Below are 43957 nucleotides of genomic sequence, written 5' to 3' on the forward strand. Positions count from 1 at the left end.
CCGAACCGCCGTGTACGGACCCGTACGCACGGTGGTGTGGGAGGGGTCGGGCCGCGAGGCCTGCCCCTATCCCGATCGCGCGGCACGTAAAAAAGCGGCTCGTCGAGCCGCTTTTCAAGTCGCCAGTGGACTACTCTGACTGCTCGCTTTGCTTAGCGGAAATAGGCTTTCGCGTTCGGGTGCACGTCTTCGCGGGCCAGCACGTCCGCAGGCATCAGCCATGCATAGTCGCTGTGCTGATCGAAACGGCCGATCGGCACCGAGCCGCCCAGCATGATTGAATAAGCAAGCGCGACGTAATGCGTGGAAATGTCCGGGACGCCTGCGAAGTTGTCGTCGTAGTAGTGCTCGAACACGCCGAACAGACGCGACGACGAGCGTTGGACGCTGGCTATGCCCAGCTCGTCGCGGACCACGCGTGTGAAAGCGGCGTCGAGCGTTTCGCCTTTACGGACCCGGCCGCCCGGCACGAACCACGTGCCTTGCGCGGGACGGTTGCGACGCTGTCCGAGCAGCACGCGGCGATTGCCGTCGGTCACGATCAGGTCGATAGACACAAGCGGCGTCAGGCGAATGGCATTGAGGAAATCCGTGTGGTCGAGGATCACGGGGGAGTCGGACTGCGGCGCTTTCTTGAGCAGATCGGCTTGTTGCGCAGCGGCGGCGACTGATGAGAACGAAGAGAGATCGGTCACGCTCGTGGTACCTCAGTCATGTTCATCGTTATTAAATAAGCGCGCGGCGACGTGGCCCAGAAAAAGCACCACTAGGGCGATCAGCACGCAGACTGCCAACCCACCGCCGAGCATTGCGACGACGATGATCGCCGTCCAGCGCAGGCCGTCCATGATGGTTCCGAGTGTGCTTTCGATCGCTGTGTTGGCGGCCAGACGCGCAATGTTTGCCTGGCTTCGCTCACTGCGTCGGCATTTTATGCAGATGAGTCAGTTTAGCGCGCGGTCATCGCTGCCGTATCGGCTTTGAACTGGCTTAATACGCCGAAAGATCGCGTTTGGAAGCCAATCGCACGAATCGCCGTTGAGAGGCCTTGGCGATGCGTCATAGGCAGGAGGAAACGGTCGCGTCAGAAGTCTGCGGGCGGCCGGATGGAGGCTGCCGCGTCGGGCTTCATGTCCGCGTTGTTGCCATGCGGTTCATCTGGGCGAGCGCTCAGGACGGTCAGGCAGCCGAGGAGGGCGGCGAAAAGGAGGCTGCCTGCGGATGCGGTGGCATGGCCTTGTTCATGTTGGTTCATGGCGATTGCAGCGGCGTTGGCCACTGCCCTAAAAACGATGCGCGCAATGTTGCGAACGGGTTGCGAACGGCACGAACGGACGCGCCAGGTCCTGGCGGCGTGTGCGGATCAGATGACTCAAGCGGGTCCCGGGACAGGCGATGCCTCGTTTTCCCACCGTCATCATGGAGATCGAATGTAAGGCACGCGAGCGTCCGGTTCTGTCGGAGCTTTCGCAAAAATCCGATGGAGTCCTGAAACGCTGTGAAGAGGGAAAACGTGTAGCTCAAGCGTCGTTTTCATGCCGTCACGGTAGACGGCATTACACGCGAGCGTTGAATGGGAAGCGCCCGGCCACATCGTGTCCGGGGCATACCGATCGCGGTGCATGAAGACCGGATGGTTACTGCGCCACGTACCCCTCGGGCGTGTTGACGTTCGCCTTCATCACGCCGGCATTCTGCGACACCACATACACCGGCGCCTCGGTCAGCGTCAGCGCCACGCGGCCGTTTGCATAGGGCAGCGTGGTCGGATTGCCCATCATGTCGAGCACGGTGAGCGTTCCGGAGGTTCCCGCTGCATCCACCTGCAACGTGTATTTCACGGCATGCGTCTCGCTGAATCCCGATGCCCCCGGCCATACCGCATTCTCGTGCGTCCACAGCGCGGTCACGACCTTGCCACCGTTCAGCCGCTGGAACGCATACGCATAGACGCCGGGCGGCGTGTTCTTGACGGGCCCAAGCGTGTTGGTGCCATCGATAATGCGGGTCATCGCCGCCACGCCCATGGCTGCGGGCTTCGGGCTGATCTGCGTCTGGCCGTAGCCGCCTTCGGCGTTGACGAGATCGAAGAAGATGCCGTAACCCACTTCGGTCGGATCGGCCGTATAGAAGATGTAGCTCATGTCCGCACCCTCGCCAAGCAGGATCAGATGCAGCCGTGAGACCAGCGCGCCCTGCGCATACAGCACGTTGGCCGATGGCGTCGAGGGTCCGTACTTCGTGCCGATGTCATAGCTGATGCCCGACTCGGTGATGAACAGTTTCGCGCCGGGTTTAAGCATCTGCGTCATGGCGTGGCGCAGCCCGCGCATCATCCCCGGCAGGCTTTGCGCGGCTTTCTCGGGATCGCTGTTACCCGCCATGCGTTCTGGCGGATGTGATGGCGACGTCCCCACGTCGTAGTAGCCATGCGCACTCACGCCGTCGAGATACTTCGCAATCCCCAGCGGCGCAAGCCGGTTCAGCCACTCGGTGTTTTTCCCCAGCGACGACAGCGTCAACCCCATCACGACCGCATGAGGATCGGTGGCGTGGATCGCTTCGTAAGTCGCTTTGTACATGGCGACGAGATTGGCGTCCGTGTCGCGCCAGGGCAGGCCGCCTTCGTAGTCGGGTTCCCAGCTCACCTGATAGTAATTATTCGATTGCTGCGGAAAGACGCTCGAGCGCACGCGGTTCGATTCCTCGCCAACGCGCTTCATATAGGCGCTGTAGTCGGCAAGCGAGGAAGGCGCATAACTATGCGTGTCCTGGCCTGTGCGATTGGCCCAGCCCGGAATGCCGTCGAGCTGGATCAGCCGCAGCAGGTCGCCGGCTTTAAAGAAGGGTGCGAGGTTGTCGGCGCCGGGATTGAAGGTGTTTGGCGCCTTCGGCTCGGTCATGTACCAGTTGCGGTTGTCGTTGACCCACGTCAGGCCCAGGTCCGGGTAGAGCGGCCTGTATCCATCGCCGGAACAGCACGACTGGCCGGGCAGCAGATACGCCGCCCCCTGACCGCCGAAGCGATGCAGATCGGGGTACTTGTAAGTGACCGCCGGCAAGACCGCGGCGAGCTCGGGCAACACGCCAAAGGTTGCAATGCCTGCGGGCCGCGTGCCGCGCGATGGCAATACAACGGGGGCTGCGTTGGAGGCGTCCAGTTGTGCCGCGATGGAAAAATAGCCGGCGGCCTGCGAGGTGCACTTGATAGTCGTTGTATGCGCTCCGGGCGTCACCGCGAAATGACCGCTTGCCTTGACCGTATTCCAGGCGTCCTGTATCCGCCATGTCAGCGTGCCGGCCGATTTGGCGCGCGTGGTCAGAGCGAGTTCGAACGGTTTGTGAAGCGGGAACATGCGCGTGCCGTCGCTGCCGGGCGTATCGGCTTCGACAACATCGCCGGAAGCAGGGACATCGACCGCCGCCTTCATCCCCGCAGCCGGGCTGCATTGCATCGGCAGCGGGGATGACGGCGATGGCGCATCGGCGACGAAGCGCGCGACGGCGCTATTCGCCGCAGCTTCGACCCAGCATCGCTTCAATGAACCCGGCGCGGGGTCGTCGAACACGCCGTTATCGCAACCCGTGCCGCCGGTGAAGGTCTTGACTACATGTTTATCAGGCGTGCCGTAGAGCACCTTCTTCGTGCCGTCGAAGGAGCAACGCTCGTACTCCGCCGCACAGGGTATCCACGAACTGCCGTCAATCTTTACGGTATCGGCGGCCGCGGCAGGCACATCCTGCGCCGACGCGCTTTCGCCCCGGCAAGCGCATATGCACAGTGTGACGACGAAGGCCAGCGCAACCCTGCTGTATTGAGCCAGCACGCGGCCCGTGCGCGGCGCCGTGCGTGCGGCGAGTCTTTCGGTCGATGAATTTTTCATTACACCCCGAGGTCGAGATCCGGGTGGTTCGAGTCCGCGGCGACGGTGTTGTCCACCAGGAAAACGGCACTTCCCACCTTCGTGCTACCTGAATGAAACGTTTTCGGATGCGCTGTGCTCCAGTGCCCGATCGCACGGTAAAAACCTGCAAGTTTTTATCCCGCGGTGCAACATCAGGCACTGCTTTAAGGTGCCGCGAGCAGGCGTACGGTCCTGCAAGCCCTATTTCATGGGGCCCCCGAATGTGCTGAGGATAGGCGAGGTGAATCGAACACGCCAGCCGTTGCGATGGACGTTGTCGGATGCTGACTGCATCGGGCCATCCGGGCTCATATGGGTGGCGGGATAGCGCGACAATCTGGCCGATCCGGCGTTATTTGGCGCGTCTTGCGCCAACGGGCGCATGCGTAACTAATCTGTATCAAAACGCGCGACGGCTTCATGGGGATCTTGCCCGCGGCCAACTGTGGGCGATCTCACACAAGGGCGGGCGCGGTGCTCTGCTGACAACTGGTACGCGAGTGGTTGCAGCGAGTCGTCATCATCCGCCATTTCTGCGGATTTTTTCGCCAGCCCTCGCGGTCCGCCGGGTCCGTTCGATTTTTCGCCGATACCCCGTCAGGCCTCGCCTGAACAGGATTTCACCGGTCGCGATATCCCCTATCAAGGAATTTTATTAGCAGTTAAAAGCGTATTTATCAGATGAATTAATTTTGTTTCTCTCATGAAACATCATTTTCAAACGTATGAGAAAAGAATCGAAGTATGTGCGCCACCGCACATTGCCTGATTATGTTGTTAATCGCGCTGATGCTTTAAACGCGTGATTTAGCCCTTGTATTTCAATTAGAACTGGTTTTTCAAGGGACTAAACCGAACGTTAAATAGCGTGGTCTTCGTGAAGCGTGTTTTTAATCGAGTTTTGTCATGTTTCACGCACGCAACGTTTACGGCTCCTGACGCTCCTGCCGCATCTCCGCCAGAGCTCGGAATGGCCCGGCGAGCCTTGCCGCGCGGGCCTTTATAAACCGCGCGGAAGGTTGATTTGTATGACGTTCCGGGGTTCCGACACCCCTGTCCGATATGTGCGGTTGAATTGGACTGGCATTCGTCTTGCAAAGAAGCATTCGAAATTAAAATTCCGGACATTCAATTTCTTTACAGAATTACCGAACGGACGTGTCGAAATTTACCGAATGATAGGAAGCGCACGCAATGAAAGGATTTGAATGGCGACGTCTGAAGTTTTCCGCCAACATCTCGCTACTTTCAGTCACGACAACCTAATCAAACTTGAGGGTGTCTATGATGCACCGCAATGAGAACCCACTATCCAGTCATGTTGGATTCAACAAGTTCGCAGGGGAACGCCATGCCGTACGCCAGTCTTGAACCCGCCGTAATGGGATGGCTACAGCCGGCCCCCCGCAGTACTCAGGCGGAAGTCCGCCGCATCGCGATCCTGCTGTTCGACGGCTTTTCGCTGCTGGGCGCCGGCATTGTCGCGGAGGTCTTCCATGTCGCGAACGAACTGGCGGTCCTGAAGGCACGCAACGACTGGACTTACGACGTGCGTTTCCTCTCCGTCGAAGGAGGTAACGTCGCGTGCTCGTCGTCAGTACGTGTCTGGACCGATGGCCTCGATGCACGCCACTACGGCGGCTTCGACGCATTGTTCGTAGCCGGCGGCAAGGGCGCCGACGGTGCTGCGGGTGACGAACGCATCGTGGAATGGCTGCGCCGGGTGCACTCCAAGACCACGGTGGTCAAGTCGATTGCGGAAGGGCGCAAGGTGCTGGATGCCGCCGGCATTGGCCACGCGGCCGAGTCGCAGATCCGCATCGGCCATTCGATGATGCATGCCGTGCGGGAAGAGCAGGCGAGCGAAGCGGGCGACCGCTACGAGTCCATGAAGGGCGCGTTGCTGATGATCAAGCGCGACCTCGGTGTCGACGTGGCGCGCGGGGTCGCGGAACGTCTGATGCCCGGCTCGGCGTCGAAGCTGGTCCCGTTGCTCGGCGACAGCGGCACGGCGTCCGCGGGCGACAAGATCCGCACTGCGGCGCGCTGGCTCCAGGACAACTGCGAGCGGCCGATCTCGGTCGTGGACGCAGCGCAAGTGGCGGCCATGAGCGAACGCAACTTCCTGCGCCGCTTCAAGATCGAGATGGGCATCACGCCTTCGGACTATCTGCTGCAAGCGCGCCTTGCCGTGACGTGCACATTGCTCACCGATTCGGAACTGCCGGTCGACAAGATCGCGCGCCGCAGCGGCATGGGCAACGGCGACCGCCTTGCCAAGATATTCCGCAAGCGCCTGCTTATTTCACCGACCGAATACCGGATGCAAAGCCGCCGCGACGCCGGCGTCTGATTAAGACGAGTCCAGTTTTTTTTGACCGTAGTCACGGAGCGTTGAAACGTAAGCGGTTCGGCTGAAGCGGGGTCGACGATCGGTGCAAATGGCGCGTGCAGCTCCGCCCGGTGAACGGGTTCAAGAATATAGGAATACTAAAATGGACAGCAAGATCAGGCAGGACATCGAGGAATCCGCAGAGACGATCGCCGCTTCGGGACTGACCGGGGATTGCCGGCGTCTGGTGCAGGTGATTCTCGCGGGCGGGTCGGGCACGCGTCTGTGGCCGGTGTCGCGGGAACAATTTCCGAAGCAGTTGATTGGCGTGATCGGCACCGAGTCGTTGTTGCAGGCGACCGTGATGCGCATGAAGGACTTCCCCGCAGCGTGGGACGTGACGGCCGAGCCCGTGATCGTGTGCGGTGAAGAGCATCGCTTCGCAACCAGCGAGCAGGTGCGTGACAGCGGCGTGACAGCACGCATCGTGGTCGAGCCCGCACGCCGCGATACCGCTCCCGCGCTGACGCTCGCTGCGCTGACCGCCTGTGCCGATGGCCAGGACGCCATCCTCGTCGCCATGCCGGCCGACCATGCCATTGCGGATCTCGATGCGTTGCATGCGTCCATCGAAACAGCTGCGCGTTTTGCACAGGCCGGCGACATCGCCACGCTTGGCATTCCTCCTACGCGTCCCGACACCGGCTTCGGCTATATCCGCCTCGGCGACCCGCTCCAGGACGGCGCGCATCGCATTGACCGCTTCGTCGAAAAGCCTGCTGCGGAACTGGCAGCGCAATACGTGGCAGCCGGTAATTATTGGTGGAACAGCGGCATCTTCATCGTGCGTGCATCGGTATGGCTTGCCGTACTCGAACAACTCCAGCCGGAGATGCACGCGGCATGTGTCTTGTCGTACGAACAATTGAATAAAGCAGACGGATACTTGCGTCCATGCGCTGCGGAGTTCTCGAAGTCACCGTCTGATTCGATCGACTACGCGGTGATGGAGCATCTCGGCAAGCCCGATTCGCCGTTCAAGGGTGTAGTCGTACCGCTCGAAGCCGGCTGGTCCGATCTCGGTTCATGGGACGCAGTGTGGGATGCGATGGAGAAGGATGAATCCGGCAACGCGGCAAGCGGACGGGTCCTGTTCGAAGGATCGACCGCAAGCTACGCGCGCTCGGAAGGCGGCAGGCTCGTGGCGTGTGTGGGCACGACGAACCTGATCGTGGTCGAGACCGATGACGCAGTGCTGGTGGCCGACCGCTCACGCGTGCAGGACATCAAGGGACTCGTGTCGCGCATCAAGCTTGCGAAGTCACCGGAAGCCGATGCGCATAGAAAGGTTCGCCGCCCGTGGGGTTTCTACGACTCTATCGATCACGGCGAGCGGTTCCAGGTGAAGCGCATCGTGGTGAATCCGGGCGCGCGCCTGTCGCTGCAAATGCATCACCACCGTGCGGAGCACTGGGTCGTCGTAAGCGGCACGGCGCTCGTCACGCGCGGTGAAGAAGAGTTTCTGCTGAGTGAAAACGAATCGACTTATATCCCGCTCGGTGTGCGTCACCGCCTTGAGAATCCCGGTCGCGTGCCGCTCGAAATCATTGAAGTGCAGTCTGGGACCTACCTCGGCGAAGACGACATCGTCAGATTCGACGACAAGTATGGCCGGTGCAATTAAACAACCGTCAAGCAAAAAAGTGAGCGGTTCGGGGAGAATAAAAATGCGCGGAATAACAGACCTGCTGGCGCGAGTATTTGACGTCACCATGATCGTGCTGAGTGCGCTCGTGGCGTCGCAGATTCGTTTCGACGACATCTCGCAGCGCAGCTTCTATCTGGCGTTCGTGGCGTTCGCAGCGGCGTTGTCGCTGGCTGTGTTTCCCGCGTTCGGCGTGTATGCCTCATGGCGTGGCCGCTCGAAGAGCACGCTCGCGGGCCAGGTCGCGCTGAGCTGGCTCGTCGTGCAGGTCTGCGCGATGGTGTTGATGTTCTCCCTGCATCGTATCGACTTCGTGTCGCGTCTCTGGTTTGTCTACTGGACCGGCATGGCAGGCGCCGCGATGATCGCAGGCCGCCTGGTCACGCATAGCGTGCTGGGGCGCGTGCGTCACGCGGGCCTGAATTTGCAGCAGGTCGCAGTCGCGGGATGCGGTGAACATTGCGACGAGATTGTCCGCAAGATCGACACGGCGCCCGCGGCAGGTTTCCGTGCAACGGCTGCCTACAACGTACAGGCCGGCACCAAGATGAACACGCGTGTGCCGGTGTTCGAAGAGCACGAAGCATTCGCCAACTACGTGCGCACGCAGCACGTGGGCGAAGTCTGGCTCGCGCTGCCGCTGACCGAGGAACGCACGATCCTCAAGCTTGTAGACGAGTTTCGCAACGACCTGATCAACATCCGTTTCATGCCCGACGTGCGCACGCTCGCGCTCTTCGAAGGCAGCGTGACGAACCTGCTCGGCGTGCCGACGATCAACCTGGCGGCGTCGCCGTTGCCGCCGAACGCGATGATGCAGAAGGAGATCTTCGATCGCTTCTTCGCGCTGGGCGCCTTGCTCGCGGTCTCGCCGGTCCTGCTGGCCTGCGCAATCGCGGTGAAGCTGAGTTCGCGTGGCCCGGTGTTCTTCAAACAACGCCGCAAAGGCGCGGATGGCCGCGTCTTCACCATCTACAAGTTCCGCACCATGCGCCTGCATGCGCAGAAAGCGGGCGTGCTCGAACAGGCAAAACGCGGCGACCCGCGGATCACGCGCGTAGGGGGTTTCCTGCGCCGCACGAGCCTGGATGAACTGCCGCAGTTCTTCAACGTACTGCGCGGCGACATGTCGGTGGTCGGACCGCGTCCACATGCGCTCGAACACGACGATCTGTATCAGAAGGTCGTATCGGGTTACATCCACCGCTACCGGATCAAACCCGGTATCACCGGATGGGCGCAGGTGAACGGTTTTCGCGGCGAAACCGATCGCATCGAAAAAATGGAGGGACGCGTAGCACACGATTTGTACTACCTCGGAAACTGGTCGTTCGGACTGGATATGAAAATTATCTTCGCGACGATCTTCAAGGGTTTGCGCCACACCAACGCTTATTGAAGCAGGGGACGACAACATGAACAGCCAACAACTATCCGGTGCCGCGGTGCCGAACAAAAACAGCCATGCCGTGCCTGGAACGCGTGTGGCCCTTTCTCTGGCGATTGCCGCCGTGCTTTCCGCGTGTACGCTCGTACCGGGCCAGCACATGGTCACGCCGGCTGCGTTGCCGGTCACGACCTCCGATAACGGCGACGTGACGAGCGACATGCAGATTCCGATCAAGCAGATCGACCTGACGCTGATCCGCCAGATCCACGCGGACCAGAAGACCAGCGCCACGGCGCAGGCGCAGCTCAACCTGTTCGCCAAGCCCTCGGGTTACAAGCTCGGCTCGGGCGACGTGCTGCAGATCGTTGTCTGGGATCACCCGGAACTTGCCGCAGCACTGGGCCAGCCGGCGCAGAACACCAAGCCCAGCGACGCCGCACCGGGTTTCGTGGTCGACAGTGAAGGCAACATCCAGTTTCCCTACGTGACCCACGCCATCCATGCCGCGGGCAAGACCGCTGAGCAGGTCCAGCGCGAGATCTATACGGACCTGAGCAAGGTGTTCGTGAAGCCGCAAGTGACGGTTCGCGTGGCTTCGTTCCGTGCGGCGCAAGTCTATGTGGACGGTGACGTGCGTGCGCCGGGTGCGCAGACGATCAACGACATTCCGATGACGCTGACTGAAGCCATCAGCCGTTCGGGCGGCTTTGCGCCGACCGCCGATCAAAGCCGCGTGACGATCACGCGCAACGGCGTGGCGTATCCCGTGAACGTCGCGCAGATGATGAAGCAGGGCAAGAACCCCGCCGAGATCATGCTGCAGCCGGGCGACATGCTGCATGTCGACTCCCGCGACGACAACACGGTCTACGTGATGGGCGAAGTGACCAAGCCCACGGCCGTGTCGCCGTTGCGCGACGGCACGCTCACGCTGGGTGAAGCGCTCGTGCAGGCGGGCCAGATCAACCAGGACACCTCCAATGCGTCGCAGCTGTTCGTGGTTCGCCAGGCAACCGGCGACTCGCCGATCATCTATCGCCTCGATGCGCGCTCGCCGGTGTCGATGTTGCTTGCGAACCAGTTTCCGCTGGAATCGAAGGACGTTGTCTATGTCGACAACAGTGGTCTTGTCCGCGCCAACCGCGTGTTGAACCTGTTGTTGCCGGCGATCAATGCGGGCCTGACCGCCGCGATCGTAACCAAGTAGTCCTGGAGCTGCGTCCGGTGCCGAAGGTCATGAAGACATCAGGCGCCGGTCCGTTTCGATTGTTCGTTTGAGTGAGCGACAAAAAATGGCCATCAATTTTGAAAACCGCTATGCGGATGTGGTGTCGACGGGGGACGAGCTACGCTTGTCCGACTACCTGGCCGCCATCTTGGGGAGCTGGCGAATCATCGCCATAGTGACCCTGGCGGTGGTCGCGCTCGGCACGGCGTACGCATTCATTGCGTCACCGGTTTATCGCGCGGACGCCATGATCCAGGTAACCGAGAGCAATCCGGCGAACAACGCCAATAACAACAATGCCAACGCGGTGCAGACCGTGTCGCAGATGTTCGACGCGAAGTCGACAACCGCGGCGGAAATCGAGTTGCTGCGTTCAAGGCTGGTGGTCGAGGACACGGTCAACAAGCTGCATCTGGATATCGCGGCTCGCCCGCGCTACTTCCCGATCGTGGGCGGCATGATCAGCGACATCCTGGGCACGCGCAACGGCCAGGCGCCGGTGAGCTGGCTCTCGGGCTTCGCCTGGGGCAATGAAAGCATCTCGGTGCCGAAGTTCGACACGCCCAAGGAAGCCTACGACAAGACGTACATCCTGACGGCCGGCGAAAACGGCAGCTATGTCCTGAGCGACCCGGACGGCATCGCGATCCTGAACGGCAAGGTCGGTCAGGAAGCGAGCGGTACGAGCACGCTTGGGCCCGTTACGCTGCTGGTCGAGAACATGAGCGGCGAGCCGGGTGCCAAGTTCGAACTGACGCGTGCATCCACGCTCGGCACCGTGGATGCGCTGCAAAAGCGCTTGTCGGTGGCTGAAACCACGCTGCAGTCCGGCATCATCGCGTTGAGCCTTGAAGGCCACGACAGCAAGCTGACGTCGCAGATCGTGAATAACATCGCGCGCCGCTTCATCCAGCAGGATCTCGACACGCGTTCGGCGGAAGCCGGCAAGACGCTCGCGTTCCTTGAGCAGCAGTTGCCGGAGGTACGCGCGCAACTCGACCAGGCCGAGCAGAAGTACAACAACTTCCGTAACAAGCAAGGCACGGTCGACCTGAGCGAAGAAAGCCGCCTGTTGCTGCAGCAAGTCGTCGACAACAAGTCGAAGCTGATGGACCTGCAACAGCAACGCGCCGAACTCTCGCAGCGTTTCACCGCGAACCATCCGTCGGTGGCAGCGCTCGACGCACAGATCGCGGCCCTCCAGTCCGCGCAAGGTTCGCTGACCAAGAACGTGTCCGTGCTGCCCGATACCGAGCAGACCGCGCTGCGCCTGTTGCGCGACGTGCGGGTGGATACCGAGCTCTATACGAACCTGCTTAACAGCGCGCAGCAGTTGCGCGTGGCGAAGGCCGGGCAAGTAGGCAACGTGCGCGTGGTCGACTTCGCTGAACCGGCTGATGACCCTGTGCGTCCGAAGCGCCTGCTCGTGATCCTGATCAGCCTGGCCGGCGGCCTGGTTCTCGGCATCCTCGTGGCATTTATCCGCAAGGCGCTGTATGGCGGCGTGGAACGTCCGGAAGAAATCGAAAACCGCCTGGGCGTGCGTGTGTTCGCCATCGTGCCGCGCAGCAGCCAGCAATTGCGGCTGCAGCAGAAGGTCGGTTCGCGTAGCCAGGGTCTTCACGTCCTCGCCGCGACCTCGCCGGAAGACGCGGCAGTGGAAGGGATTCGCGGCCTGCGCACGTCACTGCAACTGCAGATGGCCGATGCACGCAACAACGTGGTGATGCTGACGGGTTCGCGTCCGGACGCCGGCAAGTCGTTCCTCTCGGTCAACCTCGCGACCCTGGTCGCATCGACGAGAAAGCGCGTGCTGCTGATCGACGGCGACATGCGTCGCGGCGACGTCCACTCGCACTTCGGCGTGCGTCATATGCCGGGCTTGTCGGACGTGCTGATGGGCTCGGATATCGAGTCCGCGGTGCTGCATGACGTGCTGCCGGGCGTCGACCTACTGACCAAGGGCTCGCTGCCGTCGCATCCGTCGGAACTGCTGATGAGCGATCGCATGCATGATGTGCTGGAAGTGCTCAAGCACCAGTACGACCTCGTGATCATCGATACCCCGCCGGTACTCGCGGTCACCGACGCAACCGTGATCGGCAAGCATGCCGGCACGAGCCTGCTGGTCGTGCGCCATGGCCGCAACCAGGTGGAAGAGATCGGCGAAACGATGAAGCGCCTGCATCACGGCGGTGTGAACATGAAGGGCGTGCTGCTGACCGACGTACCGCAGTCGAAGCTGATGTCGGGCAGCTCATACACGAATTACTACGGCTACGAGAGCATCGCTGAGTAACGCCCGGGGAAAACAACGTTGCGGCGCGCGGCGCGCTTGATGGCGCGCCGCATCCAATCCGAGACACGAGAGGCACACGATGAAACGCAAGGTCGCTTTGATCACCGGCATCACCGGGCAAGACGGCTCCTACCTCGCCGAGCTGCTGCTTGCAAAAGGCTACGAGGTACACGGCATCAAGCGCCGTAGTTCACTGTTCAATACGGACCGTATCGACCACCTGTATAGCGATCCGCATGAGTCGGATCGCAAGTTCGTCCTGCATCACGGCGACTTGACGGATACGTCGAGCATCACGCGCATCGTGCAGCGCACCGAGCCGGATGAAATCTATAACCTCGGCGCGCAGAGCCACGTGCAGGTGTCGTTCGAGGAGCCGGAATACACGGCGAACGCCGACGGTCTTGGCGCGCTGCGCATTCTCGAGGCGATCCGCATTCTCGGCATGGAGAAGAAGGCGCGTTTCTACCAGGCATCGACGTCCGAACTCTACGGTCTGGTGCAGGAGTCGCCGCAGAAGGAAACCACGCCGTTCTATCCGCGCAGCCCGTATGCGGCGGCCAAGCTGTACGCGTACTGGATGACGGTGAACTATCGCGAAGCGTATGGCATGTACGCGTGCAACGGCATCCTGTTCAACCACGAGTCACCCGTGCGCGGCGAGACCTTCGTCACGCGCAAGATCACGCGGGCGCTTGCGCGTATCGCGGTCGGCATGCAGGACGAGATGTACCTCGGCAACCTGTCCGCCATGCGCGACTGGGGCCATGCGCGCGACTACGTCGAGATGCAGTGGCTGATGTTGCAGCAGGACCAGCCGGAAGACTTCGTGATTGCCACGGGCGAGCAGCATAGCGTGCGTGAATTCGTGATCCAGGCCGCGGCGGAGCTCGGCGTCCACATGCGCTTCGAAGGTGAAGGCGTGGACGAAGTGGGCATTGTGGACCAGGTCGAGGGGCGCGAAACGAAGATGGCGAAGGGCGATGTGATCGTCCGCGTGGACCCGCGCTATTTCCGTCCGACAGAAGTGGAAACGCTGCTCGGCGATCCGTCGAAGGCACACGCAAAACTGGGCTGGCGCCCGACGACGACCTTCTCCTCACTCGTGAAGGAAATGGTTCGTTCCGATTTTCAGATAGCACGGCGCGACGCCCTCGTCACGCTCGCCGGATTCAAAGCGCTTGAACACCACGAGTGAACATCATGGATAAAAACGCACGCATTTTTGTGGCGGGTCACCGCGGCATGGTCGGCTCGGCGCTGGTCCGGCACCTGACCAGCGAGGGTTATCGCAACATCATCACGCGGACCAAGTCGCAACTCGACCTGACCGACCAGGTCGGGGTCAACATGTTCTTCGAGAAGGAAAGCATTGACGTGGTGTTGCTCGCGGCGGCGAAGGTCGGCGGCATTCTCGCGAATTCGACGCTGCCGGCGTCGTTCATTTACGAGAACCTCACGATCGAAACCAACGTGATTCATGCGGCCTGCCGCTGGAACGTGTCGAAGCTGGTGTTCTTCGGCTCGTCCTGCATCTATCCGAAGGCCTGTCCGCAGCCGATCAAGGAAGAGTACCTGCTGAGCTCGCCGCTCGAGCCGACCAACGAGGCGTACGCCATCGCGAAGATCGCCGGGCTGAAGCTCTGCGAAGCTTATAACCGTCAATACGGCTGCAAGTTCATCTCGCTGATGCCGACGAATCTCTACGGTCCGAACGACAACTATGACCTGAAGAGCAGCCACGTGCTGCCGGCGCTGATCCGCAAGGCGCACGAAGCGAAGCTGAACGGCGAGAGCACGCTGACCGTGTGGGGATCGGGCACGCCGCGCCGCGAGTTCATGCACGTGGACGATCTGGCCGGAGCCGCCGTGTTCCTGATGGAAAGCGGACGTACCGAAGGCGTGTTCAACGTGGGCGTGGGGGAGGACCTGTCCATTCGGGATCTGGCGGAGACGGTCTGCCGCGTGGTCGGCTTCCAGGGCCAGCTCGTGTTCGACGCGAGCAAGCCGGACGGCACCATGAGAAAGCTGCTGGATGTGTCGAAGCTGGCCGAGATGGGCTGGGTGGCATCTACCGGGCTTGAGCAGGGCATCCGGGCGACCTACCAGGATTTCCTGCAGCGCTACGAGGCGCTGAGCCAGCAACCGGCACACGCATGAGCCTGAAGTTGATGAAACGCTTCGCACATGCGCGCTACCAACCAGGGATAAGTACAAAATGAACGCTACGGTCACTATTTTTCATAACGTCGTCTGGTCGCGGCACAAAGGTGCGGTGCTGTCCGCGCTGCACAACATCTCCGGGTCCGGTTCGATCAAGTATTCGATGGTTCAGATTGCCGACACCGAGCATGACCGCATCGGCTTTTCTGACGTGGACTATTCGTTCCACAGCTATCCCATGCGCAAGCTTTACAACGGCTGCTATGAAGACGTGCCAACCTGGCGCATGACGGCCCGGCTCACGTGGGAAGTGCTGAAGGCGAAGACGGACCTGGTGGTGCTGCCGGGCTATCACCGCCCTGAGTACTGGGCGATGATGGCCGCCTGCATCCTGACGGGCAAGCGTCGTGCCGTGTTCGTCGATTCGACCGGACGCGACCGGCCGCGCAGGATGATGACGTCCATTCCGAAGCGCGTGTTTTTCTCGCTATGCGACGGTTATTTCGGCTTCGGCGAACGCAGCCGCGAGTATTTGATGTCGCTTGGCGCGAAGCAGGAAAAGATCTTCATCCCGTGCCAGGCTGCCGCATTGCCGCGCTCGTTTTCGCCGGAGCGCGCGCTGCCGGACCGGCTGCATTACCGCGCCGGCAACAAGCCCATTTTCCTGTATGTCGGCCGTCTGTCGCCGGAGAAGGGCATTGGCACCCTGATCGATGCATTCCGCGGTTTGAAGGAACGGATTCCCGATGCAGCGCTGCGCATTGTCGGCACCGGTCCCATGGGTGACGAACTCAAGGCGAAGGTGGCTTCAATGGGCCTGTCCGGTTCCATTACGTTCCTGGGCAGCCTGCAGGACGAACCGTTGTCCGTCGAATACTTCAGCGCTACCTGCATGGTATTGCCGAGCATGAGCGAACCTTGGGGACTGGTGGTCAACGAGGCGCTTAGTCACGGCTGTCCCTCGGTGGTGAGCGAGAGTTGCGGCTGCGTACCGGAACTGGTGATTGACGGGGTGTCGGGTTATGCGTTTCCGGCGGGCGACGTACCGGCCATGCAACGTACGATGCTCAAGTCGATCGAGGCTTTCGCCGACACGGCAGGCGCAGCGAAGCGATGCATGGACGTGATCCAGCGTTTCGATCCGCCGTCTGCCGCAGCGAACATTGCGCGGGGCTGCGCGATGATGCTCAGCGACTGACCGTGGATCCTTGCGACGGCCGATTATTAATTACAGAACCCAGAGAGGCACGCATGATCACCGAAGCGCGATTGCGCGGGCGTGCTCCCGCGGCTGATGTTTCGCAAAAGTCCTTTCCGACGGCGCGTGCTCGTCCGGCGGAAGTGGAGGCACGATGAGAATCCTTATCTACGGGCTCAACTACGCGCCCGAGTTAACCGGGACAGGCAAATACACCGCCGAGATGGCGGAGGCTTTGCAGCAGCAGGGGCACGACGTTCATGTCGTGTGCGCGCCTCCGTATTATCCGGAATGGAAGATCGCGAAGGGTTATTCGGGTTCGCGCGGTTCGCGCGAAACACGCAACCAGGTGCGCGTCTGGCGTTCGCCACTGTGGGTTCCGGCCCATCCGAGCGGTCTCAAACGCATGGTCCATCTCGCTTCATTCGCGGTGGCCTCGCTGCCTGCGCTGATCATGCAGGCGTGGTGGCGCCCCGACGTCGTGATGTCGATTGCGCCGACCATGCTGAATGCGCCGGCCGCGCTCGTGCTGGCGCGTTTGATGGGCGCTGATTCGTGGCTGCATATTCAGGATTTCGAAGTAGATGCGGCGTTCGATCTCGGCTTGCTCAAGAGTGCACGCGCGGGACGCTTTGCGCGCGCGGTCGAGAGCGCACTTCTGCGCCGGTTCAACGTTGTCTCCACGATCTCGGACAAGATGGTCGAGCGCGCGATTGCGAAGGGCGTTGCCCCTTCCAGCGTGTTCCGCCTGCCGAACTGGGTGGATATCAGCACCATCTATCCGCTCAATCGGGTGAACAAGTTTCGCGATGAACTGAACATAGCCGAGAACGCGAAGGTCGTGCTTTACTCCGGCAACATGGGGGCGAAGCAGGGCATTGAAGTGCTGGCGGGCGCGGCGGCTGCGCTGGCTGGACGCCAGGACATCGTGTTCGTGTTCTGCGGTAATGGCGCGACCAAGGCAGAACTGGAGAAGTGCTGCGAGAATTTGTCCAATTGCCGGTTCATGCCGCTGCAGCCGGTGGAGCGCCTGAACGAATTGCTCAATCTCGCCGATATCCACGTGCTCCCGCAACGCGGCGATGCGTCTGATCTCGTGATGCCGTCCAAGCTCACGGGCATGTTCGCGAGCGGCCGTGTAGTGGTGGCAATGGCGCGTCCCGGGACGGAGCTTTATAACGTCGTGACGCCGCGCGGTGTGGTCGTGCCGCCAGAAAATGTGCAGGCTTTATCCGATGCTATCGAGATGCTCGTGGCCGATCCGGAGCGGCGTGCGATTCTCGGCGCCGAAGGCCGTGCATTCGCGGAGCTGAATTTATCGCCGGTCTGGGTGCTCGGGCGGCTGGATGAAAAGCTGCGTGTATTAAGGGGTGAAGGTGCAGCGGCACGCTTGACCGAACGCAAGGAAGCGAAGGCCGCGAGCACGGCAAGCGTGCCGTCAAAGGCGACTTCCGCAGTGACGCTGGTGGAGATCGAGAAGATCGATTGATCATTGACTTGCTGCAACCGGAGGCGGCTTCCGGCATGGCGCAGTCAGCCCGGTGAAGCTGGCCGGGTTGCCTGCTTCACCACCTGCTTCACTGCGCGCGTGACAGGTGTTATTCGAAGCAGGGCTAAACACAACAACACTCAATACGGAGATCGATAGATCTCCGTTGTTTTTTTGCCGGCCGGCTTGAGGCCGGTCGTGCCGTACACGGACCGGGCCGCGTCTTCGGGCGTGCCGGTCGCATCCTTCACTTGTACGCGTGCACCGTGCTTCATGGCTACCGAGCCGGGCGTGACGAACGACGCGTTGGTCTGGGTCGGGTCCGCGTTGTTGGTCATCATCTTTTCAGCGGACGTGGCGGCTCCGGCGGCCTTCGCGCCGTTAGCGCCCTTAGCCCCGTTGGCGCCGGGTGCCTGGCCATAGGGATCGGCATAGCCGGCTCCATAGGTGTCAGGGCCGCCCAGCAGCTTCTCCTCGGAGGTGAAGTCGCGTGTACCTGCGTCGGCGGCTCCCGCTGCATGGGCGGAAGGCCATGCAGCGCACGCGGCGCTCGCAAGCAGCAGGGCGAGTACGCGATGAAACGAAGGTTTGCGATTGATTGATTTCATGATGCGCTCCGAAGAATCGGCAAGTATGAAGATTGATTGTTATCCCAAAGACGGCGCGGTGTCGAGCGGTTGCCACCCCTTGTTTCAAGGTAGCAAATATTCGCGCGCAAGCTCATGCAGATACCGCCAAAAGTCTTTCCCTTGCGGCCATTAGTGGGTTGCCGCACGAGAGCGGTAAGACGTATCGCAGATAATCCTTTCATGCGGCGCTGTGATCCAGTTTGGTTTTGCAATAAGTGCAATGCGCCGCAAAGGGCTCGGGGGCCGGCAATCATGCTCAATACAATCGACGAACCTTGCGTTGAGGACCGGGTGGCTAAAGACAAGACCACCCCCAATCAACGCGAACATCACGCTGGCCAGGCCGCAACCGAAGGCACGGCGCGCTTCAATGGCGCAAGCAGCACGGCTAGCGGCAAGGTCATCGACCTCAGTCTGGCGGGCAAGGGCAACTACGTGGCCCGGCGTGGCGTGCTGACGGAGATCGTGTGGTTCTTTCTTGAAGCCGCGGTCATCAATAACAAGTTCATACCGGCATCGGCTGCACGTGTCTGGCTGTTGCGCCGCTTTGGCGCACGTATTGGCTCAGGTTGCCGGATGCCTCATCCGATTCGCGTGAAGGCGCCGTGGAATCTGGAGGTGGGCGACAACTGCTGGTTCGGTGTGAACGCGTGGATCTACAACCAGGCGCTGATCCGGATCGGCTCGAATGTATGCATCTCGCAGGAAGCATTCCTCACCACCGGTTCACACGATCTCGAGAGCAACATGGATCTGCGTGTTGCGCCTATCGTGATTGAAGACGGCGTGTGGATTACATCGAGATGTGTCGTACAAATGGGCGTGACCATCGGCCGCTCGACAGTGGTAACACCGCTGTCGGTGGTACATCGGTCACTGGATGCAGAAGGCGTATATGGCGGGAATCCGGTGCGATTTATCAGAAAGCGGTTCACCGAATAGCACCGGAACAGGGCGCCGCCGGGGAAAAAATTTGCACTGTATGCCGGGCGCGTCGACCAGCGCGCTTTTGGCTGTCTGTGCCTTTATCTTGGCGGGTGACGAAGCACGGGTCCGACGATTATTACACGCAGGTAAGGCTTGGCACGGCTTCCTGGCTGCAAGTAATTTCGACCGAGACTCGCGTAGTGCTTCGTGGATGAAGTGGGGACCGACACCTGTCGGATGCCGGCGGCATGATGGCCGCGCGGAACAGCACCGGCAGCGAAGCGTTTCAACAACGGGTGACGACAGCGGAGAACCGAACACAACAAGTGTGCGAACCGCTGCACACGAGAGGGAGCACGGGGAATGTTCATTGACAGCCGGAATGTTGAGCAGCGCGCGGTAATTGAAACCACGGTCTGCATCATCGGGGCCGGGGTGGCCGGGATCACACTGGCGCTCGAAATGGATAAGCACGGCATAGACACTGTTCTGCTGGAGAGCGGTGGCTACAAGCCGGACGATGCCACGCGCGATCTGTATCGCGGCGAGAACGTCGGGATTCCTTACACATACGCAGATGGCAGCCGCAGCCGTTTCCTGGGCGGCAGCAGCAATTGCTGGGGCGGCTGGTGCCGTCCGCTCGATTCATGGGACTTCGAAAAGCGCGACTGGGTGAACGATAGCGGCTGGCCTTTCGGGCTCGACGAATTGCGTCCGTACTATGCCCGCACGCATGGCTTGCTCAAGCTCGGCGAAAACAATTTCGATCCGGCCTACTGGGAAGCCGCCATTGGCCGTGACGACGTCAGGCGTCATCCGCTGCCGAGCGGCACCGTCCGCGACACGATTTCGCAGTTCAGCCCGCCGGTGCGTTTCGGCAAGGTCTACAAGGCCGTGCTCGAGCACTCGTCGCATGTGCGCGTGTTCCTCAACGCCAACGCCATGAACATTGATACCGACACCGAAGCGCGGCATGTCTCGCGTATCGAGGTCGGCACGCTGAGCGGCCGGCGTTTCACCGTGGCTGCGAAGATCTTCGTGGTGGCGACCGGCGGCATTGAAAACGCACGGTTGCTGCTTGCATCGAACAAGGTGCAGACCGAGGGCCTGGGCAATGGCAACGACCTGGTGGGCCGCTATTTCATGGACCACCCGCGCACCATGCAGGGCAGCATCAAGTTCAAGAAGCCGTGGGCGCGCAACAAGCTCTACGACATCAAGTATCACTATCAGAATGCATCGGTCTCCGCGCACGGGCAGTTCATCTCGTCGCAATTCGCGCTGACGCAGAAGGTGCTCGAACGCGAGCGCCTGCTCAATGCACGCGTGTGGTTCTATTCGGTGTTTCGCGGTGAAAACACGGAAGGCGCCGAAGCGCTCGTGCGCTGCAAGCAGGCAGTGCTGCAGAAGGACCAGCCGGACTGGAACTTCTCGCAGGACCTGCTGACCATGGCCAGGCATCCCGTGGACACGGCTTGCTTCGGTCTTGCGCGCCTGTTGCAGCCGCGCCCGCTGATCACCGACGTCAAGTTCCAGACCATCGTGGAAGCGGAGCCTAATCGCGACAGCCGCGTGACGCTGTCGTTGCAGAAAGATGCGCTCGGCATGAACCGCGTCAAGGTGGACTGGCAACTGACCGAGCTGGCCAAGCGCACCTTCGATCGCACGGTCACCCTGCTGGCGGAAGAAATGCAGCGAACCGGCGTGGCCGACGTGCAACTCGACGAGCCGCTGGAAGGCAAGCCGTGGCCGGCGCAACTGGAAGGCACGTGGCATCACATGGGCACGACCCGCATGCACGACTCGCCCAAGCAAGGCGTGGTCGATCGCAACTGCCAGGTGCACGGCATTAGCAATCTGTATGTAGCGGGCAGCTCTGTATTTCCGACGGTCGGCGCGAATTTTCCGACCATCACAATCGCGGCAATGACGTTGCGGCTTTCCGAGCATGTGCTGAAGGCGCTGCGGGGCGAGATTTCGCCGCTTGCGTCAGTGACGTCGATTGGCGCGGGTGCGGCAGAGCGCCGGGCGTCCGAAGACACCACCATGCCGTTCGCCGCATCGACGTTGCGCTCGCCTTCGGATCTGGCCTTCATGGCGAAGAAGTAGGGCGGTTCGGGTATCGGGCAGGTCTGGCTGGCTGCCCGATATTCATAGCCGATAAAAAGACCCGCCGGTGGATGACTCCACGGGCGGGTTTCTTTTTTGCCGGGCTTTAAAAAGAAATGCGCTTTACACGGTCAATGGGCGCTTCCCTACCGTACCGCCGCTGTCTCTGGCGCCGGCCTGCAACACCCGCAGCAGATCCTTCGACATGGCTTCGACCGTGAAGCGCCGATGGAAAGTCTGCATCGCCTGGGTACGCATGGCGGCCGCGAGCGACGGCTCCAGTTCAAGCCAGTGCCTGAGGCTCGATACCGTCCCGGCGACCGTATCCGACGCCACGAAACCCGCGCCGTCCGCTTCCACTTCGCGCCAGATATTCACCTTGTCCGAGATCAGCGCCGGCAGGCCGCAGCCCAGTGCTTCAGCCACTGCAATGCCGAAGTTCTCCTGATGTGACGGCAGGATGAATGCATCGCTTGCCTGGAACGCTCCCCACTTCATATCGCCGAGCAGCATGCCGGTCCACGTGATGCGATCGGCAATGCCCAGTTCGACGGCGAGCTTTTGCAGCGCGGGTGTCCATTCGCCGCTGTCCGGACCGGCCATCACCAGATGCGCGGAAGGATCGATATCGCGGATCTCGGCGAATGCCTTGACCAGCAGATCGCAGCCTTTCTTTTCGTGAATGCGGCCGAGGAACAGCAGCAGGCGCTTGGCCGCGAGTTCGGGATACGCCGCGAGAAAGGCGTCGCGTACCGGTGCGGAAAACGCCGGTGGCGGGGTGGTGCCGAAGGCCACCACTTCCTCGTTCGCGCGATACAGCCGGAACGATTGCCGGGCAAGCACGCGCTCTTCTTCAGCGGTGAACAACACGCGTCTCGCATCACGCAGCACGCGATATTCCGCCCACGGCCAGTACAGGGATTTCTTCAGGTGTTTGAGCGGATAGGTCCGCTTGAACCACGGGTCGAGCATGCCATGCGGGAACACGTAGTAAGGCACGTCCAGCTCGCGCAGGGCCTTCCACGCGCCATAGCTGTGGTATTGCCAGAGGCCATTGATGATCACGGCATCGAACCGCGTGGCGTGGCTCTTGAGCCAGGGCACGAGATGCGGCGTCAGGCCATAGTTGCCGCGCGACGGACCGAGCGCATGCACGGTCAGCGGGAACGCGGCGAGCCAGGGCGCGGCGGGGTCGTCGAGCGTGACGACTTCCACTTCGTGGCCGAGCGCCGTCATGTCGACGCCGCTTTGCCGGACGCCTTCGGTCGGACCGCCCGCACGCGGGTCGATGGTCGATAACAGATGCAGGATCTTCATTGAGGGGCGTCGCTTGGGTGATTGATCGGTGGAGCGATGCGGGTCAATATGGATCGATATGGATCGTCAGCCGGCCACCCGGGCCGGCTCGATCTTCATGCCGATGTATACCGCGACATCGTGCCCGTGGGGTCGCGGCCTTCGTTCAGCGCGGGTGCATGCGCCGATACGGGCGTCGGCATCGCGACGGGAGTGACAGGCGTGACGGGGGTTACGTTCGGAGCCGGTGCGGGTGTCCCGGGCCGGCGTTTCTTCGGGAGTCCTTGTTTCGCGCGACGCTGGGCATCTCGTTCCTGCATGGCATACGAGAGGCGCGTATAAGTTGCGACCAGCAAACCGAGCGCGACGCCGAACACGAGACCGGAGTAACGCGGACCGAGCGGATTGCCGCCGATCGACATCGCCGGCAAGCCTGCGAGCAGCAGCAGCGAACGCCCCATCACGGGCAGGTATAGCAGGTCCGGCACGCGCCGCCGCCACACCCGATACGCGATCCCGCCCAAGCCCAGTGCAAGCAGTATCGCAAGCGGCATCCAGAGCCCGAACAGCAAACCGCCCGCGAAGAACTGGTACACCCAGAAGTTGTGGCCTGCGGCGAATTCCCGGATTGCGTAGAAGTCCTTCTTGGAAATTTGTCCCGCGAGGTCGGGCAGATAGTCGGGCGAATAGTGATACACCGCGCCATACCCCTTGCCGGCGATCAGCGCTGACGGCGTGGACGTGACCTGGTCGTACTGGTCCTTCATCTCCGCGAGACGCGTGATGGTGGTCGGGTCCATGCCTGAAGTCGTTTCCTTCGACGCGTAGATCCGTTGTGCCCAGTGATCGGCGACATCGGGGAAAAACATGGCCGCGCCGGCCGCCATCGCGGCGAGCAGCAAGCCGGTCAGGACGGCGCGCATGCCGGCCTTGGCCAGGTGCCGCGCCGACGGCGCCGACAGCCACGTAGCGAAGGCAAACAGCAGGACGGTGCCCACCAGCAGGCTCCGGGTAACGCTCAGCAGTTCAATCAGGATCGTGCCGAGGAAGAGCGCGAGGTTGATCATGGTGAAGCGCTTGGCGATCACGAACTGATGCAGGAGGACGCCCTGCAAGCCGAGGAAGGTCGCCGATATGATCCGGTAGCGCACGTCGTCGAGCGGGCCGCCGCTGGTCGCCATGCCGTAGGCGAAGCTGAAGACGAGCGAGAGGGCCATCGACCAGAACAGCGCCTTCTCGAACTGCTCGAGCCGATCGCCTTGCCACGGCCGGCATGCGGCCAGGTAGCCAAGCAGGAACAGCCCGAAGGGCAGCAGGGTGCGCAGGTAGTTGCCGAAGTCATTGTCCTGCATGAGCTGGGCCACGATGCTGCCGGCCACGGTCGCGACGGTTCCGGCCGTAATGATCGAACGGAAGCGCGAGCGCCGCGTGAAGCCTGGCGCGATCAGCCACAGGATCAGCCCGGCGCCGAGCACCGGCAGGGTCATGATGATCTGCATTGCGTGGCTGCCGTCGTCCAGTCCCGCCTTGTAGTCGAAAGCGAGAGGGCATATCAGCAGCCAGATCCATAAAGTCGTGAATTTATTGCGCATGGCTTGTCTCTCTTCTCAACTCTCAGTTTTGAGGTTTCGCTGCGGACACTTCGACGTTCGGCGGCGCGTGGGACCTGGCCCGGATGCAGGCAATATTTGCCTGACTGTTTTCCTGAGCATGCCCTGCTGAAAGCATTCCTTCCGTTGCATGCATCGCATAACGTGTTCGGTGCCCGTTTGCAGCACCCATTCCCAGGGTCGGCGGGCCGGGGCGAATTCAAACGGCTGCTTACTTCCGATGTGAAGGAGCGGCGGGTCGAAACTGGATAAACCCGACGCGCATGAATCGTTCCGCGCGTTCGCCGCGCGGCGAGCCAGACGCACCGTCTATAGTCGTTCACCCCCGCTTTTTCCGAGGCGGCTGGCTGGTTGCTCGGAATATAGCAGTGGCCGAATCGGCTGCATCCCGGGAGGCGGTAAAGCACTAGTCTTCGTCTTGAATCGACGGGCTGACACACGTGCGCCGCCGCACGCAACGCATGGCGGAGCCCGTGTTTGCAACGGTTTCCTGTTGCTTGCGGATTGCCGTGGCGCACTGCGAGGCAATTGGCACGAGGCGTCGCATGCGTGCGACAGCCCGCAGTGCATGGCCGTGAATGGCGTGATGTTGGCGGATGAAACCGGAGTGCTCAGACGAAGATTCAGGGACTGACAGTCCGAGCGCGGTTTGCGTGCGGTCGGGCTGCGGTCTCGTTCCATACCGGCGGCGGATTTCGCCAGGAGAGTCGGGAACAAATACCGGAAGACAGGTCGGAAACGCGGAGCACACGCGCCGCCGCAAAAGGGGAACACCATGGGCTTGTTCGGCAAACCACGTACACAACAAACATCGAACCGATCGATCGAACTCGACTTCATCCGGGGCATTGCGATCATCGCCGTAATGGGCTTTCACTTTCACTCGGTCAAGACCGGCTATGCGTTTGTCAGCTGGATCGAATATCCGTTGAAAAGTTTTGGCCGCGAGGGCGTGAACCTGTTCTTCACGCTGAGCGGTTTTCTCGTGGGCGGGCTGCTGCTGAAACAATATTCGGAAGCGGGACGGATTGATGCCCGGCGCTTCATCATTCGACGCATCTTCAAGATCTGGCCCGCGTATTACGTGCTGATCCTGTTCCATGTGTTCGCCGGCCGTCATCCTGCGGACACCTTCCTGTTCCAGAACCTGACGCACATGCAGAACTACCTGGGCACGTCGATCAATCAGACCTGGAGCCTCGCGGTTGAAGAGCATTTCTATCTTTTCCTGCCCGCGCTGCTGTTGCTGTTCGTGCGCTTCAAGGTGGGCGCGAATGCGATCATCGGCACCTTGCTCGGCATTTGCGGCATCGTGCTGCTCGCGCGTTGCGCGGTGGTGTCGAATGGCGATCTGGATGCCGCGTTCTTCCAGACGCAGTACCGTATTGACAGCCTGCTGTTCGGCGTGATCCTTGCCGCTTTCTACTGGATGAAGCCCGAGGTTTACAAGAAATTCGCCAGCCGGAAATGGCTGCTGCTCAGCATGGTGGCGGTGTTGATTGCGTGGCTTGTCCTGGCTACACCGCACTTTGCGCTTGACGAAAGTATCGGCTACACGATCCAGGCGATCGGTTTCACTGCCGCGATCGTGCTCTCGGTCGAATACTCGGGGGCTATCCGCGATTCGCTTGCATATCGCGCGGTGGCGTGGATCGGTGTGTATTCGTACGGCATCTATTTGTGGCATTCGCTGGCGCTTGCGCCCGCCGACATCATGATCCGCAAGATGGCCGCCATGCACGTTCCGTCGCTTGCTACCTGGGCGCTGGTACTGAGCGCGCAGTTTTGCATCGCGATCGTGATTGGCTACGTGACTACGCGTGCAATCGAATTCCCGTTCCTCAAGATTCGTGACGCATTGTTCCCGGCCAAGCGCAAAGGCGAAATGGAAGTGCCTGTAGTGAGCACGCACGTGTCCTGAGCGCGTCTATGAAAACCGCGCTTTGTATCAAGCGCGGCTCTCCCCTGATTGACCGAAGTGTCCGGGCGCTTGCCCGGACCGTGCCAACTCCTTGTCTGGAACGATCATGGAAGCACTTCATTACTGCTGCTCCAGATGCATGACAGGGGATGCCCTGCATCCGATGCCCAATAGAAGGTCGTGCATGGACGACCCGGAGGTTCGCCAATGACGCAGACACCGCGCATCGCCGCGCTTGATGTGGGCCGTACGCTCGCCGTGATCGGTGTGATTGCGGTTCACCTTGCACCGTGGATGGTGGAGAGTCCTGTGTGGCTCGATACGCTTGCCAATCTCGGCCAATACGGTGTGCAGTGTTTTTTCGTCATCAGCGCGATCACGATTTTCGCTTCGATCGAGCATGATGCGCAGCGTTTAAGCGGGACACGCGAGGTGTTGCGCAACTTCTATGTAAAGCGTTTTGCGCGGATCGCGCCGCTTTATTACCTGGCGATTATCGGCTACGCGGTCGTCGACCATCTGGCCCTTCGCGCGCACGGTCACATGCTGTTGCCGCACAGTTTCTCCGACGTCGTCCTCAACCTCGTTTTCCTTCATGGGTGGGTTCCGTCGGCATCTGACAGTGTTGTTCCGGGCGGCTGGTCGATCAGCGTCGAGATGCTTTTCTACCTGATCGCGCCGGCGCTGGTGTTCTTGTGCCGGACCACGCGGGGGCTGACGGCTGTCTCCGTGCTGACCGCGTTGTTCTCGGTGTCGTTCTGGTATTTCGGCGCGTGCGGCGGCGGACCGGCATGCCGCGTAGTGAACAACGAGTTTTTCTATTTCTGGCCGCCCATGCAGTTGCCGTGTTTTATCGTTGGCTTCTGGACCTGGCATCTGGCGCAGGATTATTTGATTGGCGACAGGGTGTTGCCGTTACGTGCATGCAAATGGCTGGCGGTTGGCGGAGCAGTCATGGTCGCCGCGTTGTTCCTGGCCGGTACCGGACGCGGGATGGCTCATGGTGTTGCGCCGACATTCGCGGCCTTGGCGACTGCCGCGCTGATGCTGTTGTTGACGCGGGTCTCTTCTCGGACGTTGCGGGCGCCTGCGCTGGTGATCCTGGGGCGCAATAGCTTTGGCATTTACATCTGGCATTTCGTCGCGATTCTCGGCGTGCGTGCGGTGGTCAAGATCGATGCGGTCGATGATTTTGCCGAATACCACGCCGTGCTGGTTTTTGCTGTGTCGATGGTGGTCGCAACAGTCGCCGCTTATGCGGGCGCGCGGTTTACCGCGAGGCGAGTTGAAGAACCGTGTTCACGGTGGGCGCGGGAATGGTTAGTCAGGGTTCCTCTCAGCGTCCCGGCCGCGCGGGGTGCCGCCGCTGACGGCACTGAAGGGGCTTGATGACGGTTTTCAATTGAGCCTGCGCGGTGCCGGCCCGGACAACTGCTCGCCGGCTTCTTTTGCGAGTGCAATGCCGCCAAAGAATAGCCGAACTGCGCCATGCCGATACTGCCTTGCAGTTCGGCGCTGCTACCATTCCCAGCAAACGACAGGGGTCGACATGAGCACTACGACAAGTAAGTCTGGCGGAGTTCTACCAGCGCTGACCAGCATCCGCTTTTTTGCGGCCCTGACGGTGGTGTTATCGCATTTCACCGAATTGGGCTTGCTTAACCTCCCCAAGTGGTTCTTTAATTTCGTGGATGGCGGCCGGCCCGCCGTGTCGCTATTTTTCGTGCTCTCCGGGTTCATCCTGACTTATACGTACCGCAAAACAATCGGTACCGAGGGCCCGGCGCGTTTCTATGTCGCCCGCTTCGCCCGGATCTATCCGGTCGTGCTTCTGTCCCTGGTTCTGTCGGGGCTCGTTACCGCTTATCTGCTTAGCGGCGGCGACGCATCGCTCATGCTCGAGTGGTACGCGCTGAAGAATTCGATTTATATCTCGCTCGCCGTCAGCCTTATCTGCCAGCTATTGCTTCTGAACGCATGGTTTCCGTTCGCCGCGATCAATCAACCGTGGAACGGGCCCTCATGGAGCATCTCCTGCGAAGCGTTCTTCTATGCGCTATTTCCGCTGCTCCTGCGCAGGCTCGAAGCAATACGAGTGAAGACATTGTTCGTTGTGTGTGCGGGACTCTGGATACTCCAGGGGCTGTGGATCGTGTTTCTTCAGCATGCGCTTCCAGCTAGCCGCCACGGCTTCCTCGTCGCGGAGTTCCCGATTACGCACCTGTTCGAATTCATCATCGGCATGTGCACCGCGATCAAGTTTGATGAGCTGCGTGCGCGTGGCACCTCGCTCCACTCTCGCGGCGTGGCGCTGATTTCCGTGGCGCTTGTTGCGATCCTGGTGCTCGCATACTGGCGTCCGGTTTCGCCCGCCTACTATCTGGAATCGCCGTTCTTCGCCGCGCTCATACTCGGCCTTGTCCTGCTGGAACGGCCGGTCGTCGGACTCTTGAATCAACGCTGGCTCGTGCGCCTGGGTGAGGCAAGCTATTCGCTCTACCTCATTCATGTGCCGTTGGCACATCTGGCGTTCATAGCGGGGTTCAGGCAATCGAACGGGTGGATCGCCATGGTCTTCTCAATCTGCCTGAGCGCCGTGATCTTCCAGTACTTTGAGGAACCCATGCGAAGGCGGATCCGCGCGAGGTTATCAACCCTCGCGCCGTCAGCGCGGCCGGCCACGGCGCTGCATGATCGGGCCGCATGACGTTCCCGGAGGGAGGGGGCGCAGCTCTTGCTGAGCGCCGGTCAGGCTGCGCTCATTGGATCGCTCATTCGATGCCGGGTAGCTTTCAACAATCTTTAAACAATCGCCTGCCGCAGCGTCTGCTTGAAGTGGCTCAGCGTATTGCGTTCCAGCAAATGCGGCCCGGCCGGCGCTGCGGCCGGGTGCTCCTCGAACACCTTGTCGAAAGCGCGATTAATCGACGCAACCGATAACTCCTCGATCACCGGCCCCAGTTCGCCGGTCCGGCAGAACCATCCAATCAGCCCGTCGGCCGTGGCGACCACGGGCTTGCCGAACCGGTAGGCCTGGACCAGTACGCCGCTCATGCCGTAGTGCCCTTTATAACCAAGCCAGACCACATCGCAGGCGGAAAACAGGTCGAGTTCTTCCTCGGCGGTAATAAACCGGTCCATGAAAACCGCTGGCGGCGAAAGTGCGCCCGTCGATGCAAAAAACGCCCGGGTCTCGTCGTCCTGTGCACCGGCCACCACGAGCGTCGGCTGATCGGTACCGTCGCGCTTCGCCAGCGCCGCGACCAGATCCTGAATCCCCTTGCGCTCGGTGATTGCGCCATAGACAAGCACATGCTTGCCCGTGCCAAGCCCGAGCCTCTGACGGGCCGCCAGCGGCTCGGCGGCCTTCGCGTCGGGGAATGGATCGGCGAGATACTGGACGGCCGCGCTACGGCCCGCCTGATGACCCGCGCGCGTGCACCACTCGGTCAGCGTGGGATCGATGGTCAGCAAGGTCTTCAACCCCGGCGTGCAGATAGCGCGCTGAAACAACTGCGCCTTGATCGCGTTGACCACCGGTTCGCGCGGCGCTTTCACGCCCACCTTGGCGTGATGAAAATTGGCCCGCATCGTAATGCCCACCCACGGTGTTGCGCCAAACGGCGAACCCGTGAACGGCAGCGAGTAAAAGAAATAATCGACGTAAGGGACCACGACCAGCGCGATCTTGCGGTTGCGGCTGGCGACGTCGAATGCATGCTTGAAATCGCGGAAGAACCGCACGTAACTGACCTTCGCAAAGCCGCTGCGGCCATGGACAAGCGGCTCGACAAACTGGATCTGCAATTCGGGTCGGTTCTCCTGGGTAATGCGCACGGCAAGCGAATGCGCCGCGTTGGCGGGATCGGTCACTATTACGCACCGGTACCCCGCTTCCAGATAAGCCGCGGCTGCCCACTCGGCGTAACGCCAGCGATGCCCGGTGAAATTCGGTTCGACAACCAGGACGGTGTCGAGTGTGTCATTGGCCATGGTCTTTGTTTTTGGAAGCGTACAAAAAGAGTGTGGCGTCCGGTACGCGAAGTGCCAAACGTCCACTCGAAACTGCCGGATCGGACTGCACGCCTTCATGTGCGCCGCACCAAACATCAGTCGATAACGTCAACACTAGCATTGCTGCCTGCGACGTAACCGCCAAAGTCAGGGTATTCCTCTGGCGAAAAAAGACAGTGACCCAGCGCACATGAGGGCCGATATCGACTACGAGATGGCGCACGGCACAGGGCGCGTCACGTTACCTTTGCGGAAACCTTGGGGTTTATACATAGCTAATGCAAAGTCACGTCGCGCGGGCAACCCGTTTGCCACGCTCCAACTACAAAAATTCGATCCGACGCGAGGAATGTCTGTGAGAGCAGTTCGCTTACCATTTTCAACCGCGAGCGTGCGTTTTGACCAGGACGCCGCCATCTGGGTGCTGCTGCAGCAAATCGTGGTGCGGGGATTCGTCGCGGTCAAGTTCCTGGCGATCGGCCGGATTCTCGGACCTGCTGCGATCGGCAGCGTCAGTGTCGCGTTGCTGGCGGTGGCCATAGCCGAAGCGCTGAGCGACACGGGCCTTGCACAAGCCGTCGTGCAGGGCCGCGAAACACCGACCCGTTCGGAACTGGGCGCCGTGTGGACCACGCTGGCCTCGCGCGGGGCGTTGATCGCGCTGCTGATTGTCTGCGCCGCGCCGCTGATGGACCAGCAGTTCCATCTTGGCGGCTCGCTGCTGCTGTTGCAGCTCGCCGCGCTGTTGCCGCTGATTCGCGGCGTGGCGTCGCCGGCGTATTACATCGTGACCCGCGAGCGCGGATTCATGCGCATCGCGGGCGTGGAGATGTCGTCCGCCTTCCTCGATTGCGCGATCGGCCTGGCCTTCGCGCTCGGCGGCGCGGGCGCTTATTCAGTGCTGCTCGGGATGGTGGCGGGAGAGACGCTCAAGACGGTCCTGACCTGGACCACCATGTCGCCGCGGCCGCCGCTGCGCTTGTCGTGGAAGGGCATTGGGCATTACGTGAATTTCAGCCGCTGGATCTGGGCGGGCAGCGTGGTGAACCTGCTGCTCAATCAGTTCGACAAGGTGATTGTCGCCAAGCTGCTCGGGCCGGCGCAATTGGGCGCCTACCAGATGTCCTCGAAGCTCGCCCAGATGCTGCTTGCCGATGCCGCCATCGCCATGTCGCAATACCTGTTTCCGACGTTCTCCGCACATCACCGCAAGGATGCGGATTTTGCCGCGCGGTTGTTCCGCCGTTATCTTGCACTGATCGCGGCCGGTCTCGTGGTGCTGGTGATATTCCTGCGTTTCGCCGCCGAACCGCTCTTCCAGATCGTGCTGGGAACCGCGTGGCTGCCCGCTGTGCCGCTGTTCCGGATCTTCGTGGTCAACATGGCTATCGGTGCCGTGATCGCCGTGCTGGTATCGTATTTGCGTGCGGTGGGCCTGCCGAAGGTCGCCACGCACGCGTCCATCATCCAGGCCGTGGTGCTGCTGGCTACGGTGCCGGTCGCCACCCATTTGTGGGGCGTCACCGGCATTGCCTGGGCAATGACGGTCGGTCTTGGTGCAGCCGCAGGGTGGATGTTGTTCCGAATCGCCAGGGAGGCGTGATGCGCATCCTTCATCTTGTTCTTGCTCCACGCCTTTCGGGGGCGGAAGTGCTGGCCAAGGACCTCGCGATTCATCAGCAGAGGAGCGGCGAAGTGGTCGGCATGACGTCACTGCGGCCGCAACACGACGACTTCGTGAGGCTGCGCGAGGAGCTCGACGCGAACGGCGTGGAGTGCATGTTTCCCCGCGCATTCCACGGCACGCTCGGCAAGCTGTGGCATTTGTACCAGGCGGTCCGCCACTATCGTCCGGACGTGGTGTTTGCCCACGCGACCATTCCCGCTTTCTACGCACGTGCCCTGCCCATATCCGCGCCCGTGGTGTATGTGATGCACTCCGCCACCAACGACTTCGAGCGCGGTTTGTTCCGGCGTATTGAACGCGTGTTGTCGCGGCGGGCGCGGGCGGTGATCGGGGTGTCGCCGGCGAATATAGACGACTATGTGGCCGCTGTCGGCCGGCATCCGTCAATGCAGCTCATTCCAAACGGCGTGGACATGGCGCGCTTCTCGCACGGCCTGGACGCGGATCTCGCCAATGACCATGCGCAGATCGTGCAGATCGGGCGTTATACGTCGGTGAAGAACCAGTTGCAGACGGTGCATGCATTCAAGGAAGTCGCGCGGCAGGTTCCGCTCGCCCGATTGCTGCTGGTCGGCGTGGTCGAGGATCCGGCCTATTTCACGGCGGTGAAGGATCTCGTGGTGAAGCTTGGGCTCGAGCAGCAGGTCACGGTGGAAGGGCCGCGTTCGGACGTCTCGGACATTCTCTTCAAGGCCAGCGTGTTCGCGATGCCCTCGCGCTCCGAAGGCCATAGCATCGCGTTCCTGGAGGCGCTTGCGTCGGGGGTGCCGATTGTCGCCAGCGACATCCGGCCGTTCAGCTTCGCGGCGGATTTTCCGGCTGTGCATCTGCTGGATCCGGAGGACACCTCAATATATGCACGCGCGCTGGTGACCGCATTGGGAGAAAAGCGGGCGCAGCGGCCGCTAGGCGGCCTTACCCTTGCCGATACCGCCGAGCGTTATCTGGCCGTCGCGCGGCAGGTCACGGGGTACATGGCGGGTGCGTCGGCCTGAGCGCAGGATTGCCCGCATTCCAGCGTCGTAAAAAAATGCCGGCTGTGCAAGCCGGCATTCCTGTTTCTAATTCCTGCTTCTATCGACGTCGAATCTTCAACTTCAGTGGATCAATGAAACAGCTTGGTCGCCTGGAGCAAGGTGTTGATCACGCCCCATGCAAGCGGTACCAGCACATAGATCCAGAACACGCCGAGCAGCAGCTTGTTGGACGGCGCGGCATCCGCGTTGGCGTTCAGGTCGGTACGGGCGTTCATTGTGTTCTCCGGTTTATCGTTGTCCTGGGATTCAGTCTGCCGCGAGTGCGGACGCGCTCATGTGATGTTTCTCGTGCACGCGCTTCACCAGCAGGTTGCAGATAAACCCGATCACCAGCAGTCCGGCCATGATGTGCAGGGTCGTGGTGTAGGCCTCCGCCTTGACCACGCCATGCTCCACTTCATACGCGCGGATGTAATTCACCAGCACCGGACCTGCGATACCGGCCGCAGCCCACGCGGTCAGCAGGCGTCCATGAATGCCGCCTACGAATTTCGTGCCGAACATGTCGGCAAGATAGGCCGGGACGGTCGCAAAGCCGCCGCCGTACATGGACAGGATCACGCAATACGAGAGCACGAAGAGCGCAACGTTGCCGGCCTGCGCGAACTGCGGCACCAGCAGATACAGCACCGCACCGAGCACGAAGAAGACGAAGTAGGTGTTCTTGCGTCCGATCCAGTCCGACGCCGATGCCCATACGAAACGCCCGCCCATGTTGAAGAGCGAAAGCAGGCCGACGAAACCGGCCGCGGCCCCCGCCGTGACCGATGTCTTGAAGCTCTCCTGGATCATCACCGACGCCTGGCCCAGCACGCCGATCCCGGCCGTCACGTTGAGGAACAGCACCAGCCAGATCAGGTAGAACTGCGGCGTCTTCAGCGCCTGGTCAATATCCACGTGATTGCGCGTGATCATCTTGTTGCCGTTCGTCACCGGCGGCGTCCAGCCCGCCGGCGTCCAGTTGGGGCGCGGGACGCGGATGGCGAGCGCACCGATCGACATCGAGATGAAATAGATGACACCCAGCACCACGAAGGTCTCGGTCACGCCGTTGCTGGTCGCGCTCTTGAAGTGGTTCATCAGCGCGACCGAGGCGGGCGCCGCGATCATCGCGCCGCCGCCGAAGCCCATGATCGCCATGCCGGTCGCCATGCCGCGGCGGTCAGGAAACCAGCGGATCAGCGTGGACACCGGCGAGACATAACCGAGCCCCAGTCCGATCCCGCCAATCACGCCGTAGCCGAGGTAGACCAGCACGATCTGATGCAGGTGCACACCGAGCGCCGCCACCAGGAAACCCCCGCCGAAGCAGGAGGCCGCCGTGAACATGGTGCGTCGCGGCCCGACTTTCTCCAGCCACTTGCCGGCGAACGCGGCCGAGAGCCCGAGGAACACGATAGCCAGCGAAAAGATCCAGCCGAGCGTGGTCAGCGACCAGTCGTCCGGGGCCGATTCCGTAATCCCGATGACACGCGTGAGCGGCGCGTTGAAAACGGAAAACGCGTAAGCCTGGCCAATACACAAGTGCACGGCGAGGGCGGCGGGTGGCACCATCCAGCGGGAAAATCCCGGTTTTGCAATGGAAGCTTCTTTGGAAAAAAATCCGGGCGAACCGGTAATTGTGCTGCCTGTATGAGAGCTCATTCTGGGTCTCCAATCTGATTTATTTGTGTTGTTTATCGTTTGCTTTTTTTATGAACGGACTTCAGCCGCATTTCGGCGGAGCTTCCGAAATGCGGCTCAATCGACGAGTAACGAGTTGCACGACGAGGGGAATAAAGTGGGGGTTTTATATATGATGTTTGTGTTCATAATGTTGGCTTGCCGGTGCTTCCCTCTCACGATAGTAAAGGGCGCACCTAGTTGCAATAGGATATCGTAAGACATAAGTAATTGTACTAATAAGGCAATCCTTGATAAGGCCGTCTTCGGCTGTTCCAAATCAGTAAAAACAGGAGTTTTCAATAATCTTCAGGTAAGTGCAGGTAATAACTTCTATAGCATTGGCTTATCGCCTCGATATACGAGATTTATCAATGGGACAGATTAACTGGTATTTTCCCGAAGAATTTTGATTGCGGCGGCGAGCCTGAAAGATCGCGTGGCCGATGGAAAAACGCATTAAATCGGCGAGAGGCGGTGCGAACAGAAATGGGTGGGCAGGGAGGTGGCGCTACGTTGGCCCGACGATTTTCAGCGCGCCTTTGCGATACGGCTCTCGCCACCTGACCTGTACGGACACCCGCGTTTCAGACCCGGTTCGGGTTATCACAATCGTCATTTCGTATGACTAATCCAGGGCCGGAGAAACATCAAGACGTCGCATGAAGAGCGCATGATTTGCACGGCGAAGGCGCGGCTGACCTTCGCCAAATCCCACGCGTTGCGCCCACGCTGGAGGCGGTGGACGACGGACGTAGCGCGTTATCTCACCTTAAGGAGCACGTTCCATGAGCACGATCAAGACGAACGACGGCACGGAGATTTTCTACAAGGACTGGGGTACAGGCAAGACGGTGGTGTTCTCGCACGGGTGGCCTCTGGATGCGGACGCGTGGGATGCGCAGATGTTGTTCATGGTCCAGAAGGGCTACCGCGTCATCGCCCATGACCGCCGGGGACATGGGCGTTCAGGTCAGCCGGCACAAGGCAACGACATGGACACCTACGCCGACGACTTGGCCGCCGTGCTCGACGCACTGGATGTGAAAGACGCCATGCTGGTGGGCCACTCAACGGGCGGTGGCGAGGTCACGCGTTATATCGGGCGTCATGGAACGGGGCGGGTATCGAAGGCCGTGCTGATCGGCGCCGTGCCGCCGTTGATGCTGAAGACGGAAGCGAATCCGGGCGGCTTGCCGAAGGATGTATTCGATGGAATTCGCGCAGGCGTGGCGGGGGATCGCTCGCAGTTCTACAAGGATCTGGCGCTGCCGTTCTTCGGCTACAACCGCGATAACGCCAAGAAATCGCAGGGTGTGATCGACACGTTCTGGGCGCAGGGAATGTTGGGCGGGATACTGGGGCACTACGCGTGCATCAGGGAGTTTTCAGAGGTCGATTACACGGAAGACCTGAAGAAGTTTGATGTACCGACCCTGATCCTGCACGGTGATGACGACCAGATCGTGCCGATCGATGCAGCGGGAAGACACTCGGCGAAGATCGTCAGGAATGCGACGCTCAAGGTGTATCCGGGCGGTGCGCACGGCATGTGCGTGGTCGAGGCTGACAAGGTGAACGCGGACTTGCTCGCGTTTGTGTCGAGCTAGAAGGAAGCAGCGCGCCGGCTGAAGAAACCGCCGGCGCGGGAAGCACTACTTCTTCACCGGATGAGCCCTCCGGAACACCATCCATCGCGGCGATTTGAACCGGACGATGCTGACGTAAAGCCACACGTAGGTGAACGCAAACACCACCACAAAGCAGAACAGATGCAGCGTATGCCGCCAGAACAGCGTGGCGGGAATCACGGCCACCAGGCACAGCAGCCACAGATACGGTGAGGTGAGCGAATTGCGCCGCGTGATTTCGCGGGCGTTCTGCGCCCCAACGGCCCAGCGCATGAGGCGCTTGTACACCAGCATATGCAGATGCACGCCATCGGGAATCCCGGGCGATATCCCGCGAATAAACTTCTTCCGGTAGATCGAGAAACAGGTCTCGAAGATCGGATACATGAACAGCAGCACCGGGAACCACGCCGAGACATCGCGATTGCGCATCACGAGCATGATGGACAGTTCGGCAAGCATGAAGCCGATGAAATACGCGCCGCCATCGCCGAGAAAAATCAGCCCGGCCGGGAAGTTCCAGATGAAAAAGCCCATCACCGCGCCCATCATGATCAGCGAGGCGGACAACACCACCGGGTCGTGAACCTGGAACGCCACGTACGCGAGCGACGCGAACATCATGAATGCGACCATGGACGCGAGTCCGTTGAAGCCATCGATGATATTGATTGCGTTCGCCAAAGCCGCCACCGCCACCACGGTGACAAGACACGAGATGACCCCGTAGGTCAGCAGGAAGTCGAGCGGCGGAACGCTGATACGCGTGACCGCGATTCCCAGCAGGAAATACGCAAGCGCGGCCGCGGCCATGGTGCAGACCAGGCGTACAACCGGCGTGACCCGCTTGGTCAGGTCCTCGAGAAGTCCCGAGAAAAACGCCGGCATGCCGCAAGCAACAATGGCGAGGATTCCGCTCGACACGGCCGGATAAGTCCATCGAAGCTGCACGGCCGAGACGGTGAGTCCGATCAGGATTCCGACCCCGCCGATGCGGGGCACGGACCGCGCGTGAAACTTCTGCACGCCGGCAAAATCGCTATCGCCGGAAATGCCTTCGTGCAAATGGGCAAACCGCACGATCAACAGCGTGATGAATAGCGAAACGAGAAAACCGAGCGCAAAACTGAGCATGAAAAATAACCACTAGAAAGAACGCATCAGGCGGGGCCTGAACCAAAACCAGGCCGCGCCTGAACCAGAACGTCAGGCAAAACCCCTCGGGTTCTGCGACTGCCAGCGCCAGTGATCGGCGCACATCCGTTCGATGCCGTGTTCCGCCTGCCAGCCGAGCAGCTTCGCGGCGGCGGCCGGATCCGCGAAACATTCTGCGATATCCCCCGGACGGCGGGCGACGAGCTCGTACGGCACGGGCTTGCCCGAAGCCGCTTCGAACGCCTTCACCACATCCAGCACGCTATACCCCTGGCCCGTGCCCAGGTTCACGACAAAGCTGCTGTCAAGCGACTCCAGCGCATCGAGCGCCTTGATATGACCACGCGCCAGATCGACCACATGAATGTAATCGCGCACGCCGGTGCCGTCGTGGGTCGCGTAATCGCTGCCGAAAATCCGCAGGCGTTCCAGTTTGCCCACCGCCACTTGCGCGACATACGGCATCAGGTTGTTCGGCACGCCCGCCGGATCTTCGCCGATCAAGCCGCTTTCATGCGCGCCGACCGGATTGAAGTAACGCAGGGTTGCAATGCGCCACGCGGCATCGGAGATTTCCAGGTCGCGCAAAACCTGTTCGGCGATAAGCTTCGATTGCCCGTAGGGGTTCGTTGCCGACAGCGGAAACGACTCGTCGATAGGCACGCTCTTCGGCACGCCATACACCGTCGCCGACGAACTGAAGACGAATTTCTTCACGTTGCGCGCGCGCATGGTGTCGAGCAGCACGAGCAGGCTGTCGATGTTGTTACGGTAATACTCGATCGGTTTCGCCACCGATTCTCCCACCGACTTCAACGCGGCGAAATGGATCGCGCCGGTGATCGTGTGTTCATCGAAAATGCGGGCGAGGGCGGTTTCATCGCGGACATCGGCTTCGTGGAATGCCAGCGTCTTGCCGGTGATCTGCTCCACGCGTTTGAGCGACTGAGCGTTGCTGTTCACGAGGTTGTCGATCACGACAACGCCGTAACCGGCATTCAGCAATTCGACGCAAGTATGCGAGCCGATAAAACCGGCGCCGCCCGTGACAAGGATCGTGCCCTTCGCGCTTGTGTGACCAGTCATGAATAACGCTCCCGGAGGGTGATTTAGAGTGAAACGCCGGTAACCGCGCGTATTGTGCCTTTATAACGCTCGACGACCGCGTTTTCGTCGAATTCGCGCGCCACCTTGGCGCGGCCCGCCACGCCCATTTCAGCGCGTGCCATGTGGCTCGAGAGCAGCACGCGTTCGAGTTGCTGCGCGAGGCTGTCGGCGCTTTTTACTTCGCACAGCAGGCCCGTCACGCCGTTTTCGACGACTTCGCGGCAGCCGGGGACATCGGTGGCGACAATCGGGCGTCCCATTGCCGACGCCTCCATCAAGGTCCGCGGCACGCCTTCGCGATACGACGGCAGCACCACGCAATCCGCATTACCGATAAACGCGCGGACGTCGTGCGCCTCGCCGAGATAATCGATGACCCCTTCGCGCTGCCAGGCCTGCACTTCGTCGAGCGTGATGGCGCTGGGGTTGTCGACGCCCACGGGTCCGAGCAACTGGAACCGCGCGTACGGATATTTCAGGCGCAGCCGGCGGGCTGCATCGACGTATTCCGCGACGCCTTTATCCCACAGCAGACGGCCAATTAAAATGAAAAAAAAGCCTTCCGTCTGCGGGTTGGCACGCGGTAGCGGCTGGAAAGCATAGTCGTCGAGATCGACACCCTCGCCGTGCAGCAGGCGCGCGCGGTCCGGATGAGCCAGCAGGTTCTGGTCGATGAACGCCTGCCGGTCGTCCTGGTTCAGGAACCACACTTCGCGCGGAAACCGGAATGCGAAACGGTAAAGCCGTTTGGCAACACTTGCGGTCCGGCTCCTCTGGATGAACACATAACCCAGTCCCGTGGTGACCGCAATCGATGGTACGCCCGCGAGTTTCGCCGCGATCGAACCGTAGATGTTCGGTTTGATCGTGTAGTGAAATACCAGGTGCGGCCGGGTTGCCCGGTACTCGCGATACAGCGCGGCGAGGGTCTTCAGGTCATCGCGGGGATTGGTGCCTTTCGACGCGACCGGCAGCTCGACGCATCGGCAGCCCATTTCTTCCAGCGGCGCGAAGGTCCGGTCGCGCGGCGCGATCACCGAGACTTCCACGCCGCGTTCGATCAGCATCCGCAGCAAGCCGCGCCGGTAGGTGTAGATCGCCCACGCGGTGTTGCAGACGAGGGCTATGCGAAGGCGGGATTTCTCTGCGTTCATTCGATAGGTTTCAAATACGGCATGTCAGGCGCTGGATGAAGGGCTTGAAGCAAGGGCTTGAGTCAAGGGCTTGAAGCAAGGGCTTGAAGCAAGGGCTTGAAGCAAAGTATTGCGTCACGCCTGAAACAAGCGGGTTTTCAACGCACGCACGGCGCCGTACGGCAGCATCAGATGCGTGATGTTTTTCGCCACGCCAAGCCAGTCCGGCAGGTTCGTCAGGCGCATGTATTTCAATTGCAGCCGCAGCGTGGAAAGCGTTTGTGTACGGCGTTTCGTGGCGCTGATGCCGTGCTCGTTGAGTTCGTAATACACGCCGAATTCCGGCAGGTTCGCGCAGTCGTGGTCTTGCATCAGGCGCAGGAACAGATCGAGATCCTCGGCCGCGCGATACTCCGCGCGATAGTTGCCGGCGTCCATCACGGCGCCGACGCGCAGCATCATCGTCGGATGGGAGAAGCAGGCGCGCAGCAGCATGACGCGGCGGATCGCTGCGGGTTCGGCGGGCGGCCGAAGGTCGAACAGCGGCGCGCCCTCCATGCTCACCACATGCGTCCACATGCCGAGCGCCGCCGTTTCCGGATGCGCTTCCATATAAGCGCGCTGCTTTTCCAGCCGATACGGCGTCGCCAGATCGCCCGCATCGATTCGCGCCGCGTATTTGACACCCCGTTGCGCCAACGTGGCCACGCCGGTCTGCAACGCCAGCTCAATACCGCCATTGCGCGGCATGCGCAGCACGTCGATCGTGAGGTTCGCAACAGACGGCGCGACAATGGGCGGCAGGCTGCCGTCATCGACGATCAGCACGCGCACCGGCGCGCGCTCGCAGAACGAGGCGAGCGTGCGGTCCAGGTCGTGCTGGGCGTTGAACACCGGAATCAGCACGGTGACGTCGTCGAGCGCCGGAGATGACATGGGCGTGGTGGGCGTAGGTGAGGAAGCCGTCATACCCGCAGCCTGAAGCGGATGTAGTAGAAATTGACCGATGCCGCCGCGAGATACCCCGCCGCCAGCCCGATCAGCGCGCCATAGCTGCCCATGCGCGGAATCGCGATCAGGTTCACCCCGAAAGCGACCGCCAGCGCCAGCAGCCACTTCGCGAGCAACACGAATTTCGCCTGGTATTTAAGCACGACGAGGTTTCCGATTGCTTCTATGCCGGCCGGCACTGAAAGCCAGACCGCCCAGCGGAAAATGCTGATGGATTCGGTGTAGGCCGGCCCGAACACGCGCGAGATGATGACCCCCGCGAGCAGGTCGAGCACGATCGCGCCGCCGATCATCAGCACGGCCGTCATCGCGATCAGGCGCCCGAGGTTGCGTTTGAGCTGCACGGCGTCGTGCACCCGGTACACGAACGCCGGGGCGATAGTCTGCGCGAGCATCAGCGCGAGCGTGATCCAGTTTTCGTTGAGTTGCTGCGCGGCGGAATACCGGCCGAGATCGGCGAACGAAATGTGGCGTTCGAGCATGAGCCGGTCGAGCTTAAGGAACAGGTACATACAAATGAGGCCGAGCCAGAACACCGTGCCGGCGCTCGCGAAATGGCGAAACAGCGAGCGGTCGATGTGCCAGCCGAGCTTGCCGCCGTGCCGATGAATGTAATACAGCATCAACACGCCGCCGATGACCGCCGCTTCCAGCGCCCACAGCCAGCCGAAGCGCGCCGGGCTTGCCGCAGCGCGCACGAGCACGTACACGAGCGCGGCTTTGGCGACCGCCGTGAGCATGCTGGTCAGCAATTGCGGTTTGCTGTACGTCATGCTTTGCAGCCATGCGTTGATCACGCCGACGAAAGGTTCGCGGAACAGCATGGTCACGGCAAGGCCGGCGAGCATGGCGCCGACAAGCGGGTCCGTGAAACCCGCCGCAATGCCTGTCCAGGTGACGACCAGGGCCGCGGCGGATACGCCCATGCGCAACACGAATGCGCTGCCGAGCACCGTGCCGAGCTGGCCTGGCGGGCGATTCACGATGGTCGGCACGAGGATTTCGGCGCCGCAGACCCAGGTGATGGGCGAGAGCACGAGCAGCAGCGTGTTGGCGTATTGCCACTTGCCGAAGACGTCGGGGCCGAAGTAGCGCGCGAGCAGTCCGCTGATGGCGATAGCCACCGCGATCTGCGTCAGGCGTTCGAGACCCAGCCAGACGATGTTCGCCAGCGCCTTGGTGACGTCGGGGTTCTTGATCCGTTTCAGCATCGGCGGGCGGCGCCTGATGTTTTAGCAGCCATAGGTTTTAGTAGCCATAGGCATGGCGCTTGCGGTAAAAGAGCCGCCCGGGCTTTCTGTCATCCCTGCTGGCGCCCTGTCGGGAGCCGTCAACCTACGAGCGGTTTCCCGCCATTCGGTGCGACGTTTGTACTTTGCGGTGAAAAAGCGTCCGGGCATTGGATTAGAATATTTGCGCAGGTCCGCGCGGAAAGACTGCGATTATAGGTGCGAACAGTGCGCCCAACCGCGTGGTTGATACTCGCCGAGGGATCCCCGAAGGGAGCGTCACGAGGATCGGGGTCGCGCGCGACGAATTTCTTTCGTTATTTTTTCGCGTTTCGTCCGGTATCGTTTCTGGCAGTTCGTGCGTTCGGCGAGTTGTATCGGCGTAATGACCGGGTTGGTCGAGTCAGGTTTTCTTATTGTTGGCCGAAGGTCTGTATCAAGGGGTCTTCGTGACCCGGGACGCTTCGGGATGCCCCGGAACCATTTCAATTATTAGTCAGGTAGCCATTCCATGAGCCAGTCACCGCAAGCATCAGTTACCCAGTCCATTTTCAAGGCTTACGACATTCGCGGCATTGTGGGCAAAACTGTCGATGCCGGCGTCGCGCGCAACATTGGCCGCGCGTTCGGCAGCGAGATCAGAAGCCAAGGCGGCGACTCGGTCGTCGTGGCACGTGACGGCCGTCTGTCGGGTCCGGAGCTTGTTGGCGCGCTTGCTGACGGCTTGCGTGAAGCCGGCGTGGACGTTGTCGATATTGGCATGGTGCCTACGCCCGTGGGTTATTTCGCGGCCAGCGTGCCGATCGCGCTGCCCGCGGGCGAGCGGCGGGTGGATTCGTGCATTGTCGTGACGGGGAGCCACAATCCGCCCGACTACAACGGTTTCAAGATGGTCCTGCGCGGCGCCGCCATTTATGGCGACCAGATCCAGGCGCTGTATCAGCGTATTGTCAACGACGACTTTACGAGCGGTGCGGGCACGTACACCGAATACGATATCCAGCAGGTCTACCTTGACCGGATTGTCAGCGACATCAAGCCTGCCCGCCCGATGAAGATCGTGGTCGATGCCGGCAACGGCGTGGCCGGCGATCTCGCACCGCGATTGTTCAAGGCGCTGGGCTGCGAGCTGGTCGAACTGTTCACTGACATTGACGGGACGTTCCCGAATCACCATCCCGATCCGGCGCATCCGGAAAACCTGCAGGACGTGATCAAGGCGTTGAAGGAGACGGATGCGGAGATCGGTTTTGCGTTCGATGGCGACGGCGACCGTCTTGGCGTGGTCACGAAGGATGGCCAGATCATTTATCCGGATCGTCAGTTGATGTTGTTTGCGCAGGAAGTGTTGTCGCGCAACAAGGGTGGGCAGATCATTTACGACGTCAAGTGCACGCGTAATCTTGCTAAATGGGTTCGTGACGAGGGTGGTGAGCCGGTGATGTGGAAGACGGGTCACTCGCTGGTGAAGGCGAAGCTGCGGGAAACGGGCGCGCCGTTGGCGGGTGAGATGAGCGGTCACGTGTTTTTCAAGGATCGCTGGTACGGTTTCGACGATGGCCTTTATACCGGTGCGCGGATGCTTGAAATCCTGTCGCGGGTGGCTGATCCGAGCAAGCTGCTCAACGATTTGCCGAACTCGCTGTCAACGCCGGAATTGCAGCTGAAGCTCAATGAAGGTGAGAATTTTGAGCTGATCGCGAAGATGCAGAAAAACGCGAAGTTCACGGGCGCGGATGATGTGCTGACTATTGACGGGTTGCGGGTGGAATATCCGGATGGTTTCGGGCTCGCGCGGTCGTCGAATACCACGCCGGTGGTGGTTATGCGGTTTGAAGCTGACAGCGAGGAAGCGCTCAAGCGGATTCAGGAAGATTTTCGCCGGGTGATTTTGGCGGAGAAGGCCGACGCCAAGCTTCCATTCTGATTTTCGTTCGCACTTGGGGTTGGGGTTTGGGGGTTCCGGGGCTGGTGGTCGGGGGTGATGCCCGGTTGCCAGGTTCCGGGGCTGGTGGTCGGGGTTGATGCCGGGTTGCCAGGTTCTGGGGTTAGCGGTCGGGGTCAGTGCCGGGTTGGTGCTTTCGGCGTTA

33 protein-coding genes are annotated in these 43957 nt (G+C 61.1%); 18 read left to right on the forward strand and 15 right to left on the reverse strand.

Annotated elements, in window-relative coordinates:
* Window positions 1–152: 152 nt before the first annotated feature.
* The 4 genes from AWB69_RS37205 to AWB69_RS37215 all read right to left on the reverse strand — a co-directional run bounded on the left by AWB69_RS37205 (window position 153) and on the right by AWB69_RS37215 (window position 3884).
* The gene (locus AWB69_RS37205) at window positions 153–605 is read right to left on the reverse strand and encodes a GDP-mannose mannosyl hydrolase (RefSeq protein WP_062091809.1); all 453 of its coding nucleotides are present in this window, start codon (window positions 603–605) and stop codon (window positions 153–155) included.
* Between the two features lie 102 nt (window positions 606–707).
* Entirely contained in the window at window positions 708–848 is a 141-nt protein-coding gene (locus AWB69_RS48250) for a hypothetical protein (protein WP_156529100.1), read from the reverse strand.
* A gap of 236 nt (window positions 849–1084) precedes the next feature.
* Window positions 1085–1255, reverse strand: a complete 171-nt coding sequence (locus tag AWB69_RS37210) for a hypothetical protein (protein ID WP_156529101.1) — start codon at window positions 1253–1255, stop codon at window positions 1085–1087.
* Between the two features lie 382 nt (window positions 1256–1637).
* Window positions 1638–3884: a hypothetical protein gene (locus tag AWB69_RS37215; RefSeq protein WP_062091783.1), complete on the reverse strand. Its 2247-nt coding sequence runs from the start codon at window positions 3882–3884 to the stop codon at window positions 1638–1640.
* 1372 nt (window positions 3885–5256) lie between these two features.
* Here AWB69_RS37215 and AWB69_RS37220 point away from each other — a divergent pair.
* The 9 genes from AWB69_RS37220 to AWB69_RS37260 all read left to right on the forward strand — a co-directional run bounded on the left by AWB69_RS37220 (window position 5257) and on the right by AWB69_RS37260 (window position 17709).
* Window positions 5257–6258 (forward strand): GlxA family transcriptional regulator, encoded by a 1002-nt coding sequence (locus tag AWB69_RS37220; RefSeq protein WP_047844966.1) that lies wholly within the window; start codon window positions 5257–5259, stop codon window positions 6256–6258.
* Between the two features lie 142 nt (window positions 6259–6400).
* A complete protein-coding gene (locus AWB69_RS37225; RefSeq protein ID WP_082913756.1) occupies window positions 6401–7921 on the forward strand; it encodes a mannose-1-phosphate guanylyltransferase/mannose-6-phosphate isomerase in 1521 nt (506 codons plus the stop codon).
* 43 nt (window positions 7922–7964) lie between these two features.
* Window positions 7965–9341: an undecaprenyl-phosphate glucose phosphotransferase gene (locus tag AWB69_RS37230; RefSeq protein WP_062091784.1), complete on the forward strand. Its 1377-nt coding sequence runs from the start codon at window positions 7965–7967 to the stop codon at window positions 9339–9341.
* A gap of 16 nt (window positions 9342–9357) precedes the next feature.
* Window positions 9358–10539, forward strand: coding sequence for a polysaccharide biosynthesis/export family protein (locus tag AWB69_RS37235; RefSeq protein WP_082913757.1), 1182 nt, complete (start codon window positions 9358–9360; stop codon window positions 10537–10539).
* Window positions 10540–10624: 85 nt separating this feature from the next.
* The gene (locus AWB69_RS37240; RefSeq protein ID WP_062091785.1) at window positions 10625–12859 is read left to right on the forward strand and encodes a polysaccharide biosynthesis tyrosine autokinase; all 2235 of its coding nucleotides are present in this window, start codon (window positions 10625–10627) and stop codon (window positions 12857–12859) included.
* 79 nt (window positions 12860–12938) lie between these two features.
* Window positions 12939–14057 carry a GDP-mannose 4,6-dehydratase gene (gene gmd, locus AWB69_RS37245; RefSeq protein WP_062091786.1) on the forward strand — a complete coding sequence of 373 codons (1119 nt, stop codon included), beginning with the start codon at window positions 12939–12941 and terminating at the stop codon, window positions 14055–14057.
* A gap of 5 nt (window positions 14058–14062) precedes the next feature.
* The gene (locus tag AWB69_RS37250) at window positions 14063–15019 is read left to right on the forward strand and encodes a GDP-L-fucose synthase family protein (protein ID WP_062091787.1); all 957 of its coding nucleotides are present in this window, start codon (window positions 14063–14065) and stop codon (window positions 15017–15019) included.
* Between the two features lie 58 nt (window positions 15020–15077).
* On the forward strand, window positions 15078–16220 hold the full coding sequence (locus tag AWB69_RS37255) for a glycosyltransferase family 4 protein (protein WP_062091788.1): 1143 nt from the start codon (window positions 15078–15080) through the stop codon (window positions 16218–16220).
* A 154-nt stretch (window positions 16221–16374) separates the two neighbouring features.
* Window positions 16375–17709: a glycosyltransferase WbuB gene (locus AWB69_RS37260; RefSeq protein WP_062091789.1), complete on the forward strand. Its 1335-nt coding sequence runs from the start codon at window positions 16375–16377 to the stop codon at window positions 17707–17709.
* Window positions 17710–17849: 140 nt separating this feature from the next.
* Here the strand turns inward: AWB69_RS37260 and AWB69_RS37265 are convergent, their stop codons facing one another.
* Window positions 17850–18317: a hypothetical protein gene (locus AWB69_RS37265; protein ID WP_062091790.1), complete on the reverse strand. Its 468-nt coding sequence runs from the start codon at window positions 18315–18317 to the stop codon at window positions 17850–17852.
* Window positions 18318–18590: 273 nt separating this feature from the next.
* Between AWB69_RS37265 and AWB69_RS37270 the strand changes: the two genes are divergently transcribed.
* Together AWB69_RS37270 and AWB69_RS37275 are read left to right on the forward strand one after the other, a co-directional pair.
* Window positions 18591–19280 (forward strand): LbetaH domain-containing protein, encoded by a 690-nt coding sequence (locus AWB69_RS37270; protein WP_231937360.1) that lies wholly within the window; start codon window positions 18591–18593, stop codon window positions 19278–19280.
* A gap of 348 nt (window positions 19281–19628) precedes the next feature.
* Window positions 19629–21374 carry a GMC oxidoreductase gene (locus tag AWB69_RS37275; RefSeq protein WP_062091791.1) on the forward strand — a complete coding sequence of 582 codons (1746 nt, stop codon included), beginning with the start codon at window positions 19629–19631 and terminating at the stop codon, window positions 21372–21374.
* A 123-nt stretch (window positions 21375–21497) separates the two neighbouring features.
* Here AWB69_RS37275 and AWB69_RS37280 read toward each other — a convergent pair whose 3' ends face one another.
* Both AWB69_RS37280 and AWB69_RS37285 read right to left on the reverse strand, forming a co-directional pair.
* The gene (locus tag AWB69_RS37280; protein WP_062091792.1) at window positions 21498–22691 is read right to left on the reverse strand and encodes a glycosyltransferase; all 1194 of its coding nucleotides are present in this window, start codon (window positions 22689–22691) and stop codon (window positions 21498–21500) included.
* A 95-nt stretch (window positions 22692–22786) separates the two neighbouring features.
* Complete coding sequence (locus tag AWB69_RS37285; RefSeq protein ID WP_062091793.1) at window positions 22787–24262, reverse strand: hypothetical protein; 1476 nt, start codon at window positions 24260–24262, stop codon at window positions 22787–22789.
* Between the two features lie 793 nt (window positions 24263–25055).
* Here AWB69_RS37285 and AWB69_RS37290 point away from each other — a divergent pair.
* From AWB69_RS37290 to AWB69_RS37300, 3 genes are all read left to right on the forward strand, one after another.
* Window positions 25056–26201 carry an acyltransferase family protein gene (locus tag AWB69_RS37290; protein ID WP_062091794.1) on the forward strand — a complete coding sequence of 382 codons (1146 nt, stop codon included), beginning with the start codon at window positions 25056–25058 and terminating at the stop codon, window positions 26199–26201.
* A gap of 207 nt (window positions 26202–26408) precedes the next feature.
* Complete coding sequence (locus AWB69_RS37295; protein WP_062091795.1) at window positions 26409–27590, forward strand: acyltransferase family protein; 1182 nt, start codon at window positions 26409–26411, stop codon at window positions 27588–27590.
* A 160-nt stretch (window positions 27591–27750) separates the two neighbouring features.
* Window positions 27751–28908, forward strand: a complete 1158-nt coding sequence (locus AWB69_RS37300) for an acyltransferase family protein (protein ID WP_062091796.1) — start codon at window positions 27751–27753, stop codon at window positions 28906–28908.
* Window positions 28909–29003: 95 nt separating this feature from the next.
* Here AWB69_RS37300 and AWB69_RS37305 read toward each other — a convergent pair whose 3' ends face one another.
* On the reverse strand, window positions 29004–30194 hold the full coding sequence (locus AWB69_RS37305; protein WP_062091797.1) for a glycosyltransferase: 1191 nt from the start codon (window positions 30192–30194) through the stop codon (window positions 29004–29006).
* 376 nt (window positions 30195–30570) lie between these two features.
* Here AWB69_RS37305 and AWB69_RS37310 point away from each other — a divergent pair, with 376 nt between their 5' ends.
* Window positions 30571–31818: an oligosaccharide flippase family protein gene (locus tag AWB69_RS37310; protein ID WP_062091798.1), complete on the forward strand. Its 1248-nt coding sequence runs from the start codon at window positions 30571–30573 to the stop codon at window positions 31816–31818.
* The gene (locus tag AWB69_RS37315; RefSeq protein ID WP_062091799.1) at window positions 31818–32897 is read left to right on the forward strand and encodes a glycosyltransferase family 4 protein; all 1080 of its coding nucleotides are present in this window, start codon (window positions 31818–31820) and stop codon (window positions 32895–32897) included. Before AWB69_RS37310 ends, AWB69_RS37315 begins: the two co-directional genes overlap by 1 nt.
* 110 nt (window positions 32898–33007) lie before the next feature.
* Here AWB69_RS37315 and AWB69_RS37320 read toward each other — a convergent pair whose 3' ends face one another.
* Together AWB69_RS37320 and AWB69_RS37325 are read right to left on the reverse strand one after the other, a co-directional pair.
* Window positions 33008–33154: an MFS transporter small subunit gene (locus tag AWB69_RS37320; RefSeq protein WP_062091800.1), complete on the reverse strand. Its 147-nt coding sequence runs from the start codon at window positions 33152–33154 to the stop codon at window positions 33008–33010.
* Window positions 33155–33185: 31 nt separating this feature from the next.
* Window positions 33186–34583: an L-lactate MFS transporter gene (locus AWB69_RS37325; RefSeq protein ID WP_062091801.1), complete on the reverse strand. Its 1398-nt coding sequence runs from the start codon at window positions 34581–34583 to the stop codon at window positions 33186–33188.
* An 806-nt stretch (window positions 34584–35389) separates the two neighbouring features.
* Here AWB69_RS37325 and AWB69_RS37330 point away from each other — a divergent pair.
* Window positions 35390–36211 carry an alpha/beta fold hydrolase gene (locus tag AWB69_RS37330; RefSeq protein WP_062091802.1) on the forward strand — a complete coding sequence of 274 codons (822 nt, stop codon included), beginning with the start codon at window positions 35390–35392 and terminating at the stop codon, window positions 36209–36211.
* A 45-nt stretch (window positions 36212–36256) separates the two neighbouring features.
* On the opposite strand, the gene AWB69_RS37335 is transcribed toward AWB69_RS37330, so the two are convergent.
* The 5 genes from AWB69_RS37335 to AWB69_RS37355 form a co-directional block, all read right to left on the reverse strand.
* The gene (locus AWB69_RS37335; protein ID WP_062091803.1) at window positions 36257–37366 is read right to left on the reverse strand and encodes an MraY family glycosyltransferase; all 1110 of its coding nucleotides are present in this window, start codon (window positions 37364–37366) and stop codon (window positions 36257–36259) included.
* Window positions 37367–37438: 72 nt separating this feature from the next.
* On the reverse strand, window positions 37439–38473 hold the full coding sequence (galE, locus tag AWB69_RS37340; protein WP_062091804.1) for a UDP-glucose 4-epimerase GalE: 1035 nt from the start codon (window positions 38471–38473) through the stop codon (window positions 37439–37441).
* A 23-nt stretch (window positions 38474–38496) separates the two neighbouring features.
* Complete coding sequence (locus AWB69_RS37345) at window positions 38497–39648, reverse strand: glycosyltransferase family 4 protein (protein WP_062091805.1); 1152 nt, start codon at window positions 39646–39648, stop codon at window positions 38497–38499.
* Window positions 39649–39762: 114 nt separating this feature from the next.
* Window positions 39763–40596 carry a glycosyltransferase gene (locus AWB69_RS37350; protein ID WP_062091806.1) on the reverse strand — a complete coding sequence of 278 codons (834 nt, stop codon included), beginning with the start codon at window positions 40594–40596 and terminating at the stop codon, window positions 39763–39765.
* Window positions 40593–41849: an oligosaccharide flippase family protein gene (locus AWB69_RS37355; protein ID WP_062091807.1), complete on the reverse strand. Its 1257-nt coding sequence runs from the start codon at window positions 41847–41849 to the stop codon at window positions 40593–40595. Before AWB69_RS37355 ends, AWB69_RS37350 begins: the two co-directional genes overlap by 4 nt.
* A 529-nt stretch (window positions 41850–42378) precedes the next feature.
* Here AWB69_RS37355 and AWB69_RS37360 point away from each other — a divergent pair.
* Complete coding sequence (locus AWB69_RS37360) at window positions 42379–43794, forward strand: phosphomannomutase/phosphoglucomutase (RefSeq protein WP_062091808.1); 1416 nt, start codon at window positions 42379–42381, stop codon at window positions 43792–43794.
* The last annotated feature ends 163 nt before the right edge of the window (window positions 43795–43957 follow it).

The organism is Caballeronia udeis (genome assembly GCF_001544555.2).
GTDB lineage: Bacteria > Pseudomonadota > Gammaproteobacteria > Burkholderiales > Burkholderiaceae > Caballeronia > Caballeronia udeis.

Bases quoted from the DNA above. Each gene is read 5' to 3' on its own strand.
- AWB69_RS37275 (WP_062091791.1), top strand. From the start codon at position 19,629: ATGTTCATTGACAGCCGGAATGTTGAGCAGCGCGCGGTAATTGAAACC.
- AWB69_RS37320 (WP_062091800.1), bottom strand. From the start codon at position 33,154: ATGAACGCCCGTACCGACCTGAACGCCAACGCGGATGCCGCGCCGTCC.
- AWB69_RS37255 (WP_062091788.1), top strand. From the start codon at position 15,078: ATGAACGCTACGGTCACTATTTTTCATAACGTCGTCTGGTCGCGGCAC.
- AWB69_RS37290 (WP_062091794.1), top strand. From the start codon at position 25,056: ATGGGCTTGTTCGGCAAACCACGTACACAACAAACATCGAACCGATCG.
- galE (WP_062091804.1), bottom strand. From the start codon at position 38,473: ATGACTGGTCACACAAGCGCGAAGGGCACGATCCTTGTCACGGGCGGC.
- AWB69_RS37215 (WP_062091783.1), bottom strand. From the start codon at position 3,884: ATGAAAAATTCATCGACCGAAAGACTCGCCGCACGCACGGCGCCGCGC.
- AWB69_RS37250 (WP_062091787.1), top strand. From the start codon at position 14,063: ATGGATAAAAACGCACGCATTTTTGTGGCGGGTCACCGCGGCATGGTC.
- AWB69_RS37330 (WP_062091802.1), top strand. From the start codon at position 35,390: ATGAGCACGATCAAGACGAACGACGGCACGGAGATTTTCTACAAGGAC.
- AWB69_RS37210 (WP_156529101.1), bottom strand. From the start codon at position 1,255: ATGAACCAACATGAACAAGGCCATGCCACCGCATCCGCAGGCAGCCTC.
- AWB69_RS37300 (WP_062091796.1), top strand. From the start codon at position 27,751: ATGAGCACTACGACAAGTAAGTCTGGCGGAGTTCTACCAGCGCTGACC.
- AWB69_RS37295 (WP_062091795.1), top strand. From the start codon at position 26,409: ATGACGCAGACACCGCGCATCGCCGCGCTTGATGTGGGCCGTACGCTC.
- AWB69_RS37265 (WP_062091790.1), bottom strand. From the start codon at position 18,317: ATGAAATCAATCAATCGCAAACCTTCGTTTCATCGCGTACTCGCCCTG.
- AWB69_RS37240 (WP_062091785.1), top strand. From the start codon at position 10,625: ATGGCCATCAATTTTGAAAACCGCTATGCGGATGTGGTGTCGACGGGG.
- AWB69_RS37335 (WP_062091803.1), bottom strand. From the start codon at position 37,366: ATGCTCAGTTTTGCGCTCGGTTTTCTCGTTTCGCTATTCATCACGCTG.
- AWB69_RS37235 (WP_082913757.1), top strand. From the start codon at position 9,358: ATGAACAGCCAACAACTATCCGGTGCCGCGGTGCCGAACAAAAACAGC.
- AWB69_RS37285 (WP_062091793.1), bottom strand. From the start codon at position 24,262: ATGCGCAATAAATTCACGACTTTATGGATCTGGCTGCTGATATGCCCT.
- AWB69_RS37230 (WP_062091784.1), top strand. From the start codon at position 7,965: ATGCGCGGAATAACAGACCTGCTGGCGCGAGTATTTGACGTCACCATG.
- AWB69_RS37350 (WP_062091806.1), bottom strand. From the start codon at position 40,596: ATGACGGCTTCCTCACCTACGCCCACCACGCCCATGTCATCTCCGGCG.
- AWB69_RS48250 (WP_156529100.1), bottom strand. From the start codon at position 848: ATGGACGGCCTGCGCTGGACGGCGATCATCGTCGTCGCAATGCTCGGC.
- AWB69_RS37260 (WP_062091789.1), top strand. From the start codon at position 16,375: ATGAGAATCCTTATCTACGGGCTCAACTACGCGCCCGAGTTAACCGGG.
- AWB69_RS37270 (WP_231937360.1), top strand. From the start codon at position 18,591: ATGCTCAATACAATCGACGAACCTTGCGTTGAGGACCGGGTGGCTAAA.
- AWB69_RS37315 (WP_062091799.1), top strand. From the start codon at position 31,818: ATGCGCATCCTTCATCTTGTTCTTGCTCCACGCCTTTCGGGGGCGGAA.
- AWB69_RS37280 (WP_062091792.1), bottom strand. From the start codon at position 22,691: ATGAAGATCCTGCATCTGTTATCGACCATCGACCCGCGTGCGGGCGGT.
- AWB69_RS37325 (WP_062091801.1), bottom strand. From the start codon at position 34,583: ATGAGCTCTCATACAGGCAGCACAATTACCGGTTCGCCCGGATTTTTT.
- AWB69_RS37360 (WP_062091808.1), top strand. From the start codon at position 42,379: ATGAGCCAGTCACCGCAAGCATCAGTTACCCAGTCCATTTTCAAGGCT.
- AWB69_RS37220 (WP_047844966.1), top strand. From the start codon at position 5,257: ATGCCGTACGCCAGTCTTGAACCCGCCGTAATGGGATGGCTACAGCCG.
- AWB69_RS37345 (WP_062091805.1), bottom strand. From the start codon at position 39,648: ATGAACGCAGAGAAATCCCGCCTTCGCATAGCCCTCGTCTGCAACACC.
- AWB69_RS37225 (WP_082913756.1), top strand. From the start codon at position 6,401: ATGGACAGCAAGATCAGGCAGGACATCGAGGAATCCGCAGAGACGATC.
- AWB69_RS37355 (WP_062091807.1), bottom strand. From the start codon at position 41,849: ATGCTGAAACGGATCAAGAACCCCGACGTCACCAAGGCGCTGGCGAAC.
- AWB69_RS37305 (WP_062091797.1), bottom strand. From the start codon at position 30,194: ATGGCCAATGACACACTCGACACCGTCCTGGTTGTCGAACCGAATTTC.
- gmd (WP_062091786.1), top strand. From the start codon at position 12,939: ATGAAACGCAAGGTCGCTTTGATCACCGGCATCACCGGGCAAGACGGC.